Source organism: Serratia sp. T13T92 (assembly GCF_047530105.1).
Classification (GTDB): Bacteria; Pseudomonadota; Gammaproteobacteria; order Enterobacterales; family Enterobacteriaceae; genus Chania; species Chania fonticola.
This window is the reverse complement of sequence record NZ_JBLJAK010000029.1, coordinates 1-57671: the sequence shown is the minus strand read 5'-3', so window position 1 is coordinate 57671 and position 57671 is coordinate 1. Positions and strand designations below refer to the sequence as shown.

46 protein-coding genes, 1 tRNA gene, 2 rRNA genes and 1 riboswitch (1 of these 50 running past the window's edge) are annotated in these 57671 nt (G+C 55.1%); of the genes, 17 read left to right on the top strand and 32 right to left on the bottom strand.

From position 1 onward, the window contains the following. Window positions 1–673 carry the 3' portion of a transporter substrate-binding domain-containing protein gene (locus tag ACMV5I_RS21395; protein ID WP_414825216.1) on the top strand. It extends 95 nt beyond the left edge of the window, so 673 of the gene's 768 nt are visible here — the last part of the coding sequence; its start codon lies off the left edge, out of view; the stop codon is at window positions 671–673. 87 nt (window positions 674–760) lie between these two features. Here ACMV5I_RS21395 and alr read toward each other — a convergent pair whose 3' ends face one another. Next, on the bottom strand, window positions 761–1840 hold the full coding sequence (gene alr, locus ACMV5I_RS21390) for an alanine racemase (RefSeq protein WP_414825215.1): 1080 nt from the start codon (window positions 1838–1840) through the stop codon (window positions 761–763). A 17-nt stretch (window positions 1841–1857) separates the two neighbouring features. Continuing rightward, the gene (dnaB, locus tag ACMV5I_RS21385) at window positions 1858–3270 is read right to left on the bottom strand and encodes a replicative DNA helicase (protein WP_024483977.1); all 1413 of its coding nucleotides are present in this window, start codon (window positions 3268–3270) and stop codon (window positions 1858–1860) included. A 179-nt stretch (window positions 3271–3449) separates the two neighbouring features. On the opposite strand from dnaB, the gene ACMV5I_RS21380 reads away from it, so the two are divergent. Then, on the top strand, window positions 3450–4439 hold the full coding sequence (locus ACMV5I_RS21380; RefSeq protein WP_202728324.1) for a quinone oxidoreductase: 990 nt from the start codon (window positions 3450–3452) through the stop codon (window positions 4437–4439). A 297-nt stretch (window positions 4440–4736) separates the two neighbouring features. Here ACMV5I_RS21380 and pspG read toward each other — a convergent pair whose 3' ends face one another. The 3 genes from pspG to ACMV5I_RS21365 form a co-directional block, all read right to left on the bottom strand. Beyond that, entirely contained in the window at window positions 4737–4955 is a 219-nt protein-coding gene (pspG, locus tag ACMV5I_RS21375; RefSeq protein ID WP_021180810.1) for an envelope stress response protein PspG, read from the bottom strand. 158 nt (window positions 4956–5113) lie between these two features. Further along, a complete protein-coding gene (gene dusA, locus ACMV5I_RS21370; protein ID WP_414825214.1) occupies window positions 5114–6124 on the bottom strand; it encodes a tRNA dihydrouridine(20/20a) synthase DusA in 1011 nt (336 codons plus the stop codon). Continuing rightward, entirely contained in the window at window positions 6121–6432 is a 312-nt protein-coding gene (locus ACMV5I_RS21365; RefSeq protein ID WP_284121763.1) for a hypothetical protein, read from the bottom strand. The genes dusA and ACMV5I_RS21365 overlap by 4 nt, the downstream gene beginning before the upstream one ends. A 75-nt stretch (window positions 6433–6507) precedes the next feature. Here ACMV5I_RS21365 and zur point away from each other — a divergent pair, with 75 nt between their 5' ends. After that, window positions 6508–7017: a zinc uptake transcriptional repressor Zur gene (gene zur / locus ACMV5I_RS21360; protein WP_024483981.1), complete on the top strand. Its 510-nt coding sequence runs from the start codon at window positions 6508–6510 to the stop codon at window positions 7015–7017. A 115-nt stretch (window positions 7018–7132) separates the two neighbouring features. Here zur and ACMV5I_RS21355 read toward each other — a convergent pair whose 3' ends face one another. From ACMV5I_RS21355 to ACMV5I_RS21340, 4 genes are all read right to left on the bottom strand, one after another. Next, window positions 7133–7342: a CsbD family protein gene (locus tag ACMV5I_RS21355; protein WP_024483982.1), complete on the bottom strand. Its 210-nt coding sequence runs from the start codon at window positions 7340–7342 to the stop codon at window positions 7133–7135. A gap of 286 nt (window positions 7343–7628) precedes the next feature. Continuing rightward, entirely contained in the window at window positions 7629–8990 is a 1362-nt protein-coding gene (dinF, locus tag ACMV5I_RS21350) for an MATE family efflux transporter DinF (RefSeq protein WP_414825213.1), read from the bottom strand. 189 nt (window positions 8991–9179) lie between these two features. Continuing rightward, window positions 9180–9788, bottom strand: a complete 609-nt coding sequence (gene lexA, locus ACMV5I_RS21345) for a transcriptional repressor LexA (RefSeq protein WP_021180815.1) — start codon at window positions 9786–9788, stop codon at window positions 9180–9182. Between the two features lie 123 nt (window positions 9789–9911). Beyond that, complete coding sequence (locus tag ACMV5I_RS21340; RefSeq protein ID WP_021180816.1) at window positions 9912–10280, bottom strand: diacylglycerol kinase; 369 nt, start codon at window positions 10278–10280, stop codon at window positions 9912–9914. A gap of 322 nt (window positions 10281–10602) precedes the next feature. Here ACMV5I_RS21340 and plsB point away from each other — a divergent pair, with 322 nt between their 5' ends. Next, a complete protein-coding gene (gene plsB, locus ACMV5I_RS21335; RefSeq protein WP_414825212.1) occupies window positions 10603–13068 on the top strand; it encodes a glycerol-3-phosphate 1-O-acyltransferase PlsB in 2466 nt (821 codons plus the stop codon). A gap of 69 nt (window positions 13069–13137) precedes the next feature. Here plsB and ubiA read toward each other — a convergent pair whose 3' ends face one another. The 6 genes from ubiA to ACMV5I_RS21305 all read right to left on the bottom strand — a co-directional run bounded on the left by ubiA (window position 13138) and on the right by ACMV5I_RS21305 (window position 19268). Further along, window positions 13138–14004 (bottom strand): 4-hydroxybenzoate octaprenyltransferase, encoded by an 867-nt coding sequence (gene ubiA, locus ACMV5I_RS21330; RefSeq protein WP_284121761.1) that lies wholly within the window; start codon window positions 14002–14004, stop codon window positions 13138–13140. A 17-nt stretch (window positions 14005–14021) separates the two neighbouring features. Beyond that, the gene (ubiC, locus tag ACMV5I_RS21325; protein WP_024483987.1) at window positions 14022–14543 is read right to left on the bottom strand and encodes a chorismate lyase; all 522 of its coding nucleotides are present in this window, start codon (window positions 14541–14543) and stop codon (window positions 14022–14024) included. A 301-nt stretch (window positions 14544–14844) separates the two neighbouring features. Beyond that, the gene (gene malM / locus ACMV5I_RS21320; protein WP_021180820.1) at window positions 14845–15747 is read right to left on the bottom strand and encodes a maltose operon protein MalM; all 903 of its coding nucleotides are present in this window, start codon (window positions 15745–15747) and stop codon (window positions 14845–14847) included. Window positions 15748–15860: 113 nt separating this feature from the next. Further along, window positions 15861–17156, bottom strand: a complete 1296-nt coding sequence (locus tag ACMV5I_RS21315; RefSeq protein WP_162304287.1) for a maltoporin — start codon at window positions 17154–17156, stop codon at window positions 15861–15863. A 29-nt stretch (window positions 17157–17185) separates the two neighbouring features. Continuing rightward, window positions 17186–18301 carry a maltose/maltodextrin ABC transporter ATP-binding protein MalK gene (gene malK / locus ACMV5I_RS21310; RefSeq protein ID WP_024483990.1) on the bottom strand — a complete coding sequence of 372 codons (1116 nt, stop codon included), beginning with the start codon at window positions 18299–18301 and terminating at the stop codon, window positions 17186–17188. Then, entirely contained in the window at window positions 18294–19268 is a 975-nt protein-coding gene (locus tag ACMV5I_RS21305) for an alpha-amylase family glycosyl hydrolase (RefSeq protein WP_121608014.1), read from the bottom strand. Before ACMV5I_RS21305 ends, malK begins: the two co-directional genes overlap by 8 nt. Before the next feature lie 354 nt (window positions 19269–19622). Here ACMV5I_RS21305 and malE point away from each other — a divergent pair, with 354 nt between their 5' ends. The 3 genes from malE to malG all read left to right on the top strand — a co-directional run bounded on the left by malE (window position 19623) and on the right by malG (window position 23393). After that, on the top strand, window positions 19623–20819 hold the full coding sequence (malE, locus tag ACMV5I_RS21300; RefSeq protein WP_024483992.1) for a maltose/maltodextrin ABC transporter substrate-binding protein MalE: 1197 nt from the start codon (window positions 19623–19625) through the stop codon (window positions 20817–20819). A gap of 93 nt (window positions 20820–20912) precedes the next feature. Beyond that, window positions 20913–22490, top strand: coding sequence for a maltose ABC transporter permease MalF (malF, locus tag ACMV5I_RS21295; RefSeq protein WP_414825211.1), 1578 nt, complete (start codon window positions 20913–20915; stop codon window positions 22488–22490). 12 nt (window positions 22491–22502) lie between these two features. After that, window positions 22503–23393 carry a maltose ABC transporter permease MalG gene (gene malG, locus ACMV5I_RS21290; RefSeq protein WP_024483994.1) on the top strand — a complete coding sequence of 297 codons (891 nt, stop codon included), beginning with the start codon at window positions 22503–22505 and terminating at the stop codon, window positions 23391–23393. A 217-nt stretch (window positions 23394–23610) separates the two neighbouring features. Here malG and psiE read toward each other — a convergent pair whose 3' ends face one another. Then, entirely contained in the window at window positions 23611–24018 is a 408-nt protein-coding gene (gene psiE, locus ACMV5I_RS21285; RefSeq protein WP_121608016.1) for a phosphate-starvation-inducible protein PsiE, read from the bottom strand. A 224-nt stretch (window positions 24019–24242) separates the two neighbouring features. On the opposite strand from psiE, the gene ACMV5I_RS21280 reads away from it, so the two are divergent. Continuing rightward, window positions 24243–25679 (top strand): capsule assembly Wzi family protein, encoded by a 1437-nt coding sequence (locus ACMV5I_RS21280; protein ID WP_202672016.1) that lies wholly within the window; start codon window positions 24243–24245, stop codon window positions 25677–25679. Between the two features lie 62 nt (window positions 25680–25741). Here the strand turns inward: ACMV5I_RS21280 and pgi are convergent, their stop codons facing one another. Further along, a complete protein-coding gene (gene pgi / locus ACMV5I_RS21275; RefSeq protein WP_121608018.1) occupies window positions 25742–27388 on the bottom strand; it encodes a glucose-6-phosphate isomerase in 1647 nt (548 codons plus the stop codon). A gap of 336 nt (window positions 27389–27724) precedes the next feature. Beyond that, a riboswitch (Lysine riboswitch) is annotated at window positions 27725–27918 on the top strand. Window positions 27919–28028: 110 nt separating this feature from the next. Between pgi and lysC the strand changes: the two genes are divergently transcribed. Next, the gene (gene lysC, locus ACMV5I_RS21270) at window positions 28029–29396 is read left to right on the top strand and encodes a lysine-sensitive aspartokinase 3 (RefSeq protein ID WP_024483998.1); all 1368 of its coding nucleotides are present in this window, start codon (window positions 28029–28031) and stop codon (window positions 29394–29396) included. A gap of 256 nt (window positions 29397–29652) precedes the next feature. Continuing rightward, window positions 29653–30573: a ketopantoate/pantoate/pantothenate transporter PanS gene (gene panS, locus ACMV5I_RS21265; RefSeq protein ID WP_024483999.1), complete on the top strand. Its 921-nt coding sequence runs from the start codon at window positions 29653–29655 to the stop codon at window positions 30571–30573. Window positions 30574–30659: 86 nt separating this feature from the next. On the opposite strand, the gene ACMV5I_RS21260 is transcribed toward panS, so the two are convergent. After that, complete coding sequence (locus ACMV5I_RS21260; RefSeq protein WP_414825210.1) at window positions 30660–32309, bottom strand: Na/Pi cotransporter family protein; 1650 nt, start codon at window positions 32307–32309, stop codon at window positions 30660–30662. A 320-nt stretch (window positions 32310–32629) separates the two neighbouring features. Here ACMV5I_RS21260 and ACMV5I_RS21255 point away from each other — a divergent pair, with 320 nt between their 5' ends. Together ACMV5I_RS21255 and ACMV5I_RS21250 are read left to right on the top strand one after the other, a co-directional pair. Continuing rightward, the gene (locus tag ACMV5I_RS21255) at window positions 32630–33883 is read left to right on the top strand and encodes an FAD-dependent oxidoreductase (RefSeq protein ID WP_414825209.1); all 1254 of its coding nucleotides are present in this window, start codon (window positions 32630–32632) and stop codon (window positions 33881–33883) included. Then, window positions 33880–34152: a 4Fe-4S dicluster domain-containing protein gene (locus tag ACMV5I_RS21250; RefSeq protein ID WP_059199039.1), complete on the top strand. Its 273-nt coding sequence runs from the start codon at window positions 33880–33882 to the stop codon at window positions 34150–34152. The genes ACMV5I_RS21255 and ACMV5I_RS21250 overlap by 4 nt, the downstream gene beginning before the upstream one ends. Here ACMV5I_RS21250 and ACMV5I_RS21245 read toward each other — a convergent pair. From ACMV5I_RS21245 to ACMV5I_RS21225, 5 genes are all read right to left on the bottom strand, one after another. Further along, on the bottom strand, window positions 34149–35087 hold the full coding sequence (locus ACMV5I_RS21245; protein ID WP_414825208.1) for an electron transfer flavoprotein subunit alpha/FixB family protein: 939 nt from the start codon (window positions 35085–35087) through the stop codon (window positions 34149–34151). The two genes, ACMV5I_RS21250 and ACMV5I_RS21245, sit on opposite strands and share 4 nt — an antisense overlap. Beyond that, window positions 35084–35887, bottom strand: coding sequence for an electron transfer flavoprotein subunit beta/FixA family protein (locus tag ACMV5I_RS21240; RefSeq protein ID WP_202672019.1), 804 nt, complete (start codon window positions 35885–35887; stop codon window positions 35084–35086). The genes ACMV5I_RS21245 and ACMV5I_RS21240 overlap by 4 nt, the downstream gene beginning before the upstream one ends. Before the next feature lie 12 nt (window positions 35888–35899). Further along, window positions 35900–37234, bottom strand: coding sequence for an MFS transporter (locus ACMV5I_RS21235; protein ID WP_202729139.1), 1335 nt, complete (start codon window positions 37232–37234; stop codon window positions 35900–35902). Window positions 37235–37289: 55 nt separating this feature from the next. Then, window positions 37290–38744 carry an FAD-binding oxidoreductase gene (locus ACMV5I_RS21230; RefSeq protein WP_065684831.1) on the bottom strand — a complete coding sequence of 485 codons (1455 nt, stop codon included), beginning with the start codon at window positions 38742–38744 and terminating at the stop codon, window positions 37290–37292. 70 nt (window positions 38745–38814) lie between these two features. Beyond that, the gene (locus ACMV5I_RS21225) at window positions 38815–39600 is read right to left on the bottom strand and encodes an SDR family oxidoreductase (RefSeq protein ID WP_202672022.1); all 786 of its coding nucleotides are present in this window, start codon (window positions 39598–39600) and stop codon (window positions 38815–38817) included. 465 nt (window positions 39601–40065) lie between these two features. On the opposite strand from ACMV5I_RS21225, the gene ACMV5I_RS21220 reads away from it, so the two are divergent. Further along, on the top strand, window positions 40066–41346 hold the full coding sequence (locus tag ACMV5I_RS21220; RefSeq protein WP_202672023.1) for an MFS transporter: 1281 nt from the start codon (window positions 40066–40068) through the stop codon (window positions 41344–41346). A gap of 20 nt (window positions 41347–41366) precedes the next feature. Continuing rightward, a complete protein-coding gene (locus ACMV5I_RS21215) occupies window positions 41367–42815 on the top strand; it encodes an FGGY-family carbohydrate kinase (RefSeq protein WP_202729141.1) in 1449 nt (482 codons plus the stop codon). A 34-nt stretch (window positions 42816–42849) separates the two neighbouring features. On the opposite strand, the gene ACMV5I_RS21210 is transcribed toward ACMV5I_RS21215, so the two are convergent. Together ACMV5I_RS21210 and metH are read right to left on the bottom strand one after the other, a co-directional pair. After that, on the bottom strand, window positions 42850–43416 hold the full coding sequence (locus ACMV5I_RS21210) for a glycerol-3-phosphate responsive antiterminator (protein ID WP_414825207.1): 567 nt from the start codon (window positions 43414–43416) through the stop codon (window positions 42850–42852). Between the two features lie 37 nt (window positions 43417–43453). After that, window positions 43454–47134 carry a methionine synthase gene (metH, locus tag ACMV5I_RS21205; RefSeq protein ID WP_202729142.1) on the bottom strand — a complete coding sequence of 1227 codons (3681 nt, stop codon included), beginning with the start codon at window positions 47132–47134 and terminating at the stop codon, window positions 43454–43456. Window positions 47135–47409: 275 nt separating this feature from the next. Between metH and iclR the strand changes: the two genes are divergently transcribed. The 3 genes from iclR to edd all read left to right on the top strand — a co-directional run bounded on the left by iclR (window position 47410) and on the right by edd (window position 50920). Next, window positions 47410–48240, top strand: coding sequence for a glyoxylate bypass operon transcriptional repressor IclR (gene iclR / locus ACMV5I_RS21200; RefSeq protein ID WP_414825206.1), 831 nt, complete (start codon window positions 47410–47412; stop codon window positions 48238–48240). 260 nt (window positions 48241–48500) lie between these two features. Next, window positions 48501–49040: a gluconokinase gene (gntK, locus tag ACMV5I_RS21195; RefSeq protein WP_414825205.1), complete on the top strand. Its 540-nt coding sequence runs from the start codon at window positions 48501–48503 to the stop codon at window positions 49038–49040. Window positions 49041–49105: 65 nt separating this feature from the next. Then, complete coding sequence (gene edd, locus ACMV5I_RS21190) at window positions 49106–50920, top strand: phosphogluconate dehydratase (RefSeq protein WP_414825204.1); 1815 nt, start codon at window positions 49106–49108, stop codon at window positions 50918–50920. A 32-nt stretch (window positions 50921–50952) separates the two neighbouring features. Here the strand turns inward: edd and aceK are convergent, their stop codons facing one another. The 7 genes from aceK to rrf (ACMV5I_RS21155) all read right to left on the bottom strand — a co-directional run bounded on the left by aceK (window position 50953) and on the right by rrf (ACMV5I_RS21155) (window position 57667). Beyond that, a complete protein-coding gene (gene aceK, locus ACMV5I_RS21185; protein WP_202672028.1) occupies window positions 50953–52698 on the bottom strand; it encodes a bifunctional isocitrate dehydrogenase kinase/phosphatase in 1746 nt (581 codons plus the stop codon). A 61-nt stretch (window positions 52699–52759) separates the two neighbouring features. After that, window positions 52760–54067: an isocitrate lyase gene (aceA, locus tag ACMV5I_RS21180; protein ID WP_121608031.1), complete on the bottom strand. Its 1308-nt coding sequence runs from the start codon at window positions 54065–54067 to the stop codon at window positions 52760–52762. Window positions 54068–54113: 46 nt separating this feature from the next. Next, complete coding sequence (aceB, locus tag ACMV5I_RS21175) at window positions 54114–55712, bottom strand: malate synthase A (protein WP_094982862.1); 1599 nt, start codon at window positions 55710–55712, stop codon at window positions 54114–54116. Window positions 55713–56087: 375 nt separating this feature from the next. Next, window positions 56088–57017: a homoserine O-acetyltransferase MetA gene (gene metA / locus ACMV5I_RS21170; RefSeq protein WP_024484018.1), complete on the bottom strand. Its 930-nt coding sequence runs from the start codon at window positions 57015–57017 to the stop codon at window positions 56088–56090. A 275-nt stretch (window positions 57018–57292) separates the two neighbouring features. Next, window positions 57293–57408, bottom strand: a 5S ribosomal RNA gene (gene rrf, locus ACMV5I_RS21165). Window positions 57409–57462: 54 nt separating this feature from the next. Continuing rightward, window positions 57463–57538, bottom strand: a tRNA-Thr gene (locus ACMV5I_RS21160). A 13-nt stretch (window positions 57539–57551) separates the two neighbouring features. After that, window positions 57552–57667: ribosomal RNA gene (rrf, locus tag ACMV5I_RS21155) — 5S ribosomal RNA — on the bottom strand. Window positions 57668–57671 lie beyond the last annotated feature (4 nt).

Genomic DNA, 57671 nt, shown 5'->3' with positions numbered 1-57671 from the left:
GGTCTGTACCACCGGCGATTACAAGCCCTACACCTTCCTGAAAGAGGATGGCAGCTACGAAGGCATTGATATCGCGATGGCCGAGTCGCTGGCCAACAGTCTGGGGGCCAAAGTGAAATGGGTAAAAACGACCTGGAAAACCTTGACGCCTGACTTTGTGGCCGGGAAATGTGACATCGCCATGGGGGGGGTCTCAGTGACGCTGGAGCGCCAAAAGCAGGTGTTTTTTGCCGAGCGGCTTGATACCGACGGCAAGATCCCGCTGGTACGTTGTACCGACGTGAAAAAATACCGCACCATTGAGCAGATTAACAAACCTGCGGTGCGGCTGATCGAGCCTGCCGGTGGCACTAACGAAGCCTTTGTCCGTGCTCATCTGCCCAAGGCCAACCTGACGCTGTCCCACGATAATATGGGCATTTTCCAGCAGTTGGTGGACCGCAAGGCCGACGTGATGATCACCGATGCCTCCGAAGCCCTGTACCAGCAGAAACGTTATCCCAAGCTGTGTGCGGTGAACCCGGATAAGCCGATGCAATACGGTGAGAAGGCCTATATGCTGCCGCGTGATGATATGAGTTGGAAGCTGTATGTCGATCAGTGGCTGCATTTGAGCAAGGCCAGCGGGGAGTATCAGAAGATTATCGGCCAGTGGCTGGCGGTGAAGAAGTAAGGCACCTCCTCACCTGACTTTAGCATCGAATACGTTAAGCGGGCGCACATGCGGCGCCCCTACGCAGTAGTGAGAGAGTTGGGGAGGTTACTCGCCGATATATTCCATCGTGACGCGCTGGGTCAGCTTGGTGATCAGCTCATAGGCGCTGATGCCGCTAAAGGCAGCCACCCGTTCAACCGGCAGCTCATTGCCCCACAGCACCACTTCATCACCCACTTTATCGCTGGCATTCGGCCCCAGATCGACGGAAATCATATCCATGGAGACACGGCCAACAATCGGTACTTCACGTCCGTTGAGCCATACCGGCGTGCCAGAAGGCGCACTGCGTGGATAACCGTCGCCATAGCCCATCGCCACTACGCCCAGGCGGGTATCTCGTTCACTCACCCATAGTCCGCCGTAGCCCACCGGTTCCCCGGTTCGATGCTCACGCACCGCGATCAGGCTGGATTTAAGCGTCATGGCTGGTTGCAGCCCAAAGTGATCGGCGTAGGGCTCCTCCAACGGGGATACGCCATACAGGATAATACCCGGGCGTACCCAGTCAAGATGAGCCTGTGGCCACAGCAAGATCCCGCCGGAAGCCGCAATCGACTTCAGGCCCGGCTTATCGTTGGCGAAGTGCTCAAAGCAGCTGATTTGCTTTTCGGTCGCATCCACCAGCGGCTCGTCGGCACGGCTGAAGTGGCTCATGATATTGACCGGCTGCACCACGTTACGACAGGCGCTCAAACGCTGGTAGAACGCCTCTGCCTGTTCCGGACGCACGCCCAGACGATGCATACCGCTATCCAGCTTCATCCATACCGACACCGGGTGCGCCAGTTCAATCTGCTCCAGCGCCTCGAGCTGTTCGATGCTGTGAACGGCGGTTTCGATATTATTCGCCACCAGCGCGGGCAGATCTTCAGCACAGAAGAAACCCTCCAGCAGCAGGATCGGTTTGACGATGCCACCGGCACGCAGCATCAACGCTTCGCCGATACGCGCTACGCCGTAACAGTCGGCATCTTGCAAGGTGTGAGCCGTTTCCAACAGGCCATGTCCATAGGCGTTGGCTTTCACCACGGCAATCAGGCGGCTTTGCGGCGCCAGGCGACGGATCTGTTGCAGGTTATGTCGCAGGGCGCGGCGATCGATGACAGCAGTTGCCGCTTTCATTTCAATTCCTTAGCTGATTATTCATCATCATATTGTGGCCCCGCGTAGTTATCGAAGCGCGACCACTGGCCGTTAAAGGTCAGGCGTACGGTACCGATCGGGCCGTTACGCTGCTTACCCAGAATAATTTCGGCAATCCCTTTCAGATCGCTGTTCTCGTGATAAACCTCATCACGGTAGATGAACATAATCAGGTCGGCATCCTGCTCGATGGAGCCAGATTCACGCAGGTCGGAGTTGACCGGGCGCTTATCAGCACGCTGTTCCAAGCTACGGTTCAACTGCGAAAGAGCCACCACCGGCACCTGTAGCTCTTTCGCCAAGGCTTTGAGCGAGCGGGAAATTTCGGCAATTTCCAAGGTACGGTTGTCGGAGAGCGATGGTACGCGCATCAACTGCAGGTAGTCGATCATGATCAGGCTGATCCCGTCATGTTCACGGAAAATACGCCGCGCGCGGGAGCGCACTTCGGTGGGCGTCAGGCCAGAGGAGTCGTCAATATACATATTGCGCTTCTCCAGCAGGATCCCCATGGTGCTCGAGATCCTCGCCCAATCCTCATCATCCAATTGGCCGGTACGGATGCGAGTCTGATCCACGCGCGACAGCGAGGCCAGCATACGCATCATGATCTGGTTGCAGGGCATCTCCAGGCTGAAGATCAGCACCGGTTTATCCTGCGTCATCGCGGCGTGTTCGCACAGGTTCATCGCGAAGGTGGTTTTACCCATTGCTGGGCGGGCCGCGACGATGATCAGGTCAGACTTTTGCAGACCGGCGGTTTTCTTGTTGAGATCGTGATAGCCGGTATCTACGCCGGTAACACCGTCGTGCGGCTGCTGATAGAGCTGCTCGATACGGGCGACGGTATCTTCCAGAATACGTTCGATGCCTTTGGGGCCTTCATCTTTGCTGGCACGGTTTTCCGCGATCTGGAATACCCGGGATTCGGCCAGATCGAGCAGATCTTCGCTACTGCGGCCTTGCGGATCGTAACCCGCATCGGCGATTTCGTTGGCGACGGAGATCATTTCACGGACTACCGCACGTTCACGCACGATGTCGGCATAAGCACCAATGTTGGCCGCACTTGGGGTATTTTTCGATAATTCGGCCAGATAGGCAAAACCGCCCACCGTCTCCAGATCACCCCTCTGTTCCAACGACTCGGACAGCGTGATCAGGTCGATAGGCCGGCTCATCTCCAGTAGACGCTGCATTTCGGTAAAGATCAGGCGGTGTGGACGGCTGAAGAAGTCGTTGGCGACCACGCGCTCCGCCACGTTATCCCAGCGTTCGTTATCCAGCATCAAACCGCCCAACACGGACTGCTCCGCCTCCAGCGAATGTGGCGGCATCTTCAGCCCTTCCATCTGGCGGTCTCTGGGTTCGTACGTGTTTGTCTTGTTGGTTGGTTTTTTGCCTGCCATGAAGCCTATTCTTTATTCAGTTGCGAATGGGGGGTAGCTGACGCAAGAGTATACGTGATTTTCAGCCATGATTCCCGCGACATAACCTACGCAAAAAAGGATTAATCACTGCGCAACGAGCTAGATAGTCCAGGCTGAAAAGCGTAGGGTGAAAACAGTCATTTGAATGAGGTAGCGACATGTCAAAACGCATCCAATTCTCCGCCACCGGCGGCCCGGAAGTGCTGCAGTATGTTGATTTTACTCCTGTCGATCCCGCCGCTGGGGAGGTGCAGGTCGAGAACAAGGCGATCGGTATCAACTATATCGATACCTACGTACGTAGCGGCCTGTACCCACCGGCCAACTTCCCAAGCGGGTTAGGTACCGAAGCGGCTGGGGTGGTCATCAAGGTTGGGGCAGGTGTCAGCGCGGTCAAACCGGGCGATCGCGTGGTTTATGCTCAGTCCGCATTGGGTGCTTACAGCGAAGTTCACAACATCCCGTTGGAAAAGTTAGCTATCCTGCCGGATAACCTCACTTTCGAGCAGGGTGCCGCCTCGTTCCTCAAAGGGTTGACCGTACATTATCTGCTGCGCCAAACCTATGAGGTCAAGCCGGGCGAGGTATTCCTGTTCCATGCCGCCGCCGGGGGGGTGGGGCTTATCGCCTGCCAGTGGGCCAAAGCGTTGGGTGCCAAACTGATCGGCAGCGTGAGTTCTGACGAGAAAGCCGAGCAGGCATTACGTGCTGGCGCCTGGGCCACCATAAATTATCGCCAGGAAAACATCGCCCAACGCGTAGCTGAACTAACCAACGGCGAAAAGGTTAACGTGGTCTATGACTCCGTAGGGCAAAGTACCTGGCAGGATTCATTGAACAGCCTGAAGCGCCGCGGGCTGATGGTGAGCTTTGGAAATGCCTCCGGCCCGGTTACCGGCGTCGATCTGGCGTTGCTCAATCAGAAAGGCTCACTTTACGTCACCCGCCCTTCGCTCAATGGTTACATCACCAACCGTCAGGAATTGCAGTTTGCCAGTAACGAGCTGTTTTCACTGATCGGCAGTGGTGCGATCAAAGTTGACGTGAAGGAAGCGCAGAAGTTTGCGTTGGCAGATGCCCAGCGAGCACACCAGATCCTGGAAAGCGGCCAGACCAGCGGCTCCAGCCTGCTGATCCCTGGTCTATAGCGCCAATAAAGAAAGGGCCCCATAAGGGGCCCTTTCTAGTTTACTGCGCTTTGTAGGGGTAGAGCAGAGTCCGCCAGAGATGGGGGTTGCTTTAAGCAACACTCTTGTCAGCTCTCGCGGTGATGAAAATGATTAGCATCACTGCTGCGGGAGTCATCCTAGCAGCCTCGATAAGTAAAAAATATGATTAATGTGCCGCATTTGCATTTAAAACATCAAGCTGTGATCCCCGCCACACTGGCAAGCAATCTGCCTGGTGAGTTTCAACGTGACTGACTGATAATTAGGCAAAAAATCTTAATAGCGCCGTATCTGTGGTTTCTGCATAGAACGGTATATCCACACGCCAACCACCGCCAGGATCAGCCACGGCAGCAGTTTAAACACCATGGCAAACAGCCCGCCCAGTAGCATAAAAGCCGCGGCCACAAATAACGCAGCCATCACGCCCAGCAGTGAAATACCCGTTACCAGCAGCATGGCGACAAAGCCGATCAGAAAGAACAGTTCTAACATGGGTTGCTCCTTGGCTAAACAATAGGTCTGTCTTGTTCTTTACAAGAAACGTGCCAACTTGAAGTTAATGATAACTTATTGAAATTATATAAAAATAGCGCCACAGCCGGTGGCGCTATTGGTCAAAAAAACCAACTTTTAGTCAAGTTTTTTGCCGATTATGCCATTTCATTACGCGGTGAACGCACCAGAGCCAAAGCCTGTTCGACGGTGCGCACATCGGCTCCTGGCTTATGGGCATTTTCACTCAAATGACGGCGCCACTGCCGCGCACCAGGGATCCCCTGGAACAAACCAAGAATATGGCGAGTGATGTGGCCCAGATAGGTGCCGTTCGCTAGCTCGCGCTCGATGTACGGATACAGCGATTCGATAATCGCCACGCTGTCCATCACCTCACTCTGGCGGCCGAAAATCTCGCTGTCCACCCGCGCCAGAATACCTGGATTTTGGTACGCCTCGCGCCCCATCATCACACCATCCAGATGTTGCAGATGCAGTTGGGCTTCTTCCAGCGTTTTCACGCCACCGTTGATCGCAATGGTCAACGCCGGGAAGTCACGCTTCAACTGATAAACACGCGGATAGTCCAACGGAGGGACTTCACGGTTTTCTTTCGGGCTCAGGCCGGAAAGCCAGGCTTTACGGGCATGAATGGTGAACATATCGCATTCCCCACGCCCAGCAACGGTAGAGATAAAATCGCACAGGAACTCATAGCTGTCCTGGTCATCGATACCAATACGGGTTTTTACCGTCACCGGGATCGACACCACGTCGCGCATCGCCTTGATACAGTCGGCCACCAAGGTCGCCTGCCCCATCAGACAAGCACCAAACATACCGTTCTGTACCCGATCTGACGGGCAACCAACATTAAGGTTGATCTCGTCATAACCACGCTGTTCCGCCAGTTTCGCACAGTGCGCCAGTGCTGCCGGATCGCTGCCCCCTAGCTGCAAAGCCACGGGGTGCTCTTCCTCGCTGTATGCCAGGTAGTCACCTTTACCGTGGATGATCGCACCAGTAGTCACCATTTCGGTGTACAGCAGCGTTTCCTTGCTCAGCAGGCGATGGAAATAACGGCAATGGCGATCGGTCCAGTCCAGCATAGGGGCAATGGAGAAACGATTGGCGGCGTATTGAATGTTGTTAATATCTTTCGTCATGCTGAGTTACTGGCTACCTGATAAGTCCTGGACTCGACAACCGACGCGCTGTGCCGATGCCACAAACGGCTATTATAACGACAATCGACGCTCTTGGGGAAATCGTCGTTCAACTTGGGCCGAGAAACTCCACGGCTGTTATTCACTTCGCCACGCAGCAATTTATCGCTTTCTGCCATTCCAGCCTCCATATGGGTTATACCGCCGTGCCCGAGTGGAACCTGTACCATAAAGCGGCAAATCGTGACCTGCATCTCATTCTGGCAAGTCTTGCTGCGGAAAATCGCCCCATTTGCCGCGTTATCCATGGAAAGCGGGGCAACCCTCGGCGATTGCGTTGAAACATGATAAAATCGGCTTCTTTGCGTAGCCGGATAATTGCCATGAACTCAACCAACCAGGAAAAGCTGCTCGCGCAGGCTGAACAACTCTGTCAGCAACGCAACGTGCGACTGACCCCGCAACGGCTGGAAGTGTTACGCCTGATGGCTGAGCAACCCGGCGCCATCAGCGCTTACGACTTGCTGGATTTACTGCGCGTGGCAGAGCCGCAGGCCAAGCCACCTACGGTCTATCGTGCACTGGATTTCTTGCTGGAACAGGGATTTATCCACCGCGTTGAATCGGCAAACAGCTATGTGCTGTGCCACCACTTTGAACAACCTATGCATACCTCTGCCCTGTTTATCTGCGATCGCTGCGGACAGGTTACGGAGCGCACTACCGAAGGGGTAGAAGAAACCTTGCAGAAACTGGCTCAAGAATCAGGATTTGTGCTGCGCCACAGCGTAGTGGAAGCCCACGGTCTGTGTTCTGCCTGTGTGGTAGTAGAAAATTGTGAGAACCAACACGATTGCGATCATGACCACAGCATTGTGGTAAAGAAAAAATAAGCGGATTGGATTGCAGGAGGGAGCGGGTACGTCCTTGTTCCCGTGGCCGTGGCAGGGGGGAAATCTGCCAGGCCGGATGGTATCGTAGCGCCGCAATACTCAGCGGCTCATCGCGCTACCAACGATACTTGCTGTGCTCTTCCCAGGCTTTGACTTCTTTTTCGGCTGCCTCTTTCTGGTAGCCATAGCGTTCCTGGATTTTACCGACCAGCTGTTCGCGTTTCCCTTCGATCACGGTGATATCGTCATCGGTCAGCTTGCCCCATTTTTCCTTCACTTTACCTTTAAACTGCTTCCAGTTACCGTCGGCTTGATCTTTGTTCATAATCTCTCCGTTACTCTTGGTTGTCAGTTTTAGATAAATCTGGCTGGACTTAACTGAGTCAAATTTAAGGTTATCTAATGCGTCCGTTGCCAATTAAGCGCGGGCTTAATTCGCCAGCCACGTGATTAACTATAGTCACCCATCACGAAAAGTGCGCGAAAAGCAGCATGAAATAGGGTTAAGAAAAGTCTTAATAGCAAAAAACGCCGTTAAAACAGTAAGCAAGCGAACCAAAACAGCCCTCATCACATGTAACTAAATGTGAATATCCATCCCGTATCATCAACTAGTCTGGCCTATCCATCGCTAATGGGGGGGATGAAAACCAGGTGCCCTGCACGCTATGACGATGCCATACCCAGCCCAAAGCCGCCCCGCGTAGTGCCAGGAATACCGCCAGAGCCAGCCATAAACCGTGGTTGCCCAATACCGGCAGGGTGAACAACGTCAGTCCGTAGCCCACTGCGGCTACCGCCATGCTGTTACGCATTTCTGCGCCACGGGTGGCGCCGATAAACATGCCATCCAGCAGGTAGCACCAAACCCCCACCAGGGGCAGCACTACCTGCCAAGGCAGATAATGATTTGCCAGCGCACGCAATTCCGGCAGCGAGGTTAAGCCCGCCACAATCTGCTGCCCGGCGAACAGATAAATAACGGCAAAACCACAGGCAACCAGGCAAGCCTGCCGACAGGCGGCACGCCATACTTTACGCAGTTGCCGCCCGTCCCGCGCACCATAGGCGTGGCCGGAATGGGCTTCCACCGCGTAGGCAAAACCATCCAGCGCGTAGGCGGTAAAGGTCAGCAGATTCATCAACACCGCATTCACCGCCACCACTTCTCCGCCCATGCGGGCTCCCAGAATGGTCAACGAGGCGAAACACAGTTGCAGTAATAACGAGCGCAGCATAATGTCGCGGTTAAGTGCCAGCAGGCGGCGCAGATCCCCACGCCAGGCGGTACGCAGCATCGCCAGCGAAATCCCCCGCATGCGTAGTACCCGCCATGATAACCACAAGCCAAGCAACAGCGTGGCGTATTCAGCAATCACCGTGGCAGCCGCGGCCCCCTGCACGTTCCAACCCAGCCCCATCACTAGCCAGATATCCAGCACGATGTTCAGCAGGTTACCGACGATCAGCAAGATCACCGGCGCCCGCACGTACTGAACTCCCAGCAACCAGCCGAGCAGCACCATATTGGCCAACGCCGCCGGGGCGCTCAGCCAGCGGATCTCCAAAAATAGCCTGGCCTGTACCAAGACTTCCCGATCGCCCCCCACAATGTTCAGCGCCAAGGTGATCAACGGGGCTCGCAACAGCACAATCGCCAACCCGGCCACCAGCGCCAACAATAACGGCTGCATAAAGGCGCGAGCCAACCGGTAGGGATCTTGCGCCCCCAGCGCCTGCGCCGTCAGCCCAGTAGTGCTCATTCGCAGGAACAGCAACAACATAAACAGGAAGCTAGTGGCCATTGACCCCACCGCGACCCCGCCAAGGTAGCTAGGGCTATCGAGATGGCCGATAACGGCGGTATCCACCAGGCCAAGTAAGGGGACGGTAATATTGGAGAAGATCATCGGCAACGCCAGACGCCACAGAGCTTTGTCGGTGTCACTGGTGAAGGCAGAAAGCAGGCGCATGGCGATATGTTCCCGTAAAAGCATAGATTTAAAGCTGAAGATAAAGTGGCAATGTAGCTGAATTTGCAGGGATCGAACATGTTTGACAGTAGGGGCGCCGCATGCAGCGCCCGCTTAGTGTCTCATGTATCGCCCCAGAGTTGGGGCGAGGTTTGCCGTTTTAAAGGGCTGTAATACGAGGTAAAGCGGTTAGATCCAGTCGCCGTTGCGGATCACACCCACCGCCAGGCCTTCGATGGTGAAGTTCTGCTGGCGCAGATCGACCACAATCGGTTGGAATTCACTGTTTTCTGGCAGCAGTTCGACGACGTTACCGTGTTTCTTCAGGCGCTTGACCGTGACCTCGTCTTCAATACGGGCGACGACAACCTGGCCGTTGCGTACGTCTTGAGTCTTATGCACTGCCAGCAGATCGCCATCCAGGATGCCGATATCTCGCATCGACATGCCGCTAACGCGCAGCAGGAAATCGGCATTTGGCTTGAACAGAGAAGGATCCACCTTATAGTGCCCTTCAATGTGCTGCTGAGCCAACAGAGGTTCACCGGCAGCCACACGGCCAACCAGAGGTAACCCCTCTTCATCTTCCATCAGCAAGCGGATACCGCGTGATGCACCGGAGATGATCTCGATAACGCCTTTGCGAGCCAGTGCTTTCAAGTGCTCTTCTGCAGCATTTGGTGAGCGGAACCCCAGGCGCATTGCGATCTCGGCACGCGTCGGTGGCATGCCCGTTTGCGAAATATGATCGCGAATCAGGTCGTAGACCTCTTGCTGTCTGGTAGTTAGTGCTTTCATTCCGCCCCCTGTTTGTTTATACAGTCTTGCTGTGAGTATATACAGCTAAGTCTGGATTGGGAACCGAAGAATAAATAAAAATCAGCAGGTAGCGAGCGGGATCGCAACGATACCCGCTGGTTTTCACGCCAAATGCTGCCAAAGTACCGAAGCCCAAACGAACAGTGCCAGAATGATTGCCAGCGATACCGCCGCCGAGCCCATATCTTTGGCCCGCCCGGAGAGCTCGTGATATTCCGTACCCACGCGATCGACCACGGCCTCAATCGCGCTGTTGAGGATTTCGACAATCATCACCAGCAGCACCGAGCCGATCAACAAGATGCGCGCTATCGCCCCCACATCCAGCCAAACCGCCACGATGATAGCCACCACCGTCGCCACCAGTTCCTGGCGGAATGCGGCTTCGTTCTGCCAGGCAGCGGTTAAACCTTTATAGGAATAGCCTGCAGCTTTAATGATACGCGTCAGGCCAGTTGCTTGATTTGCCATAGTTAAGAACGCCTTTCTCCAAGATGGATCATGTACCCGTCGTGTTGCAGCCGCAACGTTCCAGACAGATTTGCCAGCCCAATCACATTTTTATCGCAGCGCAGTATACAGCAAGGTTGGAATACCTTAATCACCTAGCTATGTCGTACTAATACCGCGAGCGCATGAATGCGCTAGAGCGGCCAATTTGATATCCATCAGGTATAATTCAACCATGTACTTCCATTGCCGTGAACGGCCGTGGATTTCCCAACGCCACAGATCTGCTACCCGGTTTCTGGTATGCTTGCGGCGAATTGCTAACAAGAGGCTTCACGTTGTCATGTCAGGTTGGCGTAAAATCTATTATAAGATATTGAACTTACCACTAAAAATGTTGGTAAGAAGTAAGGTTATCCCTTCAGATCCGGTCACGGAGTTAGGGTTGGATCCCTCACGACCGATTTTGTATGTTTTACCTTATAATTCCAAGGCGGATTTACTCACCTTGCGCACCCAGTGTCTGGCGCAAGATCTGCCTGATCCCCTTAACCCGTTGGAAATCGATGGCACCGTGCTGCCAAGCTACGTGTTTATCCACGATGGCCCACGCGTATTCCGCTATTACACCCCCAAAGAAGAATCGGTAAAACTGTTCCACGATTATCTGGATCTGCACCGCAGCAACCCGGATCTCGATATTCAGATGTTGCCGGTATCGGTGATGTTTGGCCGCTCCCCTGGGCGCGAAGGCCACGGCACGCCTCACCTGCGCCTGCTGAACGGCGTACAGAAGTTCTTCGCCGTACTGTGGCTGGGGCGCGACAGTTTTGTCCGTTTCTCCAACACCGTGTCCCTGCGCCGGATGGCGACCGAGCACGGCACCGATAAGACCATCGCGCAAAAACTGGCCCGTGTCGCACGCATGCACTTCGCACGCCAGCGCCTGGCCGCCGTTGGGCCAAGCCTGCCTGCCCGTCAGGATCTGTTCAAAAAGCTGTTAGCCTCGAAGGCGATTGAAAAAGCGATCGAAGACGAAGCCCGCAGCAAAAAGATTTCCCACGAAAAGGCCCAGCAGAACGCAATTGCGCTGATGGAAGAGATTGCCGCCGATTTCTCCTATGAAACGGTGCGCCTGTCCGACCGCGTATTGAGTTGGACCTGGAACCGGCTGTATCAAGGTATCAACGTCACCAACGCCGAGCGTGTGCGTCAGCTGGCGCAGGATGGCCACGAGATCGTCTATGTGCCGTGTCACCGCAGCCATATGGACTATCTGCTGCTGTCCTATGTGCTCTACCATCAAGGGCTGGTGCCACCGCATATCGCAGCGGGTATTAACCTGAACTTCTGGCCTGCCGGGCCGATCTTCCGCCGCCTGGGTGCGTTCTTTATCCGCCGCACTTTCAAGGGCAACAAACTCTATTCAACCGTGTTTCGTGAATACCTCGGTGAGCTGTTCACCCGTGGTTACTCGGTAGAATACTTTGTTGAAGGCGGGCGTTCCCGTACCGGTCGCCTGCTGGAACCGAAAACCGGCACCCTGTCGATGACCATTCAGGCCATGCTGCGCGGCGGTACCCGTCCGATCACCCTGGTGCCGATTTATATCGGTTACGAGCACGTGATGGAAGTAGGTACTTACGCCAAAGAGCTGCGTGGCGCGACCAAAGAGAAAGAGAGCCTGCTGCAAATGGTGCGCGGCTTGCGCAAGCTACGCAACCTCGGCCAGGGCTACGTGAACTTTGGCGAACCGCTGCCGCTGACTACGTATCTGAACCAAAACGTCCCGCATTGGCGTGAGTCTATCGACCCGATCGAAGCACAGCGCCCAAGCTGGCTGACGCCTGCGGTCAACGATCTGGCGGCTCAGATTATGGTGCGTATCAACAACGCTGCCGCCGCCAACGCCATGAACCTCTGTTCCACCGCGCTGCTGGCCTCACGCCAACGTTCGCTGACCCGTGAGCAGTTGCTTGAGCAGTTGGAATGCTACTTACAGTTAATGCGTAACGTGCCTTATGCACCGGACGCCACCGTACCAACACAAACGCCAGATCAGTTGCTGGATCACGCTTTAAACATGAACAAGTTTGAAGTGGAGAAGGACAACATCGGCGACATCATCATTCTGCCGCGCGAGCAGGCGGTGCTGATGACGTACTATCGCAACAATATCCATCATATGTTGGTACTGCCTTCACTGATCGCCTCTATCGTGATGCATCACCGCCGCGTGTCGCGCGTTGAGCTGTTGCGTCAGGTCAGCCTGATCTATCCGATGCTGAAGGCCGAGCTGTTCCTGCGTTACGACAAAGAACAGCTAGCCGAAGTACTGCAACCGCTGATCGAAGAGTTGATACGTCAGCAGCTGATTTGTAGCAAAGGCGATGATCTGGTGCTGAACCCTGCGCGCATCCGTCCGTTGCAGCTATTGGCCGCTGGCGTGCGTGAAACCCTGCAACGCTATGCCATCACCATGTCCATCCTCAGCGCTAACCCAAGTATCAACCGGGGTGCCCTGGAGAAAGAGAGCCGCATTATGGCCCAGCGTTTGTCGGTGCTGCACGGCATCAACGCGCCAGAATTCTTCGACAAGGCGGTGTTCTCCACCCTGGTGGCGACGCTGCGTGAAGAAGGCTTTATCAATGATATTGGCGATGCGATCCGCGAGCACACCATGGAGGTTTACACCATGTTGAGCGATCTGATCACCCCGGAAATCAAGTTGACCATCGAAAGCGTCAGCATGCCGGAAGAAACCAATACCCCAGCGCTGACGGCTGAAGTGGTTAAAGAAGACGAGTAACTTGCAGGTCAATTACCACGAAAAAGGCATCCGATAATGGATGCCTTTTTACTTTTTGCGTTGAGCAAATCACACGTAGCTAAGCGCAATACCGATGAACAGCACCAGGCCAACGTAGTTGTTATTCAGGAAGGCACGGAAGCAGGCATCGCGATCGCGGCTAGCCACCTGCTTTTGCTGATGGATAAACAACGCCCCGGCCAGCAACAGCGACCAGTAAAACGCGCCCCCCAGTTGCATCAGATAACCCACCCACAACATCAGCAACAGCGTAGCAAACTGCAACAACCCGACGATCAGCTTGTCATGGCGGCCAAACAGCACCGCGGTAGATTTGATGCCAATCTTTAAATCGTCATCACGATCGACCATGGCATACAGGGTATCGTAAGCCACCGTCCAGCAGATATTGGCCAGAAACAGCAACCAGCAGCTCAGTGGCAGCGACTCGCTGACAGCGGCATAGGCCATCGGGATCGACCAGCCAAATGCCGCCCCCAGCACCACCTGAGGCAGATTGGTCACCCGCTTCATAAACGGGTAAACCCAGGCCAGCGCCAGAGCCGCCAGCGACAGCCAGATGGTCATGGCGTTCAACGTCAGCACCAGCGCAAAGGAAACCAGCACCAGCGAGACAAACAGGATCTTGGCCTCTTTTTCGCTGACGCGGCCGCTCGGCATCGGGCGGCCTGCGGTGCGTTTCACATGCCCATCGAAAGCGCGATCGGCATAGTCATTCACCACGCAACCCGCAGCACGCATCAGGAAAACGCCAAGCACAAACACCAGCAATACCGACGGCGAAGGAACTCCCCCCCCTGCCAACCACAATGCCCACAAGGTAGGCCACAGCAACAATAGCGTGCCAATCGGCTTATCGATGCGCATCAGATGGCAATAGGCCTGCCATTTGCTTTGAATCACGCTCCCTTCCAAAGTTCTTTCTCCCCTAATTATGCCGGAGTGCCCTTTTCCACCGCATACAGTGGAGAGGCCGGTAGAAACAGTTCCGTCAGTAACAATGGTTTTCCCGCCAGACGGAGGCGAGAACGCCGTGCCCACAAATCCTTCTGCTGGCCAACATGGATATAATCACGAGTCAGGCTTTCACTGCTGAACAGATAACGGCCCAGTGGCAGCGTCCCCAGATCGACCAGCGCCAGATCCGGCCCGGTCAGTGTTTCCTGTGGGATCACCGTACGCCCCAGCAACCAAGGTTCGCCGTCACCCAGTAAGACGATCTCACGCAACCAATAGCGCTCGCTGTGTGGCAGATGAACCGCCTCTTCGGCAAGCTGGTCACGAGTGATGAAGCATTCACGCTGAGGTTCTACCTGCACTCGGCCACAATGGCGCTCAAAACGGCGGGTCATGGAACCTAACTCCATCAGCCAATCGCTAACGGCGGCAGGTATTGAGGAATGTTCAGACAACCACTCAATAGGCGGCAGGATGGGATCCCTATTGCCAGACATTATGCTACTCCAGGCCGGAGGCTGCGTGCCGCGCCAAGCCATACAAACTGTTAACAGAAATCCATTGTAACGCAGAAATGCAAAAGCGGCAGGCAGATTCGTGACGTAACGCAATCCCCATTATCAGGGGGTAAAACGGCAGGCTGTCGTTGTGGAGGATGTCATAACGCAAGGGAGTTCGTACTGTTAGTGCCAAGCTTGGGCAAGGAAGCCCCCGAGTGCTGGATATAAATGACTTACGGATGAAAAAAGGTGCGCCGAAACGCACCAATCATCAAGCCAGCATCGGTAGCGTGGGGGATTACCCCTTGCCTTTCACGCTGCCAATAAACGTTTCACGAGCGGTGGTGGAACCCAGTTTTTCGGCCTCATTCATCAGTTTCAGCGCCTTATCGATATCCCCCGCCTTGACCGCCTGTTTAATGCCGTTATTGAAGTAAGCCTCGGTGTCATTGAGCATCGGCTCTGCCGGTGCGCTGGCAACCGGCGCTGGAGCCGCAACTGCCGGAGCGGTAGCACCCACCACGACCGGTGGCGTTGCCGGAGCCGATTGCAGCATGCCAATCATGATGTTGCTGGCCCCTTGTTCTGCCGTCACCTTCAGCTTCAACGTGCCGCTGGTGCTGTGGCTGGCGATCGGATCCGGGATGTCCGGTACTGCGTTACCCACCCCTTGGGCGTAGGCTTTGGCCGGGTTGGTCAGGATGGTGGTTTTAGCCAGATCCTGCTGGGTGGTGTACACCAACAGATAGATCTGTTTTTGCCCCAGAGCAGGAGTCAGTTTCAACGTGCCTTCCAGCCGATCGGCGGACATCACGCCCGGTGGCTGGTAAGCGAAATAGCTGCTCGGATAATAGGCCGCCGGGCGCATATGTTCATCCAGCACCAATACGCTTGGAGCATAGATTGAGTTTTTATTGGCCAGACTGCTCAGTTGGATTTCCAGCGATCCCCGATCGGCCGGCAGCGCAAATGCAGCAACGGCCCCCTGGATCTGGCCCTGGTTGATCTGTGGGCTGACGTTATTGAGTTGGACATCCTGGGTCACAGGCGGTACCAACGGCTGCCAAGGCAAACTTTGCAGGGTGGTGGCACTGATGGCCGGTGCGACGGAAACGTTGGCCGGGGTATCAGCATAGGTCGCCAGCGGTGCGCCGACGGTCAACGCCAGAGACAGGCAGAGTGACAGTAGATTTTTTTTCATTGTTATTACCCTCTCGCTTTGAGCGTATATCCCGGCAGCGGGCAGGCAAGCGCACTACTGCCGGTTAAACGGTAAGAGGGAGGGCGTACAGGCGCCCTCCCGTCAAGCCAGTATTACCACCAGATTTCCATCTGGGCACCGAAGGTGACTTCGCTGTCTTTACCACGGCTGAAGGTATGCATGCTGGTATCGTTATAAGCCGTACCTGCGTTATAGCCCGCACCGGAATCGTTGTTTGCGTAGCCCCACTTCTCATCCCAGTTGGCGTAGGTCGCGAAGACACGGATCGCCGGACGTGACCAGATGCTGTTACCCGCTTGCCACTGTTGTGCCAGGGTGACTTTGTATTGGCCGTTGCGATCGCCAGTACGTTGAGACTTCACGTTGTCGTAGCCGACTTCCATCAGGGTGCTCATGATTGGCGTCCATTTGTACATTGGGCGCACGCCCACGGTGTACCAGGTGGTGCCGTTGTCATTGTCGCGGTTAACGTCCTGATACATGGCAACGTACATCATTGCCCAATCATCGTTGAAGTCGATGGCACCGTGATCCAGCACGCGGATCATCTTGCCGTTGTTATCAATGGAAGAGCCTTGGCTGCGGCCGTTGTTCTGCGCAGTCATGGAATCGGTAGCGTACTGCACCGTGAATTTGTTGAAGCCGCCAAGGATGCTCTGGGTATGCTCCGCAGTAAACATCCAACCGTCTTTGCTTGCCCCGTCGGCCAGGTGGTAACCGTCTTGCTCATTGGCACGGCCATAATCCACACCCAGTTCCAACGTACCGCCAGGGTTCAGCTCAAGGCCAGCCAAACGCAGGTCGTAGGTATCGTTGACGGTTGGACGCTCGTCACGTTGATTGTCGATATAACCTAAGGAACCACCGGATTCGGTGTTACGGGTCACGGCAGCAGACAGCTTGCCGAAGCCCAGGTCGATATTTTCCAGACCGGCACCAGGACCTGAGATGTCCCAGTAGTAGAAGTCGATCATATGAACGTCATGACGCTGATAGAAGCGCTTACCGGCCCACATGTTGGCACCTGGCAACGCGTCGATCAGGTTTTTACCCTGCACGTTCACTTCGCGGAAGGCCGGGCTGGTGGATTCCCAGTCAGACTGTTGCGATACGGAATAAGCCACGTTGGTGTCGAAGTAGAAGCTCTTATCGCCCTCTTTCCACACTTCCTGGCCCAGTTTCAGTTCCGCATAGGTTTCACATTCGTTACCCAGACGGTACTTGCTGCTAGCACCGGTGGACTGGAAACACTGTTGTTCACCACCGCTCCCGGTCCAACCGATACCGGAACGTGCGTAGCCGTGGAAATCCACCGCCATCGCTGATGTGGACAAGACACCGGCGGCGACAGCCAGCGTCAGAGGAAGTTTGCGCAGAGTAGTCATCATTATTCTCCTGTTATACAGACCTTGATGCTTTAAACACCCGGTTCCTGATGCAGCCGTTTACACGCCGTCCCATCCTCGCGGAACAGGTGGCAGCGGTGTGGCGGCAGGCCGATGGCGAATGTTGCACCTTCTTCTACCAGCACCACGTCGTTCTGGCGGTAAACCAGGTTTTGACGAATTGCCGGAATTTGGATATGGATTTGCGTCTCGTTGCCGAGCTGCTCCACCACCTGTACTTCACCCATCAATGTCACTTCAGATTCGGAACTCGGTAACAGATGTTCTGGGCGGATACCCAACGACAGGTTGGCCCCAACCTCAATGCCCTCCCCTTCAACCGGTAGCCATACCAATTGGCGATTGGGCATCGGCAGTTCGATCTGTACCCGCAGCGCTTCCACATCGGTCACTTTCACCGGTAGGAAATTCATTTTCGGCGAGCCGATAAAGCCCGCGACAAAGCGGTTGGCCGGGTAGTGATAGAGTTCCAGCGGCTTGCCGATCTGGGCCACACGCCCGGCGTCCAGCACCACGATTTTGTCGGCCAGCGTCATCGCTTCGACCTGATCGTGGGTGACGTAAATCATGGTGCGCTGCAGCCGCTTGTGCAGACGTGAGATCTCAATGCGCATCTGCACCCGCAGTGCGGCATCCAGGTTGGAAAGCGGTTCGTCCAGCAGGAACACATCGGGTTCAGCCACCAGCGTACGGCCAATTGCCACACGCTGACGCTGCCCACCGGACAGGGCTTTTGGGCGTCGGTCCAGCAAATGCGCTAATTGCAGCACTTCGGACACCTGATTAACCCGCTGATTGATTTCCGCTTTTTTAGCCCCGGCCAGCTTCAGGCCAAACGACATGTTGTCGGCCACGGACAGATGCGGATACAGCGCGTAAGACTGGAACACCATGCCAATACCGCGCTCGGAAGGCGGCACCTCATTCATCCGTTTTTCGCCGATGAACAGATCGCCAGAGGTAATATCCTCCAGCCCGGCGATCATGCGCAGCAGCGTTGATTTACCGCAGCCGGATGGCCCGACAAACACCACAAACTCGCCGTCATCGATAGTCAGATTGACGTCTTTGGAAATCACGACCTCGCCGAAGGCCTTATAAACGCTGCGCAGTGTGACGCTAGCCATGCGTAACTCCCCTGCTTTCGCAGTTAACATTTCGTGTGAAGATGGCGGAACCGAAGCCCGCCAAGACCCATTGATGACCCTCTTGCTGCGCACCGTACTGCCATGCCATAGGCTTGGTCGCCTCAGCCGGTGCGGCCGGCTGAGTATAAGGCTGTAGGTTGATCAGCGCTTCAAGGCATTGATCCTGATGGGTAATAAGTAAGCGAATAACGCCATTTTCCTGGCTGATCTGGTTCAGAACACCACATTGGATCACCGGGTGCTGACGCAGGGCCAACAGAGCCTGGCAGTAACGTAAGGTTGAATGGTGGTCATGCTGCTGGCGACTGATGGCCAGCGCACGGTGTTCTATCGCCACCTGCTGGTACCAGTGGATCTCTCCTGCGGTGACCTGCTCCGGCGCTTCATGCCAAGGCATCGGGGTTTGTGCCCCCTGCGGTTCTTGCAGATCCGCCGCGTGTGGCAAACCCAGTTCTTCGCCCTGATACAAACAGATAGGGGCTGGCAGTAATGCCAACAGGGTCAGGAAAGCCTGTGCAGAACGCAGATCGCCTTGCCCCCAATGGCTGACTACTCGCGGCTGATCGATTTCGCCAGTGCTCCAGACTTTTTCGCCCAGTTGATGGCGATGCGTATGCAATACCTCCACCAGCTTTTCGCAGCTGAACGGCACCACTTCCAGCGCCAGGGCGCTGCGGGCATAGTGCTGTTCGGGAGCGGCACTGCGACAGATACGCTGAGTGCCTTCACTGTGCCAAAGTGCCAACCCGTGCCCGGCCACTTCCGCTCCAGCCTCTGGCGATAACGCCTGCGGCAATAACAGCCCGTCCACCGCCAGTGCTTTCAGATAGGGCAGCGCCGCCATCATGCCGTGCACGTCGCCCACACCATCGCCGTTTCCATCGCGGAAACTGACCGGATGGATCCGGTACAACGTGGGGTGAGTGGCGGTACGCACTGGTGACATAGGTCCGGGTTCCTGCAGCGTTAGGCGGTAAAAATCAATGTTGCCAATAGTGAGGTAATGGCAAGGAGGGGTAATCATCCGTAACAGGATTTTTCATGGGGGAGGAGATGGGAGGATGAGAGAACGACGATGCGCGGCGAAAGTTCCCGGCATAAGGCAAATCTGTGATCTTCCTTGCAAAAATAGCCCTGCCTTTTAGTGTCCGACACCACAGAATAGGGCGGTTTGCTAGCTGGATCACACTACTCAGGCATGGGGCGTAGAAGGGGGGAGGATGAGAACACAGCAGGTTGTGACCCACTATTAGCGCGTAACCGCTCTCCTTACCGCAGTCCCCACAGAAGGATTGGATTTATGAATCGCACAATGACAACAACCGTACGCACGCTGGCGCTTTCAGCATTAACGACGCTGGTGCTCTCCTCCTCCGCTTTCGCCAAAATAGAAGAAGGCAAACTGGTTATCTGGATCAACGGCGATAAAGGCTATAACGGCCTGGCCGAGGTGGGTAAAAAGTTTGAGAAAGACACCGGTATCAAAGTGACCATCGAACACCCGGACAAACTGGAAGAGAAGTTCCCGCAGGTTGCCGCTACCGGTGACGGCCCGGACATCATCTTCTGGGCTCATGACCGTTTCGGGGGCTACGCGCAATCGGGCCTGTTGGCTGAAATCCACCCTTCCAAAGCCTTCCAGGACAAAATCTATCCATTCACCTGGGATGCGGTACGCTTTGACGGCAAGCTGATCGGTTACCCGATCGCGGTAGAAGCCCTGTCGCTGATTTATAACAAAGACCTGATCAAAGAAGCGCCAAAAACCTGGGAAGAGATCCCGGCGCTGGATAAAGAGCTGCGCGCCAAAGGCAAAAGTGCCATCATGTGGAACCTGCAAGAACCCTACTTCACCTGGCCAGTCATTGCCGCCAATGGCGGTTATGCCTTCAAGTTTGAAGATGGCAAATACAACATCAAAGACGTGGGCGTAGCCAACGCCGGTTCACAGGCTGGCCTGCAGTTCATCGTCGATCTGGTGAAGAACAAGCACATCAACGCCGATACCGATTACTCGATTGCCGAAGCCGCTTTCAACAAGGGCCAGACGGCGATGACTATCAACGGGCCTTGGGCCTGGACCAACATCGAGCAAAGCAAAATCAACTATGGCGTCACGCTGCTGCCAACCTTCCAGGGCAAACCGTCCAAGCCGTTCGTTGGCGTGCTGACCGCAGGCATCAACGCCGCCAGCCCGAACAAAGAACTGGCGACCGAGTTCCTGGAGAACTACCTGATCACCGATCAGGGCCTGGCTGACGTTAACAAAGACAAACCGTTGGGTGCCGTGGCGCTGAAATCGTTCCAGGAACAGCTGGCAAAAGATCCGAAGATTGCCGCCACCATGCAGAACTCGCAAAACGGCGAAATCATGCCAAACATCCCGCAGATGAGTACCTTCTGGTATGCAATGCGTAGTGCCGTGATCAACGCCATCACTGGCCGCCAGACGGTGAAAGCCGCACTGGAAGATGCTCATACCCGTATCACCAAGTAATACCCTGGCCATTGGCGGGCTGTGATGCCCGCCTTTGCCCTGCTGTGTGAGTGGCCGTTGGCCTCTCGCGGTAACACCTGAAAGGAAAGCCCTATGCAACTTGCTCACGCCGGAACACCCGCGCGAAAAAAATCGAAGTGGTGGCAGAGTGACATACTGAAATGGCTGATTGTCGGCCTGTTCAGTCTGGTGACCTGCTATCTGATTGTGGTGATGTATGCACAGGGAGAATATCTGTTCGCCATCCTGACGCTGGTGCTGGTCAGTGCCGGACTCTACGTGTTCGCCAACCGCCGTGCCTATGCCTGGCGTTACGTCTATCCTGGCGTCGCCGGAATGGGGCTGTTCGTCCTGTTCCCGCTGATTTGTACCATCGCCATCGCCTTTACCAACTACAGCAGCACCAACCAACTGACCTTTGAACGCGCTCAGTCGGTGCTGATGCAACGCCAGTTCCAGACCGGTAAAACCTTCACCTTCGGGCTGTATCCGGCAGAGAACCAACAGTGGCGTTTGCAGTTAACTCATCCAGATAGCGGCCAGTTACTGATTTCCGAGCCGTTCAGCCTCAACGCCACCGAGCCACAAACATTGAAATTGGCGGTAGAAAGCACAGAGCCTGCCGGTGAGCGCGCTACGCTGCGCGTAATCACTCAGAATCGCCAAACACTGAGCCAGCTTGTCGCCATCCTGCCTGAAGGTGGTGAGTTGCGCATGAGTTCCCTGCGCCAGTTCTCCGGTACCAGCCCGTTATACACGCTAGCCAAAGACGGCAGCACGCTGACCGATAACCAGACCCAGGTACAGTATCGCCCTAACCCGGAGATTGGTTTCTATCAGGCCATCAACGCCGAGGGTAATTGGGCCACCGATACCCTCAGCCCGGGTTATACCGTCACCATCGGTTGGAAAAACTTCTTACGGGTGCTCAACGATGAAGGCATCCAGAAGCCGTTTATCTCCATCTTTGTCTGGACCATTATTTTCTCGGTGATGACCGTGATCCTCACCGTGGCCGTAGGCATGGTGCTGGCCTGCGTGGTGCAGTGGGAGGCGCTGAAAGGCAAAGCGGTGTATCGGGTGTTGCTGATCCTGCCCTACGCGGTGCCTTCGTTTATTTCCATTTTGATTTTCAAAGGGCTATTTAACCAGAGCTTCGGTGAAATCAACCTGATGCTCAACGCGCTGTTCGGCATTAAACCGGCCTGGTTCACCGATCCGCTCACCGCCAAAAGCATGATCCTGGTCGTCAATACCTGGCTGGGTTATCCGTACATGATGATCCTGTGTATGGGCCTGCTGAAAGCCATTCCCGACGATCTGTATGAAGCCTCGGCAATGGACGGCGCCAGCCCGATGCAGAATTTCTTCCGTATCACCCTGCCATTGCTGATCAAGCCGTTGACGCCGCTGATGATTGCCAGCTTTGCCTTCAACTTTAACAACTTCGTGCTGATCCAACTGCTGACCCGCGGCGGGCCAGACATGATCGGCACCACCACACCGGCCGGCTATACCGATCTGTTGGTGAGCTACACCTATCGCATCGCTTTTGAAGGCGGTGGGGGTCAGGACTTCGGGCTGGCGGCGGCCATTGCCACGCTGATTTTCCTGTTGGTTGGCGCACTGGCGATCCTGAATCTGAAAGCCAGCAAGATGAACTTTGACTAAGGGAGAACGACAATGGCCATGGTGCAACCTAAATCCCAGCGCGTACGCCTGTGGATCACCCATATTCTGATGCTGAGCTTTATTGCCCTGATCATGTTCCCGTTGCTGATGGTAATAGCGATTTCGCTACGCTCCGGTAACTTTGCCACCGGCAGTCTGATCCCGGATCAGATCTCCTGGGACCACTGGCGGCTGGCACTGGGGATGAGCGTCACCCAGGCGGATGGCAGTATCACCCCACCGCCTTTCCCAGTGCTGTTATGGCTGTGGAACTCGATTAAAGTCGCGGCGATCACCGCCGTGGGAATAGTGACGCTCTCTACCACCTGTGCCTACGCCTTTGCACGCATGCGTTTTCGTGGCAAAAGCACCCTGCTGAAAAGCATGCTGATCTTCCAGATGTTCCCGGCGGTGCTGTCTTTGGTCGCACTGTACGCCCTGTTCGATCGCCTGGGGCAGTACATTCCGTTTATCGGCCTCAATACCCATGGCGGTGTGATATTCGCCTATATGGGCGGTATTGCGCTGCACGTCTGGACCATTAAAGGCTACTTCGAAACCATCGATAACTCGTTGGAAGAAGCCGCCGCCCTGGACGGTGCCACGCCTTGGCAAGCGTTCCGCCTGGTGCTGCTGCCCCTTTCAGTCCCGATCCTGGCGGTGGTGTTTATTCTGTCGTTTATCGCGGCGATCACCGAGGTACCGGTGGCTTCACTGTTGTTACGTGACGTGAACAGCTACACGTTGGCCGTCGGCATGCAGCAATATCTGAATCCGCAGAACTATCTGTGGGGTGACTTTGCCGCCGCAGCGGTGTTGTCCGCCATTCCGATCACCGCCGTATTCCTGCTGGCGCAGCGCTGGTTGGTCGGTGGCCTGACGGCGGGAGGGGTGAAAGGTTAATTTATGCCACTGCAATACGTTTGATGTACTTTGTTCCTAACTATTACCCTATGGATTTCAAGTTACAGCTAGGCACCAAGCTATCTCATCCCCAGGAGCTTACTTTTCGTAAGTGACTGGGGTGAGATAGTGCAGGTAACAACGCTGTAGCTTGAAAGACGACGGGTAATCAAGAACTGTGTCTTTGGCGGCCTTTGCTGGGCCGCCATTTTTATGCTTACTCCCGTTTCAGCCGATCGGTGTTGGCCAGATACAAGGTCACCACCAGTAATAATATGGCTGCGGAATAAATCAGCGTGTCGAAAGGGTTCTCATGATCAACGATGATCAAACGAATAATCGCGGTAATACCAATATAGATAAAGTAGCGTAGCGGGAAGTGATAGCCCGACTCAAAGTATTTAACAATCAAGGCGATAAATTCGAAGTAGAGGAAATAAATCACGATCCCCTCAATCAGCTGATACGAAGAAGACTCCTCGTTGCTGACGAATAATACTTTCGCCAAATGAAAGGTTTCTTTGACCAAAAAAACCACCAAAATCGCCGCCAATAGCAGCAACCCTACGTTCAGTACCCGCTGTAGCCCCTTTGCGATCATCAATGATCGTGATGTTTTTGCCATGACTTCTCCCGTCGTTCGGCCTGTTATTAATGCAGAAAATGCCTAATGGGCTTTTTCCTAAAGTTGCCCTGAAGGTTTATCTTCAGGCGAATTACCCTATTTTCAATCAGTTGTATGAATTGATTACGCTTGTATATATTTGTAGCAAATTGAAATGTCCTCTATCATGGGCGTAGTCTCAGGCATTATGCCTCCAAATTCCCGTAATCTAGAAAGGAACTTTCATGCGAGCTAAACTCCACGCACTGGTCGCGGCAGGCCTTTTCACCTGTTCGTTTGCCAGCTACGCCGGCGGACTGGTGACTCCTGATAACGATCTGCGCAATGACCTCGCCTGGTTATCCGATCGCGGTGTGATTAACGTCAGCCTGTCTACCTGGCCGCTAAGCCAGGAAGAGATCAACTCGGTACTGGCGCAAGCCAAACCGGTGACCAACACCGAGAAAAACGTCATTGACCGCGTACAGCGCCGCGTTGGTGACTTAAAAGCCAATATTACCGTCAGCGGTTATACCTCAACCGACAAACCGGGCACGCCGCAAGGCTTCGGTCAGAGTCACTATGCCGACAGCAGCCTGACCATCGGCGCCGGTGCCAACGGTGAGTTCTGGGACGTGCGCCTGCAAGGCGCCGTGGAAGGCGATCAGCGCGTCTCTGATGGCTCCAAATTCAATATGAACGGTTCATACGGTGCCATCAAAGTGTGGAACCAGTGGCTGTCATTCGGTGAGGTCTCTCAGTGGTGGGGTCCTGGCTATGACGGCAGCCTGATCCGTTCCGACGCGGCACGCCCGGTGGCTGGCTTTATGCTGCAACGTGCCGATCAATCCCCGTTTGAAACACCTTGGCTGTCCTGGATCGGTCGTTGGCAATATCAGATCACCGCAGGCCAACTGTCACAATATACCGCAGTACCTAACACCAAGCTGATCGGTGGTCGTCTGACCATGATGCCAACCGACTTCGTGGAGTTGGGTGCTTCACGCATTATGCAGTGGGGTGGCGATGGTCGTTCACAATCCTTCAGCTCATTCTGGGATGGCTTTACCGGCCGTGATAACGACGACTCCGGCCAGGGTAACGATCCGGGCAACCAGCTCGCCGGTTTCGACTTCAAGCTGAAAATGCAGCCGTTGATCGGTATGCCAGTGAGTCTGTACGGTCAGTTGGTGGGTGAGGATGAGGCGGGCTTCCTGCCATCGCAAAACACCTATCTGCTCGGCCTGGAAGGCCACCCGGAATGGGGCCCTACTGTGATCAACTGGCATATTGAAGGGGCGGATACCCGCGCCGATATGAGCCGTAAGAATTATGTCTATACGCACCATACCTATAAAGACGGCTACTACCAGCAAGGCTACCCGCTGGGCCACGCGATGGGCGGTGACGGTCAGATGCTGTCCGGCCGTGTAGAGCTGGTGTTGGAGGATGGCCAACGCTGGAGCACTCGCCTGGTGTACGCCAAGGTGAACCCGAAAGATCAAAGCATTAACCAGGCATTCCCGAAATCCGACACGCTGAAAGGCATTCAGTTGGGTTGGGGCTATACCTTCACCCATCAGGTGAAGTTTGATACCAGTCTGTGGTACACCGATAACAACAACAGCACCGCCGATGACGTGGGTGCCGGTGTCAGCATGGCCGTACCGATCAATCTGTAATCCCTGCAGATGTCAAAAAACCCGCCGCGGCGGGTTTTTTATTGGCTGCGATTCAGAGCAACTTAACGCCAGGCTTTAAAGCGATTGATCAAGCCGTTGGTTGAGGTGTCATGGCTGGTCACCGCTTCTTTACCCGCCAGTTCCGGCAGAATACGGTTAGCCAGCTGTTTACCCAGCTCTACGCCCCATTGGTCAAAGGTGAAGATGTTGAGGATCGCGCCTTGCGTGAAGATCTTGTGCTCATACAGGGCAATCAGGCTCCCCAGGCTGAACGGGGTGATCTCGCGCAGCAGGATGGAGTTGGTTGGGCGGTTGCCTTCAAACACTTTGAATGGGGCAACGTGCTTGACCTCTTCCGGCTTTTTACCCTGTGCGGCGAACTCTTCCTCAACCACGTCCAGAGATTTACCGAACGCCAGCGCTTCCGTCTGTGCGAAGAAGTTCGACAGTAGTTTGGCGTGGTGGTCGCTCAGTGGATTATGGCTGATGGCCGGAGCGATAAAGTCGCAAGGCACCAGCTTGGTCCCCTGATGGATCAGCTGATAGAAGGCATGTTGGCCGTTGGTGCCTGGTTCACCCCAGATAATCGGGCCGGTCTGGTAATCTACCGGGTTGCCGTTACGGTCAACGTATTTGCCGTTAGACTCCATGTTGCCCTGTTGGAAATAAGCGGCAAAACGATGCATATACTGGTCGTACGGCAGGATCGCTTCGGTTTCTGCGCCGAAGAAATTGTTGTACCAGATGCCGATCAACGCCAACAGCACCGGCAGGTTTTGCTCGGCAGGCGTCTGGGCAAAGTGTTTGTCCATCTCATGCGCACCGCTCAGCAACTGCTCGAAGTTTTCAAAGCCCAGAGACAGCGCGATAGACAGGCCGATTGCCGACCACAGAGAGTAACGGCCACCCACCCAGTCCCAGAATTCGAACATATTGTCGGTGTCGATACCAAACTCGGCCACCGCTTTACCGTTGGTAGACAGCGCAGCGAAGTGTTTCGCGACGTGCTGCTGATCGCCAGCGGTGCTCAGGAACCAGTCGCGCGCGCTGAGGGCGTTGGTCATGGTTTCCTGAGTCGTGAAGGTTTTAGACGCCACCAGGAACAGCGTAGTCGCCGGATCCAACGGTTTTAGCGTTTCGGCGATATGGGTGCCGTCCACGTTGGAAACAAAGTGCATGTTCAGGTGGTTTTTATACGGGCGCAGCGCTTCGGTTGCCATATAAGGGCCGAGGTCTGAGCCGCCGATGCCGATGTTAACCACGTCGGTAATCGGTTTGCCGGTGTAACCTTTCCAGTCACCGCCGATGACGCGGTCGCAGAACTGTTTCATCTTCGCCAGCACCGCATTGACTTCTGGCATCACGTCCTTGCCATCAACAATGATTGGCGTGTTACTGCGGTTACGCAGGGCAACATGCAGCACGGCACGATCTTCCGTACGGTTGATTTTCTCACCGGAGAACATCGATTTGATCGCGCTTTGCAGGTCGGTTTCTTTCGCCAGTGCCTGCAGCTTCTCCAGGGTTTCTGCGGTAATGCGGTTTTTGGAATAATCCACCAGCATCTGATCGTTGAAAGTGGCAGAGAACTTGGAGAAACGCTCACTATCCTGAGCAAACAGGTCACGGATCTGGACGTCTTTGATTTGTTCGAAATGTTGCTGCAGGGCTTGCCAAGCAGCGGTTTGACTAGGATTGATATTTTTCATAGCGCGCTCTTATGCTTGAGAATGAATAGGAGGTGATGGACCGATTGTAGCCTGTTCGACTGTGATTATGATCTCTTTTCTTGCGATAGGCGTTAACTCTCAGACCGCCGCACTCCATTTTTACCTTTCCACAACAATCTGCTGATATTTCACCTAACAGCCTGTTATCACTACGCCGAAATGTCCCTCTCACCACGCTTTTCTCTTAATGCGCAGTCCGCAATATTCGGTCGCTCTGCTCCCTGCTGAGCGCAGATGAAAATCCCTCAGCGTCTTCCCGTTGACAGTAGCCAATAAACCCGTTATTCCTAATCACCTACTTGCACATCCACTGTGCAAGCCAGAAGAGGCGCGTCGCCCAGGTAGAGTGTCAGAGGAGCCATTATCCGATGACGGCACTGGAGGGGGAGCGACGCCGAGGCGAGATGCTTACGGCAATCATCACGTCGGCTACAGGGGCTGAATCCCCTGAGTTGTCACCATGGGCTGCTCTGAATGTGCAGTCAGCAAGGTGGGGCGCTTCTGGGTGTATCGTAGCCTCAACCTCTACGCCTGCTCCCTGTTTACCGCTCTTCCCTTGTGCCAAGGCTTATGGAAATTAAATGCCAATTTGAATGGCGTCCCTGACACGAGGTTTTACATGACTCAAGCAGCACCCCAAAACGCAACCGTAGTAGCCAAATTCGGCGGCACCAGCGTGGCCGATTTCGAGGCGATGAACCGCAGCGCCGACGTGGTACTTTCTAATCCCGATGTCCGCTTGGTGGTTCTCTCCGCCTCTGCCGGTATCACCAACCTGTTGGTGGCCCTGGCCGAAGGTTGCGACGCCGACAAGCGCAACGAACAACTGGCCGAAATCCGCCGCATTCAATACGCCATTCTCGATCGCCTCGAGAACCCGATGGTGATCCGCGAAGAAATCGACCGCATGCTGGAAAATATCACCACGCTGTCGGAAGCCGCTGCGCTGGCCACCTCTGCCGCACTGACCGATGAACTGGTCAGCCATGGCGAGCTGATGTCTACCCTGCTGTTTGTGGAAATTCTGCGCGATCGTAAGGTACAGGCAGAATGGTTCGATGTGCGTAAAGTGATGCGTACCGACGACCATTTCGGCCGCGCCGTACCGGACAGCGCCGCGCTGACCGAGTTGGCTCAAACCCTGTTGAAGCCGCGCCTGCAACAGGCGTTGGTAATCACCCAGGGTTTTATCGGCTGCGAACCCAAAGGCCGCACCACTACACTGGGCCGTGGTGGCAGTGACTTTACTGCGGCCCTGCTGGGTGAAGCATTAAACGTCAGCCGCGTGGATATCTGGACTGATGTCCCGGGTATTTATACCACCGACCCACGCGTGGTACCTGCCGCCAAACGTATCGATAAAATTGCCTTTGAAGAAGCGGCGGAAATGGCCACCTTCGGTGCCAAAGTGCTGCACCCGGCCACTCTGCTGCCTGCCGTGCGCAGCAACATCCCGGTCTTCGTCGGCTCAAGCAAAGATCCTGCCGCGGGTGGCACGCTGGTGTGCAATACCACGGAAAACCCGCCGCTGTTCCGCGCGCTGGCCTTACGCCGCAAGCAAACCCTACTGACGCTGCACAGCCTGAACATGTTGCACGCACGTGGCTTCCTGGCCGAAGTGTTCAACATTCTGGCCCGGCATAATATCTCGGTCGATCTGATCACCACTTCCGAAGTCAGCGTGGCATTGACCATGGATACCACCGGTTCCACCACCACCGGCGGCAGTCTGTTAACCACCTCCCTGCTCACCGAACTGTCCTCACTGTGCCGGGTGGAAGTGGAAGAGAATCTGGCGCTGGTCGCCCTGATCGGCAACAAACTTTCACAGGCCTGCGGCGTCGGTAAAGAGGTATTCGGCGTGTTGGATCCGTTCAATATCCGCATGATCTGCTACGGAGCCAGCAGCTATAACCTGTGCTTCCTGGTGCCGGGCGATGATGCGGAGCGCGTGGTACAAACGCTGCATCACAATCTGTTTGAGTAAGCCCTTCACCCTAACCCTCTCCCACAGGGAGAGGGGACTTAACGTGCCACAGGTTAATATCTGCACCTACCTGTAGCTCCGGACTCGCCCCCTCTCCCCACCACAGTACAACAGGCATCCCTGGACGCCATATCGGGAGAGGGCCGGGGTGAGGGGAGATTGATTGGCCTTAACTGAATCTACAGAGGCTCAGCAAACTGGGCCCAACACAACACACACCACACCCGTTCAATATTGGCAAAGGATAACCCCTCTCATGCTGGCAAAAATCACACGCTTATTCCCGTTATGGGCCGTGCTGCTGTCCATTGCGGCCTATTACACCCCGTCGACCTTTACCGGTATCAGCCCTTACGTCAGTACGCTGCTGATGCTGATCATGTTTGCCATGGGCGTCACCCTGCGCCTGGATGACTTCAAACGCGTGCTGTCACGCCCCGGCCCAGTAGCGGCGGGGATCTTCCTGCATTACCTGATTATGCCGCTGGCCGCCTGGCTGCTGGCAATGCTGTTCCGTATGCCGCCGGACCTCTCTGCCGGTATGGTACTCGTTGGCAGCGTAGCCAGCGGCACTGCCTCCAACGTGATGATCTATCTGGCTAAAGGCGATGTTGCCCTGTCGGTGACTATTTCTGCCGTTTCGACTCTGGTTGGTGTCTTTGCCACCCCGCTGCTGACACGCCTGTATGTCGATGCCGAAATCAGCGTGGATATCATGGGGATGTTATTCAGCATTCTGCAGATCGTGGTGATCCCGATAGGGCTGGGCCTGATCGTCCACCACAGCTTCACCAAAACCGTCAAGCGGGTTGAGCCCTATCTGCCAGCCCTGTCGATGGTGTGTATTGTGGCGATCATCAGTGCGGTGGTTGCGGGTAGCCAGAGCCATATTGCGTCGGTAGGCTTTGTGGTGATTATTGCGGTGATCCTGCACAACGGGATCGGTCTGCTCGGGGGCTACTGGGGAGGAAAAATGCTCGGGTTCGACGAATCGACCTGCCGTACGCTGGCTATTGAAGTCGGTATGCAAAACTCTGGGCTAGCGGCAACGCTGGGCAAGATTTACTTCTCACCACTGGCCGCGCTGCCGGGTGCGCTGTTCTCGGTATGGCACAACCTGTCCGGTTCACTGCTGGCTGGTTACTGGTCTGGCCGCCCGATCAAGAAAGTGGATTAATAGCAAACAGGCGCCCCTACGGTCGAACATGTGCGACGCCAACCCATTCATCATCAATCTGAGGGCCGCCAGCGGCCCTTCATTCATTACGGCGTTCTAGGACTTTCCTCCCAATCACGGTCGTCGTCTTTCTCATCTTGATCCAGCGCGTTATAGGCCACCGCGCAGAACAACGAGTTAAGCCGCTTCATATCCCCCAACAGCGCCAGATGCAGCGAGCTGGTTTCGATACTTTGCACGTTTTGCTGATGCAGGCGATCGACGTGCGCATGGGCATAACGACGATCCAGAATGCGGAAACGGTGCTTGGAACGGCGTAACCGCTTGGCGCTGGTGATATCACCGGAGAGAAATACCGACAGGCTAAGGCGCAGATTGTCAGTCAACTTTTCATGCAATTGGTCCAGTTCGGCCAGACCTTCGGCGGAGAACGAACTGCGCGCGCCATGTGATTGATCCGCCACGTCACTAGCCATACGTTCGATGATATCGCCAGCCTGCTCCAGGTTGAGAGCCATTTCGATGATCTCCGCCCAACGGCGCGAATCCGCCTCTCCCAGGTCTTCCTTCTGGATCTGGGCCAGGTAAAGTTTAATGGCGGTGTACAACACGTGAACGTCATCGTCCAGACGGCGAACTTCTTTGGCCTGGATGCGCTTACCATGCAATACCTCATGGTGCAGGATCATCATATGCTCTATCACATCCCCCATTCGCAGAGTTTCCCGCGCCGCATTGGCCAGGGCCAAACTTGGCGTATCCAGGGCGCTGACGTCGAGGTGGCGTGGCCGCAAACGGGGGTCTTCTGTCGGAGCATCGACGATCCACGTTTCGCACAGGCGCGCCATCGGCCCTGACAACGGCACCTGTAGCAGACAACGCACCAGGTTGTAGAACATGTGGAAATAGATCACCAGCTCTTCTGCATTACCAGGCAGCCGCTCAATACCGTGCGCAATCAGGGAAACAAACGGCAGCACCATTGCACTGCCTAACAGTTTGAACAACAGGCTCCCCAACGCCACGCGACGGCCTGCGGCATTCTGGCCGCTGGTGTTTAACATCACCAACAGGCCGCTGCCCAGGTTGGCACCAATCACCAGGCACAGCGCCACCTGTAGAGAAATCACTCCCGAGGCGGTCAACGTCGCGGTCAACAACACGGCAGCCAGGCTGGAATAGCTGATAATGGCAAACAGGGCACCGATCAGCGCATCGAGCATCACATCGCCGGTCAGCGACGAGAAGATCACTTTGACACCATAGCCCTGAGTGATTGGCGTAGCGGCGGCCACAATCAGTTCCAGCGCCAATACAATCAGACCGAGGCCAATGGCGACTCTCCCCATCTGGCCTACGCGGGTTTGTTTGCGGCTGAGGAATAAAATCACGCCGACAAAAATCAGCAGCGGCGAAAGCCAGGAGAGATTGAACGTCAGCACCCGCGCCATTATCGCCGTGCCAACATCAGCCCCCAGCATAATCACCAACGCAGGCCCAAGACCCACCAGCCCTTGCGCCACAAAAGAAGAAACCAGCAACGCCGTCGCATTGCTGCTTTGCACCAACGCGGTTACACCGATACCTGCCACAAAGGCCAGCGGCTTTTTCTCTATGCTGCTGCTCAGAACCTGGCGCAGATTAGCACCATAGACCCGCATGATGCCGGTCCGGACGATATGGGTTCCCCACACCAGCATGGCAATGGCGGAAAGCAGATTAAGAAGGGTCAACACGGAAGGCTCGCTCCATTGACGCCCGGCAGGCACCACAGGCTATCCCGCCTGCCAGACGCCAGTTAAGCAGGACAGCGGCAAATCGCTTATTGCTATCAAGAAGGAATACTCTAGAGGGAGAGCGCACCACGCATTATCAATCAATGCGACAGCGAAATAATGCAACTACCCGGAATATAACAGTTTCCAATTGTAGCCTAATTTGGCTTCCCTCGGGCGAAAATCGGCCACGGACGCGCAAAAACTGTGCAATATCAATGAACTCTGGCACACGAGTGTTATTCTAATCGTCACACTTCAACCCTTGGTAAACAGAGCTGATGGAACACCCTGGTTTTGCAGCCATTATCGTTGGCGGCGGCGTTGCGGGCTGCACCGCGGCGCTGTTGTTGGCACGCGCGGGCATCAATACTTTGTTACTGGAACGGGGTACTCAGGCGGGCAGTAAAAACGTTAGCGGTGGCAGGTTATACACCCATGTCTTGGCCAATCTGCTGCCGAATTTTGCCGCTACCGCCTCTCTGGAACGCCATATCACCCAGGAAAGACTCTCAATGGTGAGCGGCAATAGCGCGGTGACGCTGGATTATCACCATACCTTGCCCTGTTCCTACAGCCTGCTGCGCGCTCGTTTCGATCCCTGGCTGATGGCGCAGGCGGAGGCCGCCGGTGCACAATGCCTGACTGGTGCCCTGGTCGATGAGCTGATAGTACAGCAAGGCCGGGTGGTCGGCGTTATGACGGCAGGTGAAGCGTTATACGCCAATACGGTGATCCTCGCAGAAGGGGCCAATACGCTGCTTGGCGAGCATGCCGGATTGCAGCCAATGCCACCAGCAGCAACGATGGCAATCGGCGTGAAAGAGGTGTTGGCACTGCCGCGCGAACGGTTGGAAGATCGTTTCGCATTGGAGGATAACCAAGGTTGCGCCTGGCTGTTCGCTGGCCAGCCCACGCAGGGGAAAATCGGCGGGGGTTTCCTGTATACCAACCGCGATAGCCTGTCGCTCGGCGTAGTATGTAATCTTTCCAGCCTCACCGAGAGTAAAATCGCCCTGCCGCAGATGCTGCAACAATTCAAACAGCACCCTGCCGTGCGGCCATTGCTGAAAAATACCGAGTTACGGGAGTACAGCGCCCATCTGATCCCCGAAGGGGGAGCGGAAAGCATGCCACCGCTGTTTGGCCCTGGCTATCTGCTGGTCGGCGATGCCGCGCGGTTATGTATTAATACCGGGCATACCGTGCGGGGTATGGATCTGGCGATGCTATCGGCGCAGGCTGCAGCGGAAACCTTGATTGCCGGGCAAGAGTTGCAGCATTATCCCCTGCGGTTACAGCAAAGTTCGCTCTGGGCGCTGATCCAGCAGTATCGCCGCCTGCCGGAGATGATGTTGCAATCGCCCCATTGGTTTAGCCGTTACCCGCAGTTGGCAGCCGACGTGCTGCAAGAGATGTTTGAGGTCAATGGAAATGCCCCCACACCGTTGCGCAAGCTACTATGGCGCCACGCGCGCCGCATCGGCCTGAAGCAATTACTGAAAGATACCGTCAATGGAATGCGCAGCCTATGAACCAGCCCGATCTCAGCCACAACCATTATCAGGGGGATCACGCCAATCCACACATCATCCTGGCCGATGCACAGGATCGGACGATGCTGATGCGTTTGGTGATCGCCTGCCCCGCCGGGCTGTACCAGTTCCAGCCGGACGGCAGCCTGCGTTTCGACGTACAGGGTTGCCTGGAATGCGGCACCTGCCGCCTGCTGTGTGGGGAAGAAACCATTACCCGTTGGCGCTATCCGCAGGCAGGCAACGGGATTGAGTTCCGCTTCGGTTAAAGGGCGTGGGCCAGAGCCTCTAGCACCTCGTGCATGTCATCCACAATCCCTACGTCGGCTTGGGCAAAAATAGCCGCCTGCGGATCCTGGTTGATCGCCACAATCAGCTTGCTATGGCGAATACCGATGGCAAACGCCGGAGCACCAGAAACCCCAGCGGCGATACACACCTCAGGGGCAATGATGGCGCCGGACATGCCCAGCAAGCGATCCATCTCGCACCAGGCGTTCATCACTACCGGCCTACTGGCGGCCAACTCTGCGCCCATGTTGGTAGCTAACTGTTGCATCTGGACAACCTGCTGGGCACTGCCAACCCCTTCCCCGATGGCCAGCACGTAGCGCGCCTGGCTCAGCGGTGACGCTGCGGGCTGCGGTGAACACGCCGAAGCCAGTATCCACTCGGCATCGGGTATATTGGCTGGTTCAAAGCGCTCGGCTGCCACCGGGCCTGGCAGTATTTCCATGCTTACCGCTCCGCTGCGGGCCACGCCCAGGCACCAAGGCTCCCGCATCATCGCCAGCTCGGCGGTGAGATGGTTGCCATAGACGGCTTTGGTTACCCGGCATTCGCTGCCGTTAATTTGTGCCTGTTCTACCGCACAACAGGCAGAACCGCCCATTCGGCAGGCCAGTCGCGTGGCCAACTCGCCGCCTTCATCTCCAGCAAACAGCAGTAATCGGGGTGTGAAAGCTTGCCGCATCTGCTCCAATACCGCTAATCGCGTCTCTGCCAGCCGGGGAGCGCTAACCCAACGTATTTGTATCACCTCACCGTCCAGACGTGGCAAACTCTGCGGCACCTCATCGCTGAATAGCCAGAGCTCCATGCTCTCTGCAGTAAGCTCGCTCAGCCGCAAGAACTGATTAATCTGACTGGCTTGCGTAGGAAAGTTGGGGGCATCCGCATCCAAGATCAGTGCAATATTCATCATCGCCACCTTTCACCAAGATAATCCCGGCATAACCGCTGCACTTTCTGCTCCACGCTGTCCCCCTCAATCACTGTCCCGGCGCGACGATGCTCCACATAGCTTAAGCCACACAATTGCACATCACTGGCAGGTTGCTCCGCTATTGCCAGGTCGGTGGGTGACAGACGTTGAATCTGCCGTTTACCCGCCGCCAGCTTCTGCTTTAACGTGGGAACGCGTAACGCACTTGCCTGTTGCGAGTTCCCCACCACCAGCACCAAAGGAGACATCACCGTCATCACCTCCTCCCCGTAAGCGGTCTGCCGGGTAACCCGTAAGGTCCCCACTTCTTCTGCCGCAGCTAATTGGCAAACGCCGGTGATACAGGGCCAGCCAAGGCGTTCTGCCAACAGTAAGGGCGTTTGGCTATTTTGCCCCTCCAGGCTTTGCGCCCCCATGACAATCACCTGCTGGAAACCCACACGCTGCTGATAGGCCGCAAGCAGGGCGGCAACCGTTGCAGGGTTAAAACGCAGATCCCACTCAGCAGGCGGTTCAATGCGTACCGCCTGCTGATATTCCAGCGCCATCAGTTGCTTCAGTGCCGGTTCAGCCATAGCATCGGCCACCGTCACGACGCTCAGGTTAAGTTCCCTCTCATCACGCAGCATCAACACCATTTCCGCCGCGCTTTCGTCATAGCCGCTTAACAGACGTCGGGCAAAGCGGGTATCAATCTGCAACCGCTCATCGGGTTGCCAATCGCTTTGTGCCAACATGCCCAGATCCGGTGCGACCTTAATCGCCAACAGCAGGTTCATCCGTTTCTCCTGTCAGTGGGCGATTAACGGCTTTACCGAGGAGGCGCCCACCAGCGTCATATCCTTGGTTTCCGGTGCCCACATGATTGAGACCACCGCCCCCAGTACCAATACGCCGGTCAGGATCAGCATGGTGCCTTGCAGCCCCAACGAAAGCATCGACAGCGGCAGCAAAGCGGTGCCGATGGCCGAGCCGAGCCGGCTCATTGAAGTGGCAAAACCCACCCCCAGTGAACGAATATCGGTTGGGAAACTTTCCGCCGGGAACACCCCAACCAGATTACTGACCGCCGAAATCGTCAGTGTAAAGATGGCAAACAGCAACAGCATCATCCCCTGCCCCGGCGGCACAAAGGCCAAAGCCCCCAAGCTGGCAGCCAGGATCCAGAACGAGCCAATCAGGAAGCGACGGCGCGGCAACCATTGGGTAAGGGCAATTCCCATCACCGCCCCCACCATCAGCAAGCCATTGAGCAGCAGATCGGTGGCGAAGCTTTGGCTCTGCCCCAGAGTGGTCAGGATCGAGGGCAGGAAGGTATAGATGGCGAAATAAGGGATCACCAGGCAGACAAAGAACAGGCTGTTGAACGCGGTACGCCGCCAGTAACGTGGTGAAAATAAGGTGTGCATATGGCGTGCGGTTTCAACCGGGATTTCATCATTGAGGATCACCTGCGGGCCAAAACAGCGCAGCACTACCAGATGAGCCTCGGCGATCCGCCCTTTGCGCATCAGCCAACGTGGCGACTCTGGCGTACCAATGCGTAATAACATAATCAATAACGCAGGCACGGCGCTTGAAGCCAACAACCAGCGCCAGGACTCCGGCCCCAGATCGGCAAGGAAATGGCCAGCAAATCCGGCGGCAACGTAGCCTAACGTCCAGATCACGCTAAAGGATCCCAGCAGGATGCCGCGATGCTTACGCGGAGCAAACTCGGCCAACATGGTATGGCCTACGGCGTAATCGCCACCTAGCCCGATCCCTACCAATACCCGTAGCCAGAACAGCTGTTCCGGCGTAGTGGCGAAAAATTGCATCACGGAAGCCAACGTGATGATGACAAAACTGAAGCTGAAAATTTTCTGACGGCCAATATGGTCGGAAACCCAACCCAATACCAGGCTGCCAAGGAACAGGCCAATCAGTGCCGAGCTACCGATCATTCCTTCCCAAAACGGCGTCAGCCCCATCTGCGGCTTGAGCTGGGCCAGCGCAAAGCCTATCACTCCCAGTACATAGCCATCGGTGAGATGTGCGCCAAAGGTCAGCCCCGCCATTTTGCAGTGAAAGGCGTTAAGCGGAATATCATCCATGCGCACTTGCCGAGGCAGCCGTGTTTTCATCGTTACCCACCAATTACTGTGCGAAAGGCCCGGCAAGCCGGGCCAGACAGGATTGTTATTTTTCAATCGGATAAATGGTGCCGGTATTCATGATGCCATTCGGGTCGTACACCTCTTTCAGCGCCTTGAGGATATAGTAGGCACTGCCGTGTTCATCCTTGGTCCAGTGCACACGGTGTTTACCGATGCCGTGGTGATGCACCATCGAACCGCCCTGCTTGATGGTCTCCTCCACAATGATTTTATTCAGTGGATTGTGATACTTGTCGATCTCTTCTTCCGGCTTGCAGTCCACCACGTTGTAGTCGTACACAAAGTACATGTTGGTGCCGTTGATGTAGCTGTGTGACGAGTGGCCGCCCAGCATAGTGATATCACCAGCATGTGGGAACTCATCACGGATGCGGCGGATCACATTCTCGTAAATCGCATTGATACAACCCCAGTCACCGGAAACCTCGGTAGTGAAGCCCATATTGTTGGTCTTCATTATCTGTACACGTTCTGCCGCCACTTTTTCCGGGCCCCAGTTCAAATTGTTGAACCAGCTTTCAATCAGCTTGCTGTCGACCTTTTTACATTCCGGATAGCGTTTAACGATCTCATCAATCCCCGCGCCGGTCGCCTGCGCGATCCCTTTGGCCCCTTCGGCCATAAAGATCAGCACGCATTTGCCTTCGGCAAAGTGGGTAAAATGCTGGGTCCCGTCCTCTGCGTCATACAAGCGGGCAATGGAAGGGCGATAGCCTTCGACCATCACTTCCCGCAGGATGTCGAAACCGGTTGGCATGTTATCGAGGATGTAACCGTAGAACAGGTTGTTTTCCGGCATATATTTGAAGATTTTCACCGTCACTTCGGTGATAAAACACAGCGCCCCTTCGTTACCGATAATCACGTGGCGGATATCCGGCCCGGCGGCACGGCGTGGCACGTTTTTAATCCGGGTGATGTTGCCGTTCGGGAACACCGCTTCCAGCCCAACCACCATGTCTTCGATCGCGCCGTACAGCGTAGAGAACTGGCCGATACTACGTGTTGCCACCAGGCCACCCATCTGGGCCAACGGTTTGGATTGCGGAGAGTGGCCGGTCGTATAACCCTGGGCACGCAATTGATTCTCCAGCACCTCCAGCGGTACGCCGCACTGAGCCGTGGCCTGCATATTACGGATATCAATGTTGATGACCTTATTCATTCCCGAGCCATCCAGCACCACGGAATTCTTCACTACCGTTTCCAGCCCACCTTCGGTGGCCGAAGCCCCGGTGCGCGGTACGCCAGTAATGCCGTGCTTATTCATGAACGCCAGCACATCAGACACCTGCTGGGTGTCGGCCAATTTCACCACGGCGGCAGGAAGCGGCTGGGTAAACACGCCATGAATATCGGCATATTTGCGGAAACGGTCTACGCTGTTTTTCTGCAGTACTTTTTCGTCGGTAATCACCCGCTCTGGGCCAACAAGTTCTTTTAACTGAACGACAATTTCTTCACGGGACAGAGACATAAATAACCCTTCCTAAATTAAGAATAGATAAAATCGGCTTAAGTAAAATTAAAAGGAACCACCCATTAATTTAGCGAACCAAATAACCGCCATCGACAACCAACAAATGGCCATTAACATAATCAGAGGCTCGACTGGCTAAAAATACCATCGCGCCCATCAGATCCTGCGTTTCACCCCAACGATTAGCCGGAATATGGTCAAGAACGCGCTTATTGGTTTCTGGGTTTTTACGCGTTTCGACCGTAATATCTGTCGCATAATAGCCTGGCGCAATACCATTAACCTGAATATTGTATTGCCCTAATTCATCGCAATAGGCCTTGGTAAAACCCGCCAACGCATGTTTAGTGGCCGAATAAGCCGGTGACCATTGGCCACCCAGATAAGAGAACAGGGAACAGATATTAATTATTTTCCCCTGTTTTTTCGGGATCATGATTTTTGCCGCTTCATAGCTCAATTCAAAGGCTGCGGTCAGGTTGATATCGATCATCGGATCCCAATCTTCGCGGCCGAAATCCAGTACTTTATTCAACTTACAGATACCGGCGTTGTTCACCAGGATATCCACCGAGCCGAAGGTCTCCAGACACTGGGCAATCACTCTGGCAGGCGCGCCTTTCTCAGTAATGTCCACCTGCATAAACTCAACCTTCACCCCTTGCTGCTCGATCATTTCGCGGGTTTGGCCCTTATCCATGATAAAGCTTGGAATGAACAGGTTGGCACCGGCTTTGGCCAACGCCATGGCAAATGCCTGCCCCAGACCGCTGTTACCACCAGTGACGATGGCGGTTTTGCCTTTTAGCGAGAAGAAATCTAACGAGAACTCATTTAACGCGTTTATTGACATGATTTTGCCCCTTGGTCTGGAAAAAACGCAAAAAAAAGAGAAAAGCAACCTCCCTGCGCTTGGCAGAGAAGTTACTTTTCTCTTCATCTCTAGTAACTGGCAAAAAAAGTAACACATAGGGTCAAGGTTATTCCGTGACGCCTATCACAGTTTCATTTCTTGCTAGGTCGGATTGATATTAAAACTTATTTATTTCGCAGTGACCCGGTGAATTACTACACAATCAGAACCCACCTAATGTTCCCTACTTCGGTTTTGTGATAACTCTCACAGATGAATTATAGGTTGCCGTGCTATTTATTACCGCAGTTACTGAAAGAGACGAAGAGAAAAGTAACTTCCTGCACTGCGGGAAGCTTGCTTTTCTCTTTTTTTTGTTTAACGCGATGTACTCAATAACGGTTAAAAGACGGGGAACATACCAAACATTAACCATTAATGGGTGTATTTATGCGGAACTTCACCATGGAAAAAAATAATTCCCACCGTTGGTTAACGCTGGCAATAATAAGTATCAGCGGCGGAGTAAGTTTCGATCTCGCCTATCTGCGTTATATTTACCAAATCCCGATGGCCAAGTTTATGGGATTCTCCAATACCGAGATCGGCTTGATTATGAGCACCTTCGGTATTACCGCTATTATTCTGTATGCCCCTAGCGGGATCATTGCCGATAAGTTCTCTCATAGAAAGATGATGACCTTCGCGATGATCGCCACCGGCCTGCTGGGGTTGCTGATGGCGGTCTATCCGCCGTTCTGGGTGATGATCCTGATCCAGGTCGCCTTCGCTATCACCACCATCCTGCTGTTATGGTCGGTCTCGATCAAGGCGGCCTCGCTGCTCGGCAACCATGAAGAGCAGGGCAAAATCATGGGTTGGATGGAGGGGCTACGCGGCGTGGGTGTGATGGCCCTGGCCGTATTCACCATGTGGATCTTCTCGCTGTTTGCTCCGGAAAACCCCAACAGCCTGAAAGCAGTGATCCTGATCTACAGCGGCGTATATATCCTGTTGGGCATTCTCTGCTGGTTCTTTGTCACAGACGGCTTTGTCACTAGTGACGAGAGCGAAAAACCGCATAAATTCAGCCTAGGGGATATTCTCTCGGTGCTCAAAATCAGCACCACATGGTATTGCAGCATGATTATCTTTGGCGTCTATACCATCTACGCCATCCTCAGCTACTCCACCAACTACCTGACCGAAATGTACGGTATGACCCTGGTCGCTGCCAGCTATATGGGGATTGTGATCAACAAAATCTTCCGGGCCATGTGCGGGCCACTCGGTGGGATCATCACCACTTACACCCGGCTGAAATCACCCACGCGAGCTATTCAGTTACTGGCGTTAGTCAGCTTGGCCACCCTGGCCGTACTGTTGGTCACCAACCAGAACCCGACCTCGGTCGCCGTGGGGATTGGCCTGATCCTATTGCTGGCCTTCACCTGCTACGCATCACGTGGTCTGTACTTTGCCTGTATCGGCGAAGCCAGAACGCCAAAATACATTATGGGTACTACCGTGGGGATCTGCTCGGTGATTGGCTTCCTGCCCGACGTGTTTGTTTACCCGGTTATCGGCCATTGGCAGGATACCCTGCCCGCCGCCGAGGCTTATCACAATATGTGGCTGATGGGGTTAGGGGCAACCTGCCTGGTCGTGGTGTTCACCTTCCTGCTGTTTAACAACATCAAGCGCGCCGGCACCAAAAACACAACAACACAGCCGGTCACCGAATAATTATCTCAAGGAGTTGCGACATGAAGAGCAAGTACCTGATGGGTGTGGACGTGGGCACCCAGAGCGCCAAAGTGGTGATTTTTGATCTAGACGGCAACGCAATTTGCGAAGGGAAACAGCAGTTACGCAAGATGGATATCCCAGCCCCGCTGCTGGCAGAACACCCGGACGACGATCTATGGGATTCGCTTAAGGTGGCTTTCCGCCGCGCCATGCAGCGTTTTGGCGAACGTGGTGGCAAGCCGCAGGACATTCTGGCTATGGGCATTTGCATCGTCCGCTGCTGCCGGGTGCTGCTGAAGGACAACGGTGAGTTGGCCTATCCGGTGATTAACTGGATGGATAAGCGCCTGAACAAGCCCTACGAATATATCGATGCCTATCAGGGCGTGCGTTATGTAACGACCACCTCGGGTTACATCACCCATCGCCTGACCGGTGAGTTCAAAGACACCTGCGCCAACTACATCGGTTGGTGGCCGATGGACAATGACAGCCTCGACTGGAGTACCGATCCCGCCGCCTGGCAAAGCTGCAATCTGACGCGCGACATGGTGCTGGACGTGGTGAAACCCGGTGAAATCCTCGGCCACATCACCCAGCAGGTGGCGCAGCAGCTTGGCATACCCGCAGGTATTCCGGTGGTGGCTACCGCACATGACAAAGCGGTAGAAGCGCTGGGAGCCGGTTCACTGGATGAAGGCGTCGCGCTGATCTCCCTCGGTACCTATATCGGTGCCATGGTACACGGCCATGCCAACGTGAAGGACGCGCAAAACTTCTGGCCGTTCCAGGCTTCGATCCCAGGGCGTTACCTGTATGAGTGCATGGGCGTGCGCCGTGGCATGTGGACCATCAGTTGGTTCCGCGATCAGTTTGGCGCGGCCGCACTGTCTGATGCCCATGACGCCGGAACCAGCATTGAGGAGTTACTGAATCAGGAAGCAGAACGCGTTCCAGCGGGTTGTGAAGGACTGATCACCGTCCACGACTGGGCACCACCGTCTGAAGCAGAATTCCGTAAAGGAGCCATGATTGGCTTCGATGGTCGCCATACTCGTGCCCATATGTACCGTTCGGTACTGGAGGGCATCGCCTTCACCATGAAAAACCATATGGACAAAATGGCGCTGGAGCTGAAAACCCCGTTCAAGCACCTGATTATTTCCGGCGGCGGGGCCAACAGCGATCTGTTTATGCAGATCTTTGCCGACGTGTTTGGCATCCCCACCAGCCGTAACGTGATGAAAGGTTCGGCAGCGGTGGGCTGTGCCATCAACGCCGGAATGGCGGTGAATGTCTTTAGCGATTACGAGCAGGCCGCGCAGAAACTGGTACGAATGGGGGACAGTTTTGCACCGAACATGGCTAACCATCGGTTCTACAATCAGTTGAATCAGCAAGTATATCAACAGGTAAACCAACATCTGGACCCGCTGCTACAGGCACTCAGTCCGTTGGTCGACTAAAAAGCAGAGGGCACCGCATTCGGTGCCCTTACCCTTACAATTTCAACTTCCATACGTCGTGATTGGTGGTAGCAACGGCGATGGCCCCGGCATTCAGTGCGGTCTGCGCATCATCCTCATCACACACCAAGCCACCGGCAATGATCGGCAAGTCGATCTTTTCTGCCACCCAACCGAGCACCTTAGGCATGCAACCCGGCAGGATTTCGATGCAGTCCGGCGTCGATTGCGCCACCTGTTTGTCGATATTGTGGAAGGAGATCGAGTCCATGATAAACAGCCGATGAATGGTGTAGAAACCTTGCTGACGCGCCGCCTTCACCATCGAGGCTTTGGTGCTGATAATGCCATCCGCCGCCGTGACAATTTTCAGGAAATTAATCACGATCTCCTTGTTGGAGCTGCCTTCCAGCAAATCAACATGCACAAAAGCATATTTGCCCACGTCCTTCACCTGCTGCACGATGCGGCCAATATTGCAGATGTTGCCGTACAGCACAGAGATGATCTGGCAGTCCGACTTGACCGCGATCTGCAGGCTTTCATTATCTTTGACCGCTGCAATCACCGGATGCAGCTTTAACAGTTCTTCGATAGACACGTTGTTCCCCTGTCTCTTTCAGCCTGCTGGCTGCAAATTAGTCCGCATCGTATCCCAGATTCGGGGCCAGCCAGCGCTCTACGTCACTGATCTTCATCCCCTTACGCTGCGCGTAGTCTTCGACCTGATCGCGCTGGATTTGTGCCACGGCAAAGTACTTGCTCTGCGGATGGCTGAAATACCAGCCGGAGACCGCCGCTCCAGGCCACATGGCGAAGGATTCGGTCAGTTCCATGCCGGTATGGCGGTTAACGTCCAGCAACTGCCAGATCTCCGCTTTTTCGGTATGTTCTGGGCAAGCAGGATAGCCGGGAGCCGGGCGGATGCCTTGATAATTCTCACGGATCAGCTCTTCGTTACTCAGATTTTCATCGGCGGCAAAGCCCCAATGCAGCTTGCGCACCTGCTCGTGGAGATATTCGGCAAAGGCCTCTGCCAAACGATCGGATAACGCTTTGACCATGATCTTGTTGTAGTCGTCATGCTTGGCATCATAGGCCGCCGCCAAAGCATCTTCTTCCAACCCGCCCGTGACCGCGAATGCGCCAAAATAGTCGGCTTTGCCGCTACTTTTCGGGGCCACAAAGTCGGCCAGGCAGTAGTTCGGGAAATCGGTTTTTTCCGTTTGCTGACGCAGATGGCGGCTGACCACCAGCACCTCTTCACGGCTTTCATCCCGATAGACTTCCACATCATCCCCAACGCGGTTAGCCGGGAACAGGCCATAGACGCCACGCGGGTTGAGGGTGCCAGTAGCGGCCAGCATATCCAGCATTTCGTTGGCATCCTGGAACAGGCGCTTGGCCTCTTCCCCTACCACTTCATCCTCCAGAATGCGCGGATACTTGCCCGCCAGCGACCAGGTCATAAAGAACGGCGTCCAGTCGATATAGTGGCGCAGCGTGTTAATGCTGGCCTCAACTGGGAACACCCCCAACTTGTTCGGTACCGGTGGCTGGTAGTTTTCCCAATCCAGCACCATAGCGTTATCCCGCGCCTGTTGCAGGCTGACCGGCGGTGTACGCGGCTTTTTACGCCCGTGCTGGATACGCACGGTTTCGTACTCTTTGCGAGTGCGGGCGACAAACTCGTCGCGCTGGGTGTCTGACAGCAGCGCCGCAACCACGCCAACGGTACGCGAGGCGTTCTGCACGTAGGTAGTCGAGCCGCTGTAGTTCTGCTCAATCTTCACTGCGGTATGGGCTTTGGAGGTGGTCGCCCCGCCGATCAGCAGCGGCAGAGTAAAGCCTTGGCGCTCCATCTCTTTTGCCACGTTCACCATTTCGTCCAGTGACGGGGTGATCAGGCCAGACAGACCGATAATATCCACGTTCTGTTCGCGGGCGGTTTTCAGGATCTTGTCCGTCGGCACCATCACGCCCAGATCGATAATTTCGTAGTTGTTACATTGCAGCACCACGCCGACGATGTTTTTGCCGATGTCGTGCACGTCGCCCTTCACCGTCGCCAGCAGAATTTTCCCGGCGGTGGTGCCTTTCTGTTTGCTGGCCTCAATGTAAGGTTCGAGATAGGCCACCGCCTGCTTCATCACGCGGGCCGATTTCACTACCTGCGGCAGGAACATTTTGCCCTCGCCGAACAGGTCACCAACCACGTTCATGCCAGCCATCAGCGGCCCTTCGATCACTTCGATCGGGCGATCCGCCTGCTGGCGCGCTTCTTCGGTGTCTAATTCGATAAATTCGGTAATGCCTTTAACCAGCGAATACTCCAGGCGCTTCACTACCGGCCAGCCGCGCCATTCGGCCTGCTGCACCGCCACTTCATTGTCTTTGCTGCCCCGGTATTTCTCCGCCAGTTCCAGCAGACGCTCGGTGCCGTCCTGACGGCGATTGAGCACCACATCCTCAACGGCTTCACGCAGTTCGGTGCTGAGATCGTCATAGATCGCCAACTGTCCGGCGTTGACGATCCCCATATCCATACCATTGCGAATGGCGTGATACAGGAACACCGCGTGGATCGCTTCACGCACCGGATCGTTGCCACGGAACGAGAAGGAGACGTTGGACACGCCGCCGGAGATCATCGCGTGCGGCAGGTGGGTTTTGATGTCGGCGCAGGCTTCGATAAAGTCGACGGCATAGTTGTTATGCTCTTCGATACCGGTTGCGACGGCAAAAATGTTCGGGTCAAAGATGATGTCTTCCGGCGGAAAACCCACACGTTCGGTCAGGATCTGGTAAGCACGGCGGCAAATTTCAAATTTGCGTTGGCGGGTATCCGCTTGGCCAACTTCATCGAAGGCCATCACCACCACGGCGGCACCGTAGCGGCGCACCAGTTTGGCATGGTGGATAAAGGCTTCTTCGCCCTCTTTCATCGAGATTGAGTTGACGATGCCTTTACCCTGAATGCATTTCAGGCCCTTTTCGATAACGCTCCATTTAGAGGAGTCGATCATGATCGGGACGCGGGCTATGTCCGGCTCACCGGCGATCAGGCTGAGGAAACGCACCATCGCCGCTTCGGCGTCGAGCATCCCTTCATCCATGTTGATGTCGATGATTTGGGCACCGCTCTCCACCTGTTGGCGGGCCACGGCCAGCGCCTCGTTATACTTTTCTTCTTTAATCAGCCGCTTGAAACGGGCCGAGCCGGTAACGTTAGTACGTTCACCCACGTTGACGAACAGCGATTTGGCATCAATATTCAGCGGTTCCAGGCCGGACAGGCGGCAAGCCACCGGTAACTCTGGCAACTGCCGCGGCGGTACACCCTCGACCGCTTTAGCCATCGCGGCAATATGCGCCGGTGTGGTGCCACAGCAGCCACCGATAATATTGAGGAAACCGGCGTGCGCCCATTCGCCCACCTGTTTGGCCATCTCTTCAGCATCGAGATCGTATTCACCAAAGGCATTGGGCAAACCGGCGTTCGGGTGGGCGGTCACATAGCTTTCAGAGATGCGAGACAATTCCGCCACGTATTGGCGCAATTCATCCGGGCCGAGCGCACAGTTCAGGCCAAAGGTCAGCGGTTTGACGTGACGCAGCGAGTTGTAGAACGCTTCGGTAGTCTGGCCGGAAAGGGTGCGGCCAGAGGCGTCGGTGATGGTGCCGGAAATCATGATCGGTAAGGTCACGCCCAGCGCTTCAAATTCGGTTTCGACCGCAAAGGCCGCCGCTTTGGCATTCAGGGTATCGAAGATGGTTTCGATCATGATCAAATCGACGCCCCCTTCCACCAGCGCGCGGGTTGATTCGCGGTAGGCCTCTACCAACTGGTCAAAAGAGACATTACGGAAGGCCGGATCGTTAACGTCAGGGGAGATAGAGGCGGTACGGTTGGTTGGGCCCAGTACACCAGCGACATAGCGCGGTTTTTCCGGGGTGCGCGCCGTCCATTCATCAGCACAAGCACGAGCCAGCAAAGCGGCCTGGTAGTTAATTTCGGCGGACAGCGACTCCATATGGTAGTCGGCCATCGCGATAGTGGTCGAGTTGAAGGTATTGGTTTCGAGGATGTCGGCCCCCGCCTCCAGGTAACCGTTGTGGATCGCAGTGATCACCTCCGGCTTGCTTAACACCAGCAGGTCGTTATTGCCTTTCAGATCACTTTGCCAATCGGCAAAACGCTCACCGCGGTAGTCTGCCTCCTCCAGCCGATAGCTCTGGATCATGGTGCCCATACCGCCGTCCAACACTAAAATACGCTGCGATAGCTGCTGACGCAGTTGTTCCACTCGATTTATCACTGTAGCCCCTTCACACCCGATTATCCGCCCGACGACTTATTACCCCACATCCCAATGTTGTAGCGGCGCGGCACACTGCGCCCGTCATGCATCCTGCAACTTGAAAGATGGAGGGTCTGACATCCTAGCACAGGTTATGGCGGCAAAGGTGCGAGCGGGTATTGAGAGTTTTTCAGGTTCGCCGAGCAACAGATCCGATGAGCGGAGAAGCAACTTGCAATTCATACTCAAAAAACGAAAATGAATTCCATCATACGGAAAGCATAAGGTGAATCATGGCCACTCCCGTTCCCGCCAAACGCGGTAAAAAACCCCGCGCCGCCGCGCCCACCACCAGCACGGCGACCGGCCAGGTCCAGTCACTGACTCGTGGTCTGAAACTATTGGAATATATTGCCGAAGCGCAAGGTAACGTGGCACTGACCGATCTGGCCCAGCAGGCCGGGTTGCCCAACTCTACTACCCATCGGCTGCTGACGACCATGCAGCAGCAGGGGTTTGTCCGTCAGGTAGGCGATCTTGGCCTATGGACCATGGGGGCACATGCGTTTGTGGTGGGCAGTAGCTTCCTGCAAAGCCGTAACCTGCTGGCGATGGTGCACCCAACGCTGCGCCGCCTGATGGAAGAGTCGGGGGAAACGGTCAATCTGGCGGTGATGGACAAAGCCGAGGATCAGGCGGTGATTATCGATCAGGTGCAATGCACCGCGTTGATGCGCATGTCGGCCCCGATTGGCGGCAAGCTGCCGATGCATGCTTCTGGTGCGGGCAAAGCCTTTCTGGCCAGCATGCAGGATGACGAAGTGACTAGGCTGCTGCATAAAAAAGGCATGCACACCTATACCCCGCATACGCTAACGCCACATAACCTGAAAGAAGGGTTGGCGGTGATCCGCAAGCAGGGATTCTCGTTCGACGATGAAGAGCATGCCCTTGGCCTACGCTGCCTGGCCGCCTGTATCTTTGATGAGCACCGCGAAGCCTTTGCCGCCATCTCCATCTCCGGCCCGGTATCGCGCATTACCGACGATCGCGTGACGGAACTCGGTGCGCTGGTGATCCATGCGGCAAAAGAAATCAGCCTGGAGTACGGCGGCGTACGGTGATTAGACGGGCGCTGCATTTGGCGCCCTAGGTCATGAGCAAATCCCCGCTGTTATTTTTCTGTATCGCGCTGTAGAGACTTTGTTTCGCTGCCGGCGAAAAGTATGAATTCGATCACAATTAGCGATCTTGCCACCGAAAGCCGATTGCAACCTTTGGCGCTTCCCCCGACAATGTTACCGATAACATGTTACCGGTAACAATCAGCCATTAAATAATCTAGCCGCAACAGACTATGACTCGCAGGTGGGGGAACCAAACCATGATCAATAATCAGAATCGTGTTTACGTCATTATGGGCGTATCCGGCAGCGGCAAGTCTGCCGTCGCCAATGCCGTGGCCCAACGGCTATCCGCCAACTTCCTGGACGGTGACTTTCTCCATCCGCGCTGCAATATCCAGAAAATGGCCTCAGGCGAACCGCTCAATGACGACGATCGCGCACCCTGGTTGGCCGCCCTGAACGACGCCGCTTTCGCCATGCAGCGTACCAATGCGGTCTCGATCATCGTCTGCTCTGCGCTGAAAAAACATTATCGCGATCGGCTGCGTGCCGGTAACGACAATCTGTCGTTCATCTATCTGCACGGTGATTTCCCAGTGATCGAAGCTCGGCTGGCTGCCCGCAAGGGGCATTTCTTCAAACCCCAAATGCTGGTCACCCAGTTCGCCACGCTGGAGCAACCGGGCCAAGATGAAAGTGACGTCCAGGCCATCGATATCGATCAGCCGCTGGATGCGGTGATTGCCGACACCGTGCGACATATCCAGAGCTTTCTGCCGCAAGAAGCCTGTGCATAACGAGATGTTCTGAACAACATAACTGGCCCTCGCCGCGCGGATTAGGGCTGCATTGTGAGGATGGTATGATTAACAGCACCCTGGCACGTGTAACACAACGCATCATTGAACGTTCAAAAGAGAGCCGAGCTGCCTATCTGGCGCGCATTAATGAAGCCCGTACGCAGACGGTACACCGCTCGCAGCTAGCCTGTGGCAACCTGGCCCACGGCTTTGCCGCCTGCCAGCCCGACGATAAAGCCGCCCTGAAAAATATGGTGCGCAGCGATATAGCCATCATCACCGCCTACAACGATATGCTCTCCGCCCACCAGCCTTATGAAAGCTACCCACAACGGCTGAAACAGGCGTTGCACAGCGTTGGCGCCGTTGGCCAGGTCGCAGGTGGTGTACCAGCAATGTGCGACGGCGTGACACAGGGGCAGGACGGTATGGAGCTGTCGTTGATGAGCCGCGATGTGATAGCCATGTCCGCAGCCATCGGTCTGTCCCATAACATGTTCGACGGCGCATTGTTCTTGGGTATCTGCGACAAGATTGTGCCAGGGTTGGTGATGTCTGCCCTGTCCTTCGGCCATTTGCCTGCCGTATTTGTGCCTGCCGGGCCGATGAGCAGCGGCCTGCCAAATAAAGAGAAAGTACGTGTGCGCCAGCTGTATGCCGAGGGCAAGGCCGATCGCCACGCGCTGCTGGAAGCCGAAGCGGCATCTTACCACGGCGTTGGCACCTGCACCTTCTACGGCACGGCCAACACCAACCAGATGGTGATGGAGGTGATGGGCCTGCATCTGCCCGGCGCCTCTTTCATTCATCCAGACACGCCGCTGCGCGATGCGCTCAATGATGCTGCCGCTCGCCAAATCACCCGCCTGACAGAAACCGCCGGTAATTACCTGCCGATAGGCCAATTGGTGGATGAAAAAGTGGTGGTTAACGGCATCGTATCGCTTCTGGCCACCGGGGGATCGACCAACCTGACGATGCATATGGTGGCCATGGCTCGCGCAGCAGGCATCATTATCAACTGGGATGACTTCTCTGAGCTTTCCGATTCGGTGCCATTGCTGTGCCGCATCTACCCCAACGGCCCGGCGGATATCAATCAGTTCCAGGCGGCGGGCGGTGTGCAATTGGTCGTACGCGAGCTGCTGAACAACGGCCTGTTGCATCAGGATGTGCATACCGTCGCCGGTTTCGGCCTGGAGCGTTACACCCAGGAACCTTGGCTGGACAATGGCCAGTTGGCCTGGCGCGACGGGGCAGCAAGTTCGTTGGACGCTAACGTGATTGCCAGCATAGCCAAACCGTTCGAGCACCATGGCGGCACCAAGGTGCTGGCCGGTAATCTGGGCCGTGCGGTGATGAAGACGTCGGCGGTGCCTGCCGAAAATCAGATTATCGAAGCCCCGGCGATCGTATTCGAAAGCCAGCACGATATCGTCCCTGCCTTCGAAGCAGGCAAGCTGGATCGAGACTGCGTAGTGGTCGTGCGTTTCCAGGGGCCACAGGCCAATGGCATGCCTGAACTGCATAAGCTGATGCCACCGCTTGGGGTATTGATGGATCGCGGCTTCAAGGTCGCGCTGGTGACCGATGGCCGTCTGTCCGGCGCTTCCGGCAAGGTTCCTTCGGCGATCCATGTCACCCCGGAGGCCTACACTGGCGGTATGCTGGCCAAAGTACAAAGCGGCGATATGATCCGGGTGAATGGCCGCACCGGCGAGCTGCAACTACTGGTCACCGAAGCAGAACTGGCCCAGCGCACTCCCTATCACCCCGATCTGAGCGGTGAAAGGAACGGCTGTGGCCGTGAACTGTTTGGCGCGTTACGCAGCCAGCTTTCCGGGGCCGAACAGGGCGCCTGCTGTATCACGTTTTAATCCTGACATGGCCCAGCTTGCTGGGCCTGCTATCAGCCAGCCTGCGCGTACCCCGAAGGTAACCGCTGGCTGAAACGCCGCTTTTTACGGTAGGCAAACACATCCTCGACGTGCCCCTCCTTGATACGCTGCTGCAACCCTCTCCAGTAGTCCGCTTCAAACAGATCGCTGTGCATCTCCTCAAAGACCTTGCGGATGCGCCGGTCGCCACACAGGAAATGGCGGAACTCTTCGGGGAAAACGTCGTTAGGTGAAATGCTGTACCAGGGTTCGCTGGCCAGTTCATCTTCCGGGTAGCGCGGCGGCGGGATATTACGGAAGTTCACCTCGGTCATGTAGCAAATCTCGTCGTAGTCGTAAAACACCACGCGCCCATGGCGTGTCACGCCGAAGTTCTTGAACAGCATATCGCCGGGGAAGATATTGGCCGCAGCCAGCTGTTTGATCGCATTGCCATATTCTTCGATGGCGTCATGCATTTGCCGTTCGTCTGCCTGCTCAAGATACAGGTTTAACGGCGTCATTCGCCGCTCCATATACAGATGCTTGATGACCACCCGATCGCCGAGATCTTCCAGTTTTTCCGGCACTTCACGCTGCAACTCCGCCAACAGTTGCGGGCTGATACGCGCCTTATCCACCACAAAATTCTCATATTCCTGGGTATCAGCCATCCGCCCGACGCGATCGTGCTCTTTTACCAGTTGGTAGCAGGCCATCACCTGCGCCTGCGTAACCTCTTTCTGCGGCGCAAATTCGTCTTTGATCACTTTGAATACCCGATCAAAGGACGGCAGCGTAAACACCAGCATCACCATGCCTTTCACGCCCGGCGCAATAATAAATTGCTCCTGCGACTGCGCCATAAAATTCAGGTATTCACGGTAGCATTCGGTTTTACCATGCTTCTGGCAGCCGATCGCCATATACAGTTCGGCGGTGGTTTTACCCGGCAGGATCTCCCGCAACCACTCAACCATCGCCGCTGGCAACGGGGCATAGACCATAAAGTAGGAACGGGCGAAGCCAAACACGATGCTGGCTTCGGCCTTGCTGGTCAGGCAGGTATCAATGAACAACGCGCCGGACTCGCTGTGATGGATCGGCAACAGGAACGGGTAAACTCCGTCGGCCACCCGCAGCTTACCGACCAACCAGGCCGCCTTGTTACGGTAGAACAGCTCATTACCAATTTGGAACGTCGCTCCCGCTAGCTGTTGAGAGCTGAAAGTCTGCAGTAAGGCTTTGGTGATATAGCGAATATCGCGTGGCAGGTCTTCCCACGGCAGACGCAGCGGCAAGTCGATCAACAGGCTGTGCAGCATGGCAGCCAAATCACCATTGGGAGTAAAATCACGTGCCAACGGCCTGGGAATATCGCGAAAGCGCCGTTCAGGCTGCGAACTGAAAACAAACAGCTTATCTGGGGTTAAATCCCGATGTTTGAACAGCCGACAGTAAACCGAGTTGAAGAAGCTTTCGGCAATCTCAAAACGCGGGTAGTCGGGCAACAGCTCGGTATAAACCGCCTTCACCCTATTAGGGAAATCCGCATCGTAGTATTTCTGCCCGGTGATGCATTTCAGTTGCTCGACCACCAGACCAACGTGGTGATCGTAAAGATGAATACGTCGTTTCATCGCCTGTTGTACGGCGGGCCAGTCTGCCTGCTCAAAACGCTGCTGCGCTCCGGCCGTGACTTCAAGAAAGCGGCCATATTGCGCATCAAAGCCCTGCAGGATCGTCTGTGCAATCAACAGCTCCAGTTTTTCCGCCATCTTTGCCTCTGCCATTCAGGAATGAAACAAGAGCCTGGCGCCATGCCAGGCCCCTTGGGGATCAGAACTGCTGTTCTTCGGTGGAACCGGTCAGTGCCGTTACCGAGGAAGCGCCCCCCTGAATAATGGTGGTTACCTTATCGAAGTAGCCGGTCCCCACTTCCTGCTGATGCGAAGCAAAGGTGTAGCCACGCTCGACTGCGGCAAATTCCGGCTGCTGCACTTTTTCAACATAGTGCTTCATGCCTTCGCCACGCGCGTAAGCGTGTGCCAGATCGAACATGTTGAACCACATGCTATGGATACCGGCAAGCGTGATGAACTGGTACTTGTAGCCCATGGCGGACAGCGCATCCTGGAAGCGGGCGATAGTCTGATCGTCCAGGTTCTTTTTCCAGTTGAACGACGGTGAGCAGTTATAGGCCAACAGTTTGCCCGGGAACTTGGCATGGATCGCATCGGCAAAGCGTTGCGCAGCTTCCAGGTCCGGCGTTGAGGTTTCGCACCACACCAGATCGGCATAAGGCGCATAGGCCAGCCCACGGCTGATCGCCTGCTCAATACCGGCATGGGTACGGTAGAAACCTTCGGCGGTGCGTTCGCCAGACACGAAGGCGCTGTCATACGGATCGCAATCGGAGGTCAGCAGGTCTGCCGCGTCGGCATCGGTACGAGCAATCAGCAGGGTTGGGACACCGAGAACGTCAGCAGCCAAGCGCGCCGCAACCAGCTTCTGGATAGCTTCCTGAGTCGGAACCAAGACCTTACCGCCCATATGACCACACTTCTTCACTGCCGCCAGTTGGTCTTCGAAATGCACCCCGGCGGCACCGGCTTCGATCATCGCCTTCATCAGTTCAAAGGCATTCAGCACGCCGCCAAACCCGGCTTCGGCATCCGCCACAATCGGCAGGAAATAATCGGTATAGCCTTTGCTGCCGGGTTCAACCTTATTCGCCCACTGGATCTGATCCGCACGACGGAAAGTATTGTTGATACGCTCAACCACCGTCGGGACAGAGTCGACCGGGTACAGTGATTGGTCGGGATACATAGCGGAAGCCGTGTTGGCATCAGCCGCTACCTGCCAACCGGACAGGTAGATCGCTTCAACGCCCGCTTTCGCCTGTTGCAGCGCCTGGCCACCGGTCAGCGCCCCAAGGCTGTTCACGTACCCTTTGCGGGATTTACCGTGCAGCAGTTCCCAGAGTTTCGCCGCACCGTTTTGCGCCAACGTGCAAACCGGGTTGACCGAGCCACGCAAGTTGATCACGTCTTCGGCGCTGTAAGGGCGGGTGATGCCCTCCCAGCGTGCTGATTTCCATTCCTGTTCCAGCTGTTGGATCTGTTGGGTACGAGAGGTCGTCATATTTTTATCCTTTTCAATACTGTAGGGTTAAAGGTCAGGAACGGTTTCAGGCCAGTAATTCGTAGCCGGGTAAGGTCAGGAAATCGATTAATTCGTCTTGCGTGGTAATACGCTCCATCAGCTGTGCCGCCTCTTCGAAACGGCCTGCGTGATAACGCGCTTCACCCAATTCTTTACGAACGACCTGCATCTCTTCCTGCAGCATCTGGCGGAACAGGGCCTTGGTTACCTGTTGGCCATTGCTGAGGCTTTTCTCGTGATGGATCCACTGCCAGATTGAGGTACGTGAAATCTCGGCGGTGGCGGCATCTTCCATCAGGCCATAAATCGGTACGCAGCCATTACCGGAGATCCAGGCTTCAATGTATTGCACCGCCACGCGGATATTGGCGCGCATACCGGTTTCGGTTCGCTCACCGTCACACGGCTCCAGCAGTTGCGCCGCCGTGATAGGAGCATCGTTCTCACGCAGCACCTCTAGCTGGTTCTGGCGCTCCCCCAGGATGCGGTTAAACACTTCCATCACCGTATCTGCCAACCCTGGATGCGCTACCCAAGTCCCGTCATGACCATTGGTCGCTTCCAGTTCTTTATCCGCACGCACCTTGCCCAACACCACTGCGTTTTGCTCGGCGTCTTTGCTGGGGATAAACGCTGCCATTCCCCCCATCGCAAAAGCACCGCGGCGGTGACAGGTCTTGATCAGCAAGCGAGAATAAGCACTGAGGAAAGGCTGGGTCATAGTGACTGACTGACGGTCCGGCAACACCCGATCGCCATGGTTCTTCAGCGTTTTGATATAGCTGAAGATGTAGTCCCAACGGCCACAGTTCAGCCCGACGATATGATCGCGCAGGTGATACAGGATCTCGTCCATCTGGAATACCGCAGGCAGGGTTTCAATCAACACCGTGGCCTTGATGGTGCCGCGCGGTAACCCGAAGCGATCCTCGGTAAAGCTAAAGACTTCGCTCCACCAGGCAGCCTCTTGCCAGGACTGGGTTTTCGGCAGGTAAAAATACGGGCCACTGCCTTTTGCCAGCAGTTGGCGATAGTTATGGAAGAAATAGAGTGCAAAATCGAACAACCCACCTGGGATCGCTTCCCCCTGCCACTGCACGTGTTTTTCCGGCAAATGCAGGCCACGCACGCGGGCAATCAACACCGCGGGGTTGGGTTTGAGCTGGTAAATCTTGCCGGCTTCGTTGGTGTAAGAAATAGTGCCGTTGACCGCATCATGCAGGTTGATCTGCCCGTCGATAACCTTGTCCCAGCTGGGTGCCAGTGAGTCTTCAAAGTCGGCCATAAATACTTTGACGTTGGCATTGAGGGCGTTGATCACCATTTTGCGTTCAACCGGACCGGTAATCTCAACCCGACGGTCGCGCAAGTCAGCGGGAACGCCGCGGATCTGCCAGTCACCCTGTCGAATGGAATCCGTTTCCGAAATAAAACCTGGCAGCTCGCCACGATCGATTTTCTCTTGCCAGCTGGCTCGTGCCGCCAACAGTTTGTTGCGTTGTGGCGTAAATTTACCCACCAGTTCAGCCAGGAACTCGACCGCGTCATCCGTCAGTATCTGCCGCTCTGCTGAGCCGAAAGCCTGTGTAAACGCTAATTCTGTGCCTACCATCTGTTGCGTCATTGTCTTGATCCTTTCCATCATTCCACGCTGCCATTGCAGGCCAGGCGAAGCATTATTGTCGGAAATCGGGTGAAAAAAAGACCGCCAACTGGTCAGATGTCATCCCGCAGGATCCTAGAATAACCAACAAAAATTAAAAATCAAAAACGATTTCCATTTTTTTAATAAATATTTTATTAACCTTTTATTATCAATTGATTAGATTATTTATCATTTATAGCAAACTAGGAAACCGGTTCCATTACGACAAAGGAATGCCGGTAATACATTGTTTTTAAATGAGTTATAGATGCTGAAACGTTGCAGATTTGGCGGGAAAAACGGTGGGGTAAACCAGGGTGGCCTCGATTCAGCCACCCGGTACAGAGAAAAATGTTACTCGAGGGTAGGATTCATATGACGTAGATCGAACGGCGTGATCTGGTAAACGTAGTAGTTCAACCAGTTGGAAAACAGCAGGTGACCATGGCTTCGCCATGAAGCTGCAGGGGGCAATTCGGGGTTATCATCGGGGAAATAATTTAGCGGTACGGTAGGATTGAGGCCTGCATCGTTATCGCGACAATACTCGCCCGCTAACGTCAGGGTGTCATATTCCGGATGCCCGGTGACAAAGGCCATGCGTTTATCCTTGGTGGCGAACAGATAGGCGCCTGCCAGCTCTGATTCAGCCAGGATATCCAGGTCGGTGTACTGCCGAAGGATCTCGGTTGGGAAATCGGCATAACGGGAGTGAGGTGCCAGGAAGGTTTCATCAAAACCTCGGGTCAGCAAGGCATGCTGGTGCAACGTACGATGCTGGTACACACCTGAGAGCTTCACCTCACGCGTCTTCTTTGGAATGCCGTACAGGATGTTTAGCGCGGCCTGCACTGCCCAACAGACAAACAGGGTTGAGGTCACATGATCCTTGGCCCATTCGATCACTCGCTCGATCTGCGGCCAATAGGCGACATCACAGAAGTCCACCAGGCCCAGCGGAGCGCCGGTGACGATCAGCCCGTCAAAGTTTTCATTCTGAATATCTTCAAAGTTACAGTAGAAATTATTCAGGTGCTCCGTAGGCGTGTTCTTCGACTCACGGCTATCGATGCGCAGTAGCTGAATATCGATCTGCAATGGCGAGTTGGAAAGTAAACGCAGGAACTGGTTTTCCGTTTCGATCTTTTTCGGCATCAGGTTGAGGATAAGTACCTTTAACGGCCTGATTTCCTGTGTTTTTGCGCGTGAGGATGTCATGACAAACACGTTCTCATTACGCAAAAAATTGACCGCAGGTAACTCATCAGGAACACGAATCGGCATTGCTTACCCCTCACACATCCGTTTATACGTTTAGACTTCTAGATGCCCGAAGATAACGCTTTTTTAGCGACATGTCGAGGATTCAACGGGAAGGTGAAAATGTTTCATCGCCAGGCTTTATGGACTTAAAAATAGGGTACTTTATTAGAGGATTCGATTAACGGCAGCGCCCTCTACCTAGGTAGAGGCTATTGGACGTTTGTCAGCATGCGGAATTTCAAACCGTAGAAAAGCAAAAAGGCCATCCTTTCGGATGGCCTCTCGGCTTAATTGATGCTTGGCAGTGTCCTACTCTCGCATGGGGAGACCCCACACTACCATCGGCGCTACGGCGTTTCACTTCTGAGTTCGGCATGGGGTCAGGTGGGACCACCGCGCTATTGCCGCCAAGCAAATTCTTTTGATTCTTTTCTTTCTGCCGAACTTCTAAACCACTTAAATAAAGTGGTGCTGATACCCAGAGTCGAACTGGGGACCTCACCCTTACCAAGGGTGCGCTCTACCAACTGAGCCATATCAGCACACTAATTTGATGCCTGGCAGTGTCCTACTCTCGCATGGGGAGACCCCACACTACCATCGGCGCTACGGCGTTTCACTTCTGAGTTCGGCATGGGGTCAGGTGGGACCACCGCGCTATTGCCGCCAGGCAAA

Excerpts from the sequence above, each read along its gene's own strand:
- iclR (WP_414825206.1), top strand. The coding sequence starts at position 47,410 with ATGGCCACTCCCGTTCCCGCCAAACGCGGTAAAAAACCCCGCGCCGCC.
- pspG (WP_021180810.1), bottom strand. The coding sequence starts at position 4,955 with ATGTTAGAACTGTTCTTTCTGATCGGCTTTGTCGCCATGCTGCTGGTA.
- ACMV5I_RS21340 (WP_021180816.1), bottom strand. The coding sequence starts at position 10,280 with ATGGCAAATCAAGCAACTGGCCTGACGCGTATCATTAAAGCTGCAGGC.
- ACMV5I_RS21380 (WP_202728324.1), top strand. The coding sequence starts at position 3,450 with ATGTCAAAACGCATCCAATTCTCCGCCACCGGCGGCCCGGAAGTGCTG.
- ACMV5I_RS21315 (WP_162304287.1), bottom strand. The coding sequence starts at position 17,156 with ATGATGACTACTCTGCGCAAACTTCCTCTGACGCTGGCTGTCGCCGCC.
- aceB (WP_094982862.1), bottom strand. The coding sequence starts at position 55,712 with ATGACGCAACAGATGGTAGGCACAGAATTAGCGTTTACACAGGCTTTC.
- ACMV5I_RS21280 (WP_202672016.1), top strand. The coding sequence starts at position 24,243 with ATGCGAGCTAAACTCCACGCACTGGTCGCGGCAGGCCTTTTCACCTGT.
- edd (WP_414825204.1), top strand. The coding sequence starts at position 49,106 with ATGATTAACAGCACCCTGGCACGTGTAACACAACGCATCATTGAACGT.
- ACMV5I_RS21255 (WP_414825209.1), top strand. The coding sequence starts at position 32,630 with ATGGAACACCCTGGTTTTGCAGCCATTATCGTTGGCGGCGGCGTTGCG.
- ACMV5I_RS21220 (WP_202672023.1), top strand. The coding sequence starts at position 40,066 with ATGGAAAAAAATAATTCCCACCGTTGGTTAACGCTGGCAATAATAAGT.
- dusA (WP_414825214.1), bottom strand. The coding sequence starts at position 6,124 with ATGACGAAAGATATTAACAACATTCAATACGCCGCCAATCGTTTCTCC.
- ACMV5I_RS21240 (WP_202672019.1), bottom strand. The coding sequence starts at position 35,887 with ATGAACCTGCTGTTGGCGATTAAGGTCGCACCGGATCTGGGCATGTTG.
- lexA (WP_021180815.1), bottom strand. The coding sequence starts at position 9,788 with ATGAAAGCACTAACTACCAGACAGCAAGAGGTCTACGACCTGATTCGC.
- malF (WP_414825211.1), top strand. The coding sequence starts at position 20,913 with ATGCAACTTGCTCACGCCGGAACACCCGCGCGAAAAAAATCGAAGTGG.
- aceK (WP_202672028.1), bottom strand. The coding sequence starts at position 52,698 with ATGGCGGAAAAACTGGAGCTGTTGATTGCACAGACGATCCTGCAGGGC.
- ACMV5I_RS21365 (WP_284121763.1), bottom strand. The coding sequence starts at position 6,432 with ATGGATAACGCGGCAAATGGGGCGATTTTCCGCAGCAAGACTTGCCAG.
- ubiC (WP_024483987.1), bottom strand. The coding sequence starts at position 14,543 with ATGTCTGGCAATAGGGATCCCATCCTGCCGCCTATTGAGTGGTTGTCT.
- malM (WP_021180820.1), bottom strand. The coding sequence starts at position 15,747 with ATGAAAAAAAATCTACTGTCACTCTGCCTGTCTCTGGCGTTGACCGTC.
- zur (WP_024483981.1), top strand. The coding sequence starts at position 6,508 with ATGAACTCAACCAACCAGGAAAAGCTGCTCGCGCAGGCTGAACAACTC.
- metA (WP_024484018.1), bottom strand. The coding sequence starts at position 57,017 with ATGCCGATTCGTGTTCCTGATGAGTTACCTGCGGTCAATTTTTTGCGT.
- ACMV5I_RS21225 (WP_202672022.1), bottom strand. The coding sequence starts at position 39,600 with ATGTCAATAAACGCGTTAAATGAGTTCTCGTTAGATTTCTTCTCGCTA.
- psiE (WP_121608016.1), bottom strand. The coding sequence starts at position 24,018 with ATGGCAAAAACATCACGATCATTGATGATCGCAAAGGGGCTACAGCGG.
- gntK (WP_414825205.1), top strand. The coding sequence starts at position 48,501 with ATGATCAATAATCAGAATCGTGTTTACGTCATTATGGGCGTATCCGGC.
- ACMV5I_RS21235 (WP_202729139.1), bottom strand. The coding sequence starts at position 37,234 with ATGAAAACACGGCTGCCTCGGCAAGTGCGCATGGATGATATTCCGCTT.
- plsB (WP_414825212.1), top strand. The coding sequence starts at position 10,603 with ATGTCAGGTTGGCGTAAAATCTATTATAAGATATTGAACTTACCACTA.
- dnaB (WP_024483977.1), bottom strand. The coding sequence starts at position 3,270 with ATGGCAGGCAAAAAACCAACCAACAAGACAAACACGTACGAACCCAGA.
- malG (WP_024483994.1), top strand. The coding sequence starts at position 22,503 with ATGGCCATGGTGCAACCTAAATCCCAGCGCGTACGCCTGTGGATCACC.
- ACMV5I_RS21250 (WP_059199039.1), top strand. The coding sequence starts at position 33,880 with ATGAACCAGCCCGATCTCAGCCACAACCATTATCAGGGGGATCACGCC.
- lysC (WP_024483998.1), top strand. The coding sequence starts at position 28,029 with ATGACTCAAGCAGCACCCCAAAACGCAACCGTAGTAGCCAAATTCGGC.
- alr (WP_414825215.1), bottom strand. The coding sequence starts at position 1,840 with ATGAAAGCGGCAACTGCTGTCATCGATCGCCGCGCCCTGCGACATAAC.
- aceA (WP_121608031.1), bottom strand. The coding sequence starts at position 54,067 with ATGACGACCTCTCGTACCCAACAGATCCAACAGCTGGAACAGGAATGG.
- malK (WP_024483990.1), bottom strand. The coding sequence starts at position 18,301 with ATGGCTAGCGTCACACTGCGCAGCGTTTATAAGGCCTTCGGCGAGGTC.
- panS (WP_024483999.1), top strand. The coding sequence starts at position 29,653 with ATGCTGGCAAAAATCACACGCTTATTCCCGTTATGGGCCGTGCTGCTG.
- ACMV5I_RS21230 (WP_065684831.1), bottom strand. The coding sequence starts at position 38,744 with ATGTCTCTGTCCCGTGAAGAAATTGTCGTTCAGTTAAAAGAACTTGTT.
- malE (WP_024483992.1), top strand. The coding sequence starts at position 19,623 with ATGAATCGCACAATGACAACAACCGTACGCACGCTGGCGCTTTCAGCA.
- dinF (WP_414825213.1), bottom strand. The coding sequence starts at position 8,990 with ATGCGCCTGCTTTCTGCCTTCACCAGTGACACCGACAAAGCTCTGTGG.
- pgi (WP_121608018.1), bottom strand. The coding sequence starts at position 27,388 with ATGAAAAATATCAATCCTAGTCAAACCGCTGCTTGGCAAGCCCTGCAG.
- ACMV5I_RS21305 (WP_121608014.1), bottom strand. The coding sequence starts at position 19,268 with ATGTCACCAGTGCGTACCGCCACTCACCCCACGTTGTACCGGATCCAT.
- ACMV5I_RS21355 (WP_024483982.1), bottom strand. The coding sequence starts at position 7,342 with ATGAACAAAGATCAAGCCGACGGTAACTGGAAGCAGTTTAAAGGTAAA.
- ACMV5I_RS21215 (WP_202729141.1), top strand. The coding sequence starts at position 41,367 with ATGAAGAGCAAGTACCTGATGGGTGTGGACGTGGGCACCCAGAGCGCC.
- ACMV5I_RS21245 (WP_414825208.1), bottom strand. The coding sequence starts at position 35,087 with ATGATGAATATTGCACTGATCTTGGATGCGGATGCCCCCAACTTTCCT.